Raw genomic sequence first — 56857 nt, forward strand, 5'->3', positions numbered from 1 at the left:
CTAGCGCGGAACTCATCGTGGAGCGGGTGTAAAGCACCTAATGAAGACTCCGAATACATTAGCGCAAACCAACCTCGTTATCGAAAATATCATTTGCAATAACGAGGCGGACCATACATTTTTATTGCTATGCAGTTTAATCTTGATTGATGTACTCAACCGCAGCAGGTAAAAATATCTCGCTGACAATCAGTTGCGAACCAAGCAGATTAAAATAGCGCCTTCTCCCCCATAAGCTCGATGTCACATGTTGATCCAGGCTTGTGGCTAACGCAGCGAGTCTGCCGCAGGTTTCGAACTGGGCTACTTCGATCTCACCGGGGGTAATATCTGGGCTGGTAAATAATACCTCTCCAAGCGGGCGGGTACCTAAACCTTCAAAATGATGGCTCTGAGTATGTAAAATATTTTGCGGGATTAATGTGCGGGCAAACACCCAGGGTGTGCCATCAAGGCATAATAGTACTTCACGGATCCAAACCGGTTCATTGTGGCTTGGAAACTCATGTTCAAGAGGTGAGAGCAAGTGCTCCCCGAGGACTTTGACTTCAAAATGGCGACAATGGGTTTTAAGGCGTTGGGTTAAACTGCCTGGTGCTAATAACCAGTCTTTGAGTTGGTTATTTGGTAAGGAATCGATTTTTTGTGGCGAAAACCAATGAATTGATTCACCATATGGAAAGCTAACACTGGTCACGTTCATCTAAAACTCGTTACAATATACCTCAACGGCAATAGTCTATCATGTCGTGAATCACCAAACACGCCTCAAGGTGTGAGCAACATGGCCGATTTAATTAACGTTACATCTTTAGGAGTGTCTTTTATTATGAAAAAATGGCTTTCAACGTTAGTTATATTATGTTGCGCAGCATTTCACGTACATGCAGCAGATGAAGGTGTCGAAGATTATGCATATTATGGTTTTGAGCCAGATATCGTCACTAATTATATTTCTAATCGTAAAAAATTAGGCTTTGTTAAAATTAGTGTTGAGCTGATGGTAAAAGATCCTAATGATTTAGTGAGTTTAGAGCATCACGATCCTCTTTTACGTTCTGCAATAGTCGAAATTTTAGGTAACCAGTCTGAAGATAAAGTGAAATCCTTGTCTGGCCGTGAAGAAATCCGCCGCGAGTGCTACGAGACGGTTAATCGTTTAATGGAACAAGAAGTGGGAAAGTCGATTGTGGTTAACTTATTATTTACTAAGTATTTATACGACTAATGAAGCGTTCTAATCCTGTTGGGCGAGCCAAGCCACAAGCTAAGCGCTCGCCATCCTCTCAACGTAAAGCATCGAATAACGTTAATATATCCAAAAAGTTGCACCCTCGTAATGCCCACCAACATGGCTATGATTTTGCAAAGTTAGTCGCGGTTATGCCATCATTAAGTGGCTTTGTGCGTGCCAATCACTATGGTAATCCTTCTATCGACTTTGCCGATCCTGACGCAGTAAAGTGCTTAAATGCAGCTTTATTACTCAGTGACTACAAAATAAAAAACTGGGATATTCCTGCGGGATATTTGTGCCCGCCAGTGCCAGGGCGTGCTGATTACTTGCACTACATTGCCGACTTATTAGCGCCAAAAGGACAGCTTATGTATGGGCCGAATATCCGCGTTTTGGATATTGGCACTGGTGCTAATGGTATTTACCCGTTGCTGGGGATTCAGACTTACGGCTGGCAGTTTATCGCATCGGACATTGACCCTGTCTCGATTGACAATGTCGCGAATATTGCGAAGCAAAACCCCAGTATTGAAGCTAATTTACAGTTAAGGCTTCAATCGACACCGCAACATATCTTTAAAGGCATTATTGCAGACAATGAACGTGTTGATGTCACCATGTGTAATCCACCCTTTCATCGCTCTTTAGCCGAAGCCTCTGCTGGTTCGTTACGCAAAGTGACTAATTTGGCTAAAAACCAGCAGCAAAAGCACGGTAACACATCACACAATTTAACCGCCGCTCAAGCAAACCCTAAATTGAATTTTGGTGGTCAAAAAGCGGAATTGTGGTGTGATGGAGGCGAAGCGCAATTTTTGGCCAACATGATAAACCAAAGTAAAGAATACGCCAGCCAGGTGTTGTGGTTTACGTCATTGGTGTCTAAATCTGACAACCTCAAGCCGTGTTATCAATTGCTTAAACACTTAAGTGCGGCAGAGGTCAACACGATTGAAATGACTCAGGGTAACAAAATTACTCGTATTTTGGTGTGGAGTTTTATCCCCACGCAATTACATCAGCAGTGGGGACAGTTACGAGGTTAGCTTGAGGTGTTATGCGTTATTTTTGAGTGCATCAAACTCTATGGTTTCACTGCCGTGATACACTAAAAAATGACGTCCTTTGGCACGTGCGATTAAGGTAATCCCCAGCTGCATCGCTAAGTCTAAGCCCATTTGGGTAACACCACTGCGAGACAATAATACCGGTATTCCCATCTTGGCGACTTTAATCACCATTTCTGAGGTGAGTCGGCCTGTAGTATAAAAGATTTTATCGCTGCCTGTTTGCTGCTCTAACCACATGTCACCGGCTAAGGTATCTACTGCGTTATGACGCCCAACATCTTCAACAAACGCGAGTATTTTATCGTGTTGGCAAATCCCACATCCATGCACCGCACCGGCATTTTTGTAGGTTTCGTTATACGCATTAATGTTATTGAGTAGCGCATAAATTGTTGATTGTTTTAAGGCTGGCGTGGGTAGTGATATTTCATCTAAACCTTGTAAAAATCCGCCGTAAACAGTGCCTTGACCGCAACCTGATGTAACCGTCTTTTCCGACAATTTTTGCTCAATATCTTCCGATACCTCTTGCGTGATGACCGCAGCAGAACTCACATCCCAGTCAACAATGACAGACTCTAATAAGCTTAAGTCGCTAATAAACCCCTGGTTTTTAAGATAACCAATGGTCAATGACTCGGGTTTTGCGCCTAATGTCATTAACGTTACGATTGGGCGCCAATTTAAATACACGGTTAGCGGGCGTTCACAGGCAACAAATTTATCGACCACAATACCCTGGTCATCCACCGCTTTAACCGCAATAGTTAAAGGTACTTGTGTGGCTGTTTTGACAAATTTCACGGGCTTGCGGGTTGAGGACATTGCCGAAGCAGATTGGGTCATAAGTGAGCCTCTTAAAGTGTATTTTATGGATGTGTTCACCCTACTGGGTTACCTCATCGGCTAATTAGCATAGCAATTATTATTCCCTAAACTGAAAACATCTTATCCAAGCGTGATCTAACGCAAATCTTCAACAAATCAATACTTTTAACGTGTATTAATGTCCCAGTTGCTATTGCGGTGTGGACATAATGTCCTATTGTTAATAGGTAAATTGAGATCAAGTTCAAAGTTAATTTTACTTTTTAGTTGGCATCATTTTTGCTCTACCTAAGTATAGCAATTCAATCACACTTGGCTTATGTAGCCTGAGGTCAGCATCAATATGCAACATACCGATAAGATATGGCCAATGTATGTGTCACTTAAAAAAGTGCAAGTGCAAACAGGGCGCTGGACATCGGTTCGCTGGGAGCTTGAGCACATTGTGCCAGCAACTCAACCTAAGCCCGACAATGCCGTGCTGATTCCACTTGAACTCTATAAAGATCAACGTGGCAGCTACCGCATTAACCTCGATATGAATAACCCAACGTTGTACATAGTGTGCGATGAACTCAGTGATGGTACCTGGATACCCGCGATTATTTCTGCTGATCAACATGTCAGTGCCGGCTGCTTAGAGTCAGACACGCCAGTGTTGAATATTCCAATGCCTAGCGCGATTGCCTGTTGGATTGAAGCATTCATTACTCGACATGGTGAAGTAGAAATTAGCGCTCATCGTCGTAAGCATGTCAATCGTCGTAAAAATGAAGGCCCAAGTGCCAACCGTTCTGGGAATATGCAATGAGCAGCCAGGACGGATTATTAAGTCGCTGGGAACTACGGCGTCAGCGAGTGGCTGCAGAAGCAGAGCTGCAAGAGCTTGATACTGCAAATGAGTCGCTTGAGCTTACGCCACAACCTGAAGTGGCAGAGCAAACAGAACTTGATGATGCATCAACCGATGTTAGCCATGAAGAAGAGCCGTTACCCGATCCAAGCACCATTGAAGTGGGCGGCAGTTTTGCTCGGTTTATGGCTAAAAATGTCGATCCAACCGCTAAGGCTGCAGCATTGCGTGCTTTATGGAAGCAACCACAATACGGCCATATCGATGGCTTATTAGAATATGCACTCGATTACACCAATCAACCCATATTGTCTGCTGAAGTGTCAGCAGAGTTGGCCAGCAAAGTGTTTCGTTACGTGGTAGAAAAAACAGATCCTGAAGAAGATGAGTTACTTGCAGACTCTGAAACCGAGATGGGTAGTGACGTTGAAACAGTAACAACCGACATAAGCAGTGAAACAGAATTTACAGAAGTTGATGAGTCGTTAGCGATTACGCAACAATCGGAAACGTTATCGGCTAACGCCCAAGTACAGGATGATGACCTACTTGAGCCAGCCTTTGCCAGTGATGAGGCTAAAGGCTAACAGACCGTATTAAGCCGATATGATATTGATATGTTATCGGGTATGCAGTCAGTCGATTTGATGAGTTGATATAAATAAAAAGTGTTAATTGCACCGTGAGCCATTGCGATTAACCAGAGACAAAAACCGATATTAGGAACGCAATGAGCATAATAAAAAACCAGCCTATGCTGAAACAAGCTCGGCAACAGGTAATGGCGAATACCCAGATTTTACAAAATCTGATCCCGCCAACCGTTAGTTATACCACTCAAGGCAATGTATTAGTCATTGGCCCAGAAGATCTTGCCCGTTTAGCGGCGGACAAATTGTCCATCATGAACAGTTGTGTCATTTTGGCCAATGAAGCGATTACTAGCCAGGATGAAGCACACCTTGAAGCTGTAATGAATGCCGCCACGCAAGTTGAAAGCTACTACAACAAATTAGTCAGTATTAAAGGCTTTTTAGGTCAGTTTCAGGTAAAAGTTGAAGGTTGCAATGGCATTAGCGAGCTTAGTGTAGTGGCGATTCGTCAAGCACACTTTGATATCGTGCTCGACCTAAGTCACAGCCCAAGTATTAATTTAGAAATGCTGCCTCCTGGGTATTTTTATGTAGGCCAAGACAAAGCATTACTGGCAGATGCCCTTGAGCAAATTCCTGATTTAGTGGGTCAGTTTGATAAACCACGATACGTCAAAGTTAATCATGACATTTGTGCGCATAACAAACATGGCTTAAATGGCTGTAACCGATGCTTAAACTTTTGCCCTGCAGATGCGATTAGTAGCGTAGCGCAAAAAATTGAAATTGACCCTTACCTTTGCCATGGTGCAGGCAGTTGTACCAATGCATGCCCAACAGGGGCATTAAGTTACGATTTACCTACGCCAAAATCTTTGCATGCCTATCTTGAAAAGTTAGTGAGTCGTTACCGTCAACAAGCGCAAACCGCACCTGTTGTGTTATTTCACGATAATGAAGCTGGTGCTCAGTTTATTAGCGACGAGTTAAGCGGCGATGTGTTACCTGTGGCAATGGAAGAAATCACCGTAGCCAGTATTGACCATTGGATGACCACGTTAGCCTATGGTGCTCGGGAAGTGTTGATTTTAAATACCCCAGCTACAGCACCCACATTGACGCAAATGCTCAAAGGTGAGTTAACGTTAGCCAATCGTATTTTAGATGAAATGGGCCAGCCGCAGCGCATTCGCTTAATCAGCCCTGATGATCTTGCCGATTTATATCCATCATTAGCGATTAGCCTAGCATGGCCGGTAATTATGCCGATGGTTGTTAATCAGGCTGATATTACCCCCGCAAGTAATGCCAAACGCAGTTTATTATTTCAAACGATTGACCATCTAAATAGCCAGGCTGCTGCGGTTGATAACGTGATGCCACTGGCGAACATTCCTTACGGAATGGTGCGTATTAATAGTGATAAATGCACCTTGTGTATGTCGTGCGTTGCAACATGTCCAACTCAGGCATTAAAAGATGGTGGAGATTCACCAGCACTTAAATTCATCGAGCAAGACTGCGTGCAATGTGGCTTGTGTGAAGCGGCTTGTCCGGAAAAGGTCATTAGTCTAGTACCACAAATTAACTTCAATCCACAACAGCGTCAGCAAGTCCAAATACTAAAAGAAGAACCACCATTTGAGTGTATCCGCTGCGGTAGCGAGTTTGCCACCCAATCAATGATACATAAAATGGTCGAAATGGTCGGCGCGCACAGTGCGTTTAGCGCCAATATAGAGCGTTTGAAAATGTGTGGCGATTGCCGTGTAAAAGACATGTTTGAAGACATCCTTGATGATCCAGAAAAGCAATTGCGATAAGAGATCTGCTATGACAGAAACAGTGAGACAAATAAGCGAAAACGACCAATTAAGAGCTGATATTTATCAGTTGTTGGCCGCGCTAATGCGCCGCCAACCGAGTGCCGAGCTATTGCAGTTTTTAGCTGATTTAGACATAGAAGTCGAAGAAGGCAACGCCATGAGCGATGCCTGGATAGCATTGAAGCAAGCAGCACAAAAAAGTGATACCGATACCTTAGAAGATGAATATTTTGCCATTTTTCTTGGCGTCGGCAGCGGTGAAATTATGCCGTATGGCAGTTGGTTTATGACCGGTTCACTCATGGATAAACCCTTAGCGGCATTACGAAGTGACTTAATGCAATTAGGGTTTGAACGTGAAGAGAACGTTAAAGAACCTGAAGATCACGTCGCCGCGTTATGCGAAGTGATGGGTTGCCTCATTTTAGAGGCACCAGGCTATCGCCAACTAGCGTTTTACCAACGTCATATTGGTAGCTGGATTATTCGCTTTTGCGACAATTTAGCTAAAACACCCAGTGCTAAGTTTTACGTTGCGGTTGCGCAACTGGCTAACGCCTTTTTTACGGCTGAAGCGAATGAATTTGAACAGCTAAGTTTAAATATCCCGGTGAATTGTCCAGGTAGTGCTGACCTTGATCCGATTGATGAACAGGCTGTGCAAATTAACTAAACCGGATGCCGGTTAAGTGAACCTCATCTTTTTATCAACAAGGAGACATTATGAAGAAGCAAGCTTCCGACATGGGTCGTCGCCAAATGCTAAAAGCATTAGCGCTCGGCAGTGCGGCAGGTGCTGTTGCTAGTATAAGTGCACCCGCACTTGCTCAAGTAACGAAACCGTCTACACAAGAGCCTACGGGCAATAACTACCGCGAAACAGAGCATATCCGTAATTACTATGCTTCGTTAAGTAAATAACAAAGGAGAGTGTGTGATGCGATTAACCCGCAAATCAGACACAGTCGAGACTAAAACAACGTCCGGCTTAGGTCTTAACCGACGTCAATTCCTCAAGTCTGCCAGTTTGGCGACCGGTGGTATTGCTGCAGCGTCAATGCTTGGTGCAGGCATGATGCGTAAAGCAGAGGCAAAAGATGTGCCTCACAACGCGCCAACAGAAGTGAAAAGAACGATTTGTTCTCACTGTTCAGTTGGTTGTGGTATTTACGCAGAAGTACAAAATGGGGTGTGGACAGGGCAAGAGCCTGCGTTCGACCATCCATTTAATCAAGGTGGACACTGTGCTAAAGGTGCAGCATTACGTGAGCATGGCCACGGTGAAAAACGCTTAAAATACCCAATGAAGCTAGAAGGTGGTAAATGGAAGCGTCTATCATGGGAGCAAGCCATCAATGAAGTAGGCGACAAAATGGAGACGATTCGTCAAGAATCTGGTCCTGATTCAGTTTACTTTATGGGTAGCGCTAAATTTTCAAACGAACAATCTTATATGTATCGCAAATTAGCGGCAATGTGGGGCACGAATAATATCGACCACTCTGCACGTATTTGTCACTCTACCACGGTAGCCGGTGTTGCAAACACCTGGGGCTACGGTGCGCAAACTAACTCGTTTAATGACATGCGCAACTCAAAGTGCATGATGTTTATTGGTTCTAACCCATGTGAAGCTCATCCTGTGGCGATGCAGCACATTTTAATTGGTAAAGAACGCGGTGCCAAAATCATCGTAGTTGATCCACGCTTTACTCGTACAGCAGCCAAGTCTGATGAATATGTTCATATTCGTCCAGGTACTGACATTCCATTTATTTATGGTCTGTTATGGCATATTTTCGAAAACGGCTGGCAAGATGACTCGTTCATTTCTCAACGTGTATACGGCATGGAACGTATTCAAGAAGAAGTGAAAAAGTACACCCCAGAAGAAGTTGAAAACGTTGCAGGTGTACCAAAAGAGCAAATGTATCGCGTTGCTAAAATGATGGCTGAAACTAAGCCTGGCACCATTGTATGGTGTATGGGTGGTACTCAGCATCACATTGGTAATGCTAACACCCGTGCTTACTGTATTTTACAGCTAGCCCTTGGCAACATGGGTATTGAAGGCGGCGGAACAAACATTTTCCGTGGTCACGATAACGTACAGGGTGCTACAGACTTTGGCTTGTTATTTGATAACTTACCAGGGTACTACGGCTTAACGTCTGGTGCATGGGACCATTGGGCCAATGTATGGGACTTAGAACCAAGCTGGATTAAAAGTCGTTTCGATCAGGCTCAATACTTAGGGCAAGATCCACAAACCTCGGCAGGTATTCCGTGTTCACGTTGGCACGATGGCGTGTTAGAAGACAAAACCAAAATAGCGCAAAAAGACAATATCCGTCTTGCATTCTTCTGGGGTCAGTCTGTTAACACCGAAACTCGTGGTCGTGAAGTACGAGAAGCGCTCAATAAAATGGATACCGTAGTGGTTGTCGATCCATTCCCAACCATGGCCGGTGTCATGCACGAACGCCAAGATGGGGTGTATTTACTGCCCGCGTCAACGCAGTTTGAAACCTATGGTTCTGTGTCTGCGTCTAACCGCTCACTTCAGTGGCGCTCACAAGTTATTGAGCCATTATTTGAGTCATTACCTGACCACATCATCATGTATAAATTGGCCAAAAAATGGGGCGTGGCAGAGCAATTCTGTAAGCACATTAAGGTCAATGGTGAAGAACCATTGATTGAAGACATCACCCGTGAATTTAACACAGGTATGTGGACAATTGGTTACACAGGTCAAAGCCCTGAGCGTTTGAAAATGCACCAAGAAAACTGGGGTACTTTCGACGTTAACTCACTTGAAGCTCCAGGCGGCCCAGCTAAAGGCGAAACCTATGGTTTACCTTGGCCATGTTGGGGCACACCAGAAAACAAACATCCAGGTACACAAATTTTGTATCGTACCGGCCGTGAAGTTAAAGACGGTGGTGGTAACTTCCGCGCGCGTTATGGTGTGGAACATGAAGGCAATAACATTCTTGCAGAAGGCTCTTTCTCGAAAGGATCTGAAATTCAAGACGGTTACCCAGAGTTTACTGCCGACATGCTTAAACAGCTTGGCTGGTGGGACGATCTAACTGCTGAAGAAAAAGTCAAAGCAGAAGGACAAAACTGGAAAACAGATATCTCTGGTGGTATTCAACGTGTGGCAATTAAGCATGGTTGTATTCCTTACGGTAACGCTAAAGCGCGTTGTATCGTATGGAACTTCCCTGATGACATTCCATTACACCGTGAACCGCTATACACCCCTCGTCGTGATTTAGTGGCTAAGTACCCAACTTACGAAGACCGTATGGTGGCACGTCTACCCACACTTTATAAGACTATTCAAGATAAGGACTTTGCTACGGACTTCCCACTTGCTGTTACAACCGGGCGTTTGGTGGAATATGAAGGCGGTGGCGAAGAGTCACGTTCAAACCCATGGCTTGCAGAATTACAGCAAGAAATGTTTATCGAGATCAACCCAGCCGATGCTGCTGATCGCGGTTTGCGTGATGGTGATGACGTGTTTGTTCACAGTCCAGAAGGGGCAAAAATTACCGTTAAGGCAATGGTGACACCACGTGTTATTGCTGGCGAATGTTTTATGCCGTACCACTTTGCGGGTGTATTTGAAGGCAAGAGCCTAGAGAAAAACTACCCAGAAGGCACAGTACCTTATGTAATTGGCGAATCCGCTAATACCGTAATGACCTATGGCTATGACGTTGTGACTCAGATGCAAGAGACTAAGTCTAGCTTGTGTCAGATCAGCAAAGCCTAAACACTTGATGAGGAGATAAGCCATTATGGCAGTCATGAAATTTCTGTGTGACACCAAACGCTGCATCGAGTGTAACGGTTGCGTCACAGCTTGTAAAAACGAGAACGACTCTGCTTTAGAGTGGGGTATTCAACGTCGCCGCGTGGTGACATTAAACGATGGTGAACCAGGAGAAGCATCAATATCAGTGGCGTGTATGCACTGTACCGACGCACCTTGTATGGCAGTATGCCCTGCAGACTGTTTCTACCGTACCGAAGACGGCATTGTGTTACACAACAAAGATACCTGTATCGGTTGTGGATACTGTTTCTATGCCTGTCCGTTTGGTGCACCGCAGTTCCCTAAAAAGACTGCATTTGGTAGCCGTGGCAAAATGGACAAATGTACATTCTGTGCGGGTGGCCCTGAAGAAGATCATTCTGAAGCAGAGCGCCTAAAATACGGTTCAAACCGTATCGCAGAAGGTAAATTGCCTATGTGTGCCGAGTTGTGTTCAACCAAAGCGTTACTCGCGGGCGATGCAGGCATAGTGTCTGACATTTACCGCCAACGTATGGCAACACGCGGTAATCCAAATGTGATTTGGGGCTACAACCCTAAAACCGGCGAAATGATCTAACCAGAGCATGTGCTGCGATTAAGTTCGCAGCCATATAAGGAGTGACAATGTTAACTTTAACGTTAAACAAATCACTGCGCAGGATGTTTGCTCTGTTGGTTCTGTGTATGGGATTGGGGTTGGTTACATCACCGGTGTATGCCGCTGATGAACAATCTAGCCAGCAACAAGCAAAGTCTAAAACCAGCGATGCAGATCTCTGGCGCGCAGTTAAAGCCGGCGAACCGGGATACAGTACAGACAAAGGCTTAGATGCTGATGTACTTATCAATGTCGCAGGTAACGACGGCAAGGTACTGCGAAATACTTACCTAAAGCCCGCAATTGGTTTAGCAGTTGTCGGTGTTTTTGCAGCCTTTTTAGTGTTTTACTTAGTCAATGGTCCATCTAAACTGAGTAAAGGCTTTTCAGGCAAAATGGTACTTCGTTGGAGTAAAAGCGATCTGTGGTTACATTGGATTATGGCGATATCTTGCCTAACGCTAATGGTAACGGGGATCGTCATTATGCTCGGGCGGCATTTTCTTGCACCTTACGTGGGTGAGGGAATATGGGCCGGTATCATCGCATTTAGTAAGTTTACTCACGACTGGTCGGGACCCATTTTTATGGTGTCTTGGCTATTATGTGTAATCAAGTGGATGCCGTTACAAACCTTTAAAATGTACGATTTAAAATGGTTTTTAGTGGTAGGTGGCTACATTAACTTTGGCCCGTTTAAAGGCAAACACCCAGACAGTGGGTTTGCCAACGCGGGTGAAAAAATGTGGTTTTGGACCTTAGCTATTTTTGGTCTAAGCATCAGTGCTACAGGGGTTATGCTTGTGTTCCCTACACTTGATTTACCCCGTGAGCTGTCGATGATTGCCTTACTTATTCACGGTGTTAGCGCGACGATTTTAATCGCGTTTACCATTGTGCATATTTGGATGGCAACCGTACTCAGCGAGGGCGGTATGGAGTGCATGGTATCGGGCTATTGTGACGAAAACTGGGCTTCGCAGCACCACAATGTGTGGTACGACGAAATCAAAGCTGATGGCACGTTAAAATACAAAGAGTAACCCTATAAAGTAAGTGTTAACACACGTGTTTATAGTAGAGATAAAACACCTTGTTAGGTAACTGACAAGGTGTTTTTTATTGGCTTTTTGGTTTTAGCAGATTGCTGTATGTTTAGTTTAGGTGCGTGATAAATATGAACCCAATATTGTCATGACCCAAGGCTATCCTCATGATCAGAGAAAGAGGGTATGCTATTAAATATCCTGAAAATGGCTTGATTAGCCCCCTACGCGACAGTTTTTTTGCTAAAACATCTATAATTAAAAGAGGCAGTAATGGCAACCCCACAAAATGATAAAATACCCGTTGATGAAAATGTAGATGATAGTGCTGCTTATGAAATGTCACAACGAGGTAGTCAGATTGATGATCCTTTAGAGGCGATTAAAGCAATGCGTTTAGACCAATTGTCTGTTTGCCGCCTCAAAACTGAGCAAGAAATGCAAGCAATGGTGAGTAAAGCAACAAATACTAAAGCAGCCAGTCATAACGCGAAAACAGATGATTAAGTTCGGTCTTATTGTAAATCTAAAAATTCACTCTTTTATCTCGTTGTTACTACACCAGTAAGGGGGAGAGTAGTTGAACATTTCAGAATCGCATCAAAAAGAACTTGTGATAGCCAAGTCATTATTAGAAAACCCTGGTTTGGCGGTCAAAATAACGAACTTTATCGGTACGCCAATTGAAAAAGGATTGGCGCTGCTGCCTGCTAACTGGAATAAAAATATCGCCAAAGTCACTGAAAAGTCGTTAATGAAAGCCTCTGAAGCGGCTATTTTTACGATGAAAGACAGTCCAGGTGAAGCGTCATCTAATCGCTGGCATAAATTAGGTGTAGCTGTAAGCGGTGGCGTGGGTGGTTTTTTTGGGTTAGCTGCAATAGCAGTTGAACTGCCAGTTTCTACATCGATTATGTTGCGATCTATTGCCGATATTGCTCGCAGTGAAGGAGAATTAATTACCTCCCCCGACACGAAAATGGCCTGTTTAGAAGTATTTGCTCTAGGTGGAGCCAGTGATTTAGACGATAGCAGTGAATCAGGTTATTTTGCCGTAAGAGCGGCTCTGGCTAAATCGGTGTCAGAAGCGGCTGAGTTTATGGTTAAAAAAGGCATAACTGACGAAGCCGCCCCGCTTTTGGTTAAGCTCATCAGTAATATTGCTGAAAAGTTTGGCGTACAAGTTACCCAAAAAGCCGCAGCTCAAGCCATACCCGCTATTGGCGCTGCTGGTGGAGCTATTATTAACACTTTATTTATTGACCACTTTCAAGACATGGCCAGAGGTCATTTTATTGTTCGAAAACTAGAGCGACTGTATGGTTATGATACAGTCAAGAATGCCTATAACTTGCTGCCTAATAGCACGCATTAATAACCGCCATCGAATCTCGCTTTAGCATTAACGCCAATCAATCAACAAGGTAAGGTATTTTAAACAAGGGGCACCAGGGCAGATTTATTGCAGAAAAGGATAGCAACATGACACAAAATGGACCATCTCAACCTACTGGCAACGCGGTTAAACGTGAAGCTCGGGAGCAAGAAACAACCGCATCAGAAATCGCTTTAACAGGCTCAGAGCGTGAAGCCGTGGCTGAAAATAGCAGTCTTTCGTCGCTAACGGTTTACTCAATCATCATGCGCGAAGGGCAGGAAGAATTAGAGCGGCCGATGTTGTCTTTATGGTGGTCAGGTATTGCTGCCGGTATCGGTATTTCATCTTCGGTATTAGCAGAAGCAGTTATTCGTAGCAATCTTGGTAGCGATCATCCTTATTTATCGTTGATTGAAAGTCTGGGTTATACCTTTGGTTTTGTTTTGGTGATTTTAGCCAGGCTGCAATTATTTACCGAAAATACCATTACTGTGATTTTACCGTTATTGGCAAACCCTTCTAAGCAAAGCCTAGCGTGCACTGCGCGTTTATGGACTGTGGTACTTGGGGCTAATTTTGTTGGCACATTTTTTATTGCTGCTATGGTGGTGCATGGTGGAATATTAACCGAAGATATCTTTAGCGCCATATTACAGATATCGCGACATGTGGCAGAGTTAACGCCATCTGAATCGTTATTGCGTGGGATTCCGGCTGGATTTTTTATTGCGGCTTTGGTGTGGATGCTACCGTCTGCAAAAGGGTCTGAGTTACTGGTGATAATCATGTTTACCTGGTTAATTGCCGCAGGCGAGTTTACTCATGTTATTGCCGGTTCAAATGAAATATTTACTTTAGTGCTCAATGGCGAGTTAAGTTTTTTCACAGCATGGTCTCATCATATTGGCCCTACGTTATTGGGTAACATTATTGGCGGTACCGGCTTATTTGCAATGTTAGCTTATGGCCAAGTTCGCCAAGAAATGTAGTTCAACAGATGAATAAAACGATGTTGTATTAGATGTAAGTGGCTGCTACTTTAAGTTTTTATTGATGTATGATTTTTTTGAGTGAGATAAAGATGAAGCGTTTGTATTTAGTATTATTGAGCCTATTTACGGTGTTAGCACCTGTATTTGCTGCAGAGCCCGTTAAATATAATAAAGAGTTGGACGGGTTTGACTATCCATTTGAAGTGCAGACGTTTAGTTTTAACTCACAAAGCAAAGATTTAGCGATGCGCTATATGGATGTGGGCGCTAAAGACGCAAAGAAAGTGATCGTGCTGTTACACGGCAAGAACTTCTCCGGCTATTACTGGGAGCAGGTTGCAAACGATCTATTAGCTAAAGGTTATAGAGTTATTATCCCTGATCAAATTGGCTTTGGTAAATCAACCAAGCCGGAGTTTTATCAATACAGTTTTGGCCAGTTAGCCTTAAATACTAAATCGTTATTAGACAGCTTACACATCAACAAGTTTGATCTTGTGGGTCATTCTATGGGCGGCATGTTAGCGACAACATTTGCAGTTAATTACCCAGGCGTAATTAATAAGCTCATATTGATAAACCCCATTGGCTTAGAAGATTACAGTCGCTATGTGCAATTTAAAGACGTTAACTTTTTCTATAAAAATGAGCTAGCCTCTAGTGTCGATAAGGCAAGAAACTATCAAAAAGCCAATTATTACGATGGTAAATGGTCTGATGAATACGAGAAATTATTACTACCCATGCAAGGGATGTTGGCAGGTGAAGATTGGCCTATCGTTGCTTGGAATAACGCATTAACTTATGGGCCAATATTCTCAGAAAACGTTGTCGATAGATTTTCGCAAATAACCAGTGAAACGGTATTAATTATCGGTACCCGAGACCAAACTGGCCCTGGTCGCGGTTGGTTAAAAGAAGGCGTAACCAGAACCTTAGGTGACTACAAAAAGCTTGGTGTTAATGCGCATCAGTTAATTAAAGGCTCGACATTAATTGAGCTTGAAGGATTAGGTCACATGCCGCAAGTTGAAAACTACGAAGTGTTTATAAAGGCATTTAATCAAGCACTGGGTCAATAATATAGCTGACCAGTTTTACTAAAAACGACCAATTCTCCCCCCCGAACCTCACTGTTTGGGGTATTTATCGTAAAAAGGTCATGTTAATAGCCATAATTTCAGCATAGTTATTTTTTATTACGCGGGGTTAATTATTACTGGTACATTTGCTGTTAAGCCTGGTCACATTATTAATGTGATTGGCATTACATAGTGGGTTGTTAGGTCAAATAGAGGGCATTATGACTTACCAGTTTGTTGAAGGTACGGTAGACGATATTGTCGCGGTACTTGCATTAGTACCTGAGTTTGACAATAGCATCACGGCAACCACAATCGCCGAGCGTCTTGCGGGTAAAAGTGCGTTAATTTTATTGGCTAAGTACGATACAGCGCCCATTGCCTTTAAAGTGGGTTACTCGCTCAATCATGATGAGTTTTACAGCTGGCTTGGCGGAGTTGCACCACAGCACCGAGAAATGAAAGTCGCCTCTCAATTATGCCAGTTGCAAGAGTCATGGGCAGTTGCGCAAGGATTTAAAACGATTAAGGTTAAGTCCATGAATCAGTTTCCCAACATGTTACATATGCTTATTGCCAGTGGTTATCATATCTGTGGTTATGACAATAATGGTGCAACCACGAACAGCAAAATCGCCTTTATAAAAAGCATCACACAGGCATAAGATTAATCCCTCAATGGTATGACTTCTGTGCATGTTGATATTTAATACTGCTCGGTTTTAACGTGCTCATGTAGAATGCCGTTATTGCGTTTTTCATCTTTAGGTTTTTTCTATGCAAATCAATCGTGTACTTCTCACAGCTGTCGGCAGTGTATTGTTGGCAATGGTGACGATTCAATCTGGTGCTTCATTAGCAAAACAACTTTTTCCTATCGTGGGGCCAGAAGGCACGACAGCGTTACGTTTAGGTTTTGCCGCGGTCATTTTGTGGTTGGTGTTCCGCCCTTGGCGCGCACTACCTCAAGGGCGAGATTGGCAAAGCATTATTATTTATGGACTGTGCCTGGGCGGGATGAATATTTTATTTTATCTTGCGATTGAACGTATTCCGTTAGGCATTGCAGTCGCGCTTGAGTTTACCGGCCCGCTGGCGGTAGCCTTATTTAGCTCAAAGCGTAAAAGCGATTTGTTTTGGGTAGCTTGTGCCATTGCAGGCATTTTATTGCTCATGCCAAGTTTGTCGAGCGCTCAAGGGCTTGATATAGCAGGAGCATTGATGGCACTGGGTGCCGGTGCTTGTTGGGCCGGGTATATTTTATTTGGTACTCGTACAGGTAAGCAAGCATCTGGCGGCATAACGGTGGCTTTAGGCATGACCGTGGCTGCAATTGTTTTAGTGCCCGTTGGTGCTGTTACCCAAGGCTTAGCGTTAATTAGCTGGGAAGTCTTACCGCTTGGCTTATTAGTTGGGGTGTTATCAAGTGCGTTGCCCTATTCATTAGAAATGGTGGCGCTGCGTAATATGCCTACCCAGGCCTTTAGCGTGCTCATGAGTTTAGAGCCAGCAATTGCTGCATTAGCGGGTTTTGTCATTTTAAGTGAGCAATTAACCGTGCTTCAGTGGTCTGCCATTGGTTTAGTGATACTGGCGTCAATAGGCAGTAGCTTTACGCCTAAAAAAGCGGTTGAAATGGGCGTGTAATCAGATGTTAATTAAATTATGGTACAGGAAATGAAAAGTTGGATATTGTTAAGTGTGGCGATTTTAACCGAAGTTGTGGCGACATCTGCGCTTAAAGCCAGTGATGGATTTACTAAAGTTACGCCTTCAATAGTGGTTATTGTTGGCTATGTGTTGTCTTTTTACTTTCTTTCTCTAGCATTAAAAGGGATCCCGGTAGGTGTCGCTTATGCCACATGGGCAGGCCTTGGGATTGTGCTTATTACCTTAATAGCCTGGGTGATGTACGGTCAAAAGTTGGATTTAGGTGCACTGGTGGGCATGGGATTTATTTTGATTGGTGTGGTGATAATGAATTTATTTTCGAATGTGACGCCGCATTAGCGTAGAAAGACAGGTAACTAAAAAGGGCTTAACAATACACGTGATTGTTAAGCCCTTTTTCGTTTCGAGCAACTCGAAGCGACCCTAATGTCGCTTCGATTAAATGCTGACTACCACGCCATATCTAAAATTTTACGGCTGGTGGCTAAATCAACTTTGCCACTTTCAGATAATGCGGTCATGCCGTGGGCTTCTAACGCGTCAACCACTTGAGATAGTTGCTCTTGCGTTACACCATGGTCACGTAAACGCACAGGTAAACCCACTTGCTTGAAGAAAGCTTCGGTTTTGTCGATAGCCTGAACTACACGGCTTGCTTCGTCACCTTCTGTAATATCCCACACGCGTGCAGCATATTGTACGAGTTTGGCGTGTTTTTGCTCTTTTAGCACACGCCATAATGATGGCAAGATCACCGCGAGCGTTTGTGCATGGTCAATATCAAATAGGGCAGTTAGCTCGTGGCCAATCATATGAGTCGACCAATCTAACGGTACGCCTGTACCTATCATGCCGTTTAGGGCAGATGTGGCACTCCACATTAAGTTTGCACGAGCATCATAGTTGGTTGGCTCTGCAACTGTGATTGGGCCAACTTCAATTAAGGTACGTAAAATACCTTCTGCCATGCGGTCTTGTACGCGGGCATCAACTGGGTAAGTTGCATATTGCTCAAGCACATGCACAAATGCATCAACCACACCGTTAGCAACCTGAATTTTTGGCAAGCTGAAGGTTAATTCAGGATCTAGCATGGCAAATGTTGGGTAAGCACATGGGTGGTTTACTGGGAATTTACCACCTTGATAACTTACAACGGCAAAGGCGTTCATTTCAGAACCGGTAGCTGGCAGGGTAGCAATCACACCGAGTGGAATCACTTTGTCATCAGCCACTGGCACTGGGTTAAACCCGTGTTGTAGTAAGCTTGCTGTATCGCCGTCAAACTGAGTGGCAAGGGCGATAAATTTGGTGCCGTCCATGACTGAACCACCACCCACAGCTAACAAGAAGTCGATTTTTTCATTACGTGCCACTTCTACAGCTTTTAGCAGAGTGTCATATTTTGGGTTGGCTTCAATACCACCAAATTCAAATACAGTGCGGTTACCTAAAGCGGCTTTGACTTTATCAAGCGTACCAAAACGTTGCACGCTGCCGCCACCGTAAGTGATTAATACTCTGGCATTGGCTGGTATAAGTTGATCTAACTCTGCAATACGGTCTTTGCCGAAAACAACATGAGTAGGGTTACGATAATTAAAGTTAAGCATAATAGGCGCCTTTTGGTTTAGCGATAAAACAATAAATACGTTGCAGTTTACCCACGCTCTTAAACATCAGGTTGTAAGAGTGGCGCAAACAACAGCCAGAAATCATGTGTCTATAATAGTCTCTTGAGTCAAAATAAACATACACAGAACTATCGTGTTCATGCTCATTCCTACCTTTTTTGTTTAAATAAGATGTTTATTTGCTAAATATAATGCCTTTTACTACTTTTTTGGTAATATCTATCTTAACTCGGCAATGGTGCTGTTAATTTTATTAAGGTGGTTTTATGAATGAGATAGCAACATTAATGGCACAGCTTGCACCACAAGAAGGAGTTAATAATACTCATTTGGCTGGGGTACGTGTGTTTCGTGGCTCACAATATGCTTCTCGGGGGCCATTATGCTATTCCCAGGGGGTGTTGATTGTGGGTCAGGGCAAAAAGCGTGTCTATATTGAGGATAAAACCTTTGACTACGACCGTCAGCATTCATTAGTCATGACGGTACCGCTCCCGGTTGAATGCGAAACCTTTGCCAGTATTGAAGAACCGGTATTAGTGTTGATGGTTGATATTAACTTAGTGCAGTTAAATTACATCGTTAGGCTAATGGACGAACATCATCAAATTCCAAAAGATTTAAATGAGTCGCGCCAAAGTGGTTTTTTTATTGCCGACAGCACTGAAGACATGGATTGCAGTGTTATCCGCTTATTGCAGGCTTTGCAGTCGCCGTTAGAGGCTAAAGTGATGGGCGAGGCGTTAGTGCTCGAACTGCTATATCGCTTATTGGATTCGCCAAATGCCGCACCGCTGTATGCCTTGTCGTTAAGCCATACCCGCTTGTCGAGAGTGGAAAAAGCCCTCAGTTATATCCACAAACACTATGGTGATTCGGTCGAGGTCGATACATTAGCGGGTTTAGTGAACATGAGCCCGTCAGCGTTCCATCGCTGTTTTAAAGAAGTGACATCATCGTCGCCTATTCAATATGTGAAGAAAATTCGCTTAAATAAAGCCAGAGAGTTATTACAATTACAAAAACTTAAAGTGAAAGAGGTATCTACCCAGGTGGGCTATGAAAGCACGGCACAATTTAGCCGTGAATTTAAACGCTACTTTGATCAAAGCCCGGGTGAGTTTGCTCGGTTATAATGCGCATTTACATCGTGTTCGCTTATTGATTAAGGGATTAATATGTTTGCAATTGCACCCACACAAATCACATTCTTTGAGTTTTTAACGCCATTAGTGGCGTCGGGCCAAAAGACAATTACCATCCGTGATTTTAGCGAAAGTCATTACCAACCTGGTACTCAAGTTGAGGTCTACACCCTTGAAAGCCATACTAGGGTTTGCGACATTGTTATTTTGGCCGTTGAGCCGTTAGCCTTTGACGACATCAATGAATTTCATGCCGCCCAAGAAAGCTTACCTTTAGATGAACTTAAACACCTTATCCAACAGGTTTACCCTGACCAACAACGTCTATTTATGATCTCTTTTGCGCTTGTTAAGAAGCAAGCTAGCTCAAATTAATCCTCTATCAATCATTGACCTCAATTGTCATATCTCGTTTTAGACACGCTTCACTACAGTAGTGTCTAAAACATGATCTGCTTAACAATTGATCTCTTCTAACCATGTTAGTTTGCATATCTATTAGTTACTTCACATTTTAGCTACCGCTAAAGTGATACTTTTGCTTTCTGCGTGTGACATATTTGTATATTTAACACTTTGCTATCAATGGTTTTGCTCTCAGGGCTTCATTCAATTAGGATTTTCTATGTCTTCAATTATTCAATCAGCCAGCCAGGAGTTGATTAAACCTTACCAAGCCAATATTACTGTGCCTAACTGGATGATAAGTTCAATGGAACGGGTGATGCAGTATTATGTCGACAAAAACCTGCGCCTTGACACTATTTCGACCGACCGCATGCCTAAGCCGGTGGAAGGCAAAAAGTACATGCTGTACGCTCACATTCCGTTTTGCCATACCTTGTGTTCGTTTTGTACTTTTCACCGTTTTTTATTCCGCGAAGACAAAGCGCGTGAGTACTTTATTGCGCTGCGTAAAGAAATGCAGATGGCAAAAAACTTAGGCTATGAATTTGAGTCCATGTACATTGGCGGCGGCACTACAACGGTATTAGAAGATGAATTAGCTCGTACGATTGAACACGCAAAAACATTATTTCCAGGCATCAAAGAAGTGTCTTGTGAGTCGGATCCGCAACACTTAGCAAGCCCTGAATTTAAACAACTTAAAGGCCTAGTCGACAGAATGTCGATTGGGGTACAAAGCTTTGATGACGGCATTTTAAAGATGACCGATCGTTTAGATAAGTTTGGCTCAGGCCAAGAAACCTTTGACCGCATTATGGCGGCCAAAGAGTTATTTCCGATTATCAACGTGGATTTAATTTTTGGTTTTAAAGGCCAAACTGACGAGATTATCCAGTCTGATCTCGATATGGCATCTAAGCTAGACCCGCGCCAAATTACCACTTATCCGTTAATGATTACTCACCAAACCCGTAAAAGTGTTAAAGGTCAGTTAGCGGCTCCTCATGGCGACATGGTTAACCAGTATCGCCAGATTTTAAACAGCTTAACAGGTCAGTATAATCAGCTATCCGCATGGGCATTTGGCAAAACCGATAATGAAGGTTTTGATGAATACGTGATTGATTATGATGAGTACCTAGGTGTGGGTTCAGGCTCATTCAGTTTTTTAAATGACACTCTATATGTGAATACATTTTCACTGAAAAAATATCAACAACGCATCGCGCAGGGCCGTATGGCCGTTGAACAACAGAAAAAATATCAATTAAAAGAAGTGATGCAATATCGTTTCTTGCTCGGTATGTTCTCAGGACGTTTATCGCGTCAGTATTTCCGCGATACCTTTAACGTCAATTTAGATACCGCCTTATTTAAAGAAATGGCCTCAATGAAAGCCATGGGCGCGCTCAAAAATGATCCGCTTAATCCTGACGAATTAATTGTGACCGACAACGGAAAAATGTTGGGGCTATTGATGATGAAAGAGTTTTACTCTGGTATGGACAATGTGCGAGCTCAGTTACGTCAACCACTTGCTGAGGCCGATATGTAATGATGCTGATAGCCGTGCGATCTACGCCGATTTTGTTATACTCAACACTCTTTTGTCGGGGTTTATCTAGGTATCGCTATGGCCAACATTTTACTGCTCGCTAATATCAATTGTGACCGTATTTTACTGCTTGATAAACCATTGCAAACGGGTGGGCGGTTTCATTATCAAGATGGCGGTTTACGTTTAGGCGGTGGCGGTGCCAACACAGGTTTAGGTTTGGTGTGGGCTAAACACAATGTGTCGCTAGTCAGCGAAGTGGGCAGTGATGATATTGGCGATTGGATTTTAGCGAAAGCGAGTACCCTTGGCTTAGATTGTCGCCTGGTGCATCGCTTTAGCGGTAACACCTGTGAGATGTTGTTGGTGATGACCCCAGATGGCGAGCGCACCATTATTCGGCCACAACGGCCGATATTTGAGCTCCCCGCGGCGCCAGATTGGCAACAATGGGACGCGTTTTATATCAATTCCTCAGCCAATGGTGCAGAGCAGTGGGCGCATGATGCCATTAGCGCTCAGCCAACTTGTATCGTGGTTGCGCAATTGGCTAAAGATCAACGCGAGCGACCTTGTCATGTGTTGATTGCCTCGATTACCGATATGCAAGGCAGATGTAACCAAGCACCATGGCAATTTGCTCAAGCCATTGCGGGTAATGCATTACAGTATTTTATTGTGACCGATGGTGATAAAGGCGCGATAGTTTACAGCGCTGAAGGCGAGCAGCATGTTCCTGCGGTAATAGCTGAAGTTGTTGATACTACTGGCGCAGGTGACGCGTATGCGGCAGGTGTTATCCATGGTTTATGTCAAAAAATGTCGATTACTGAAGCGATGCATGAAGGGGCATTATGGGCATCATTTGCGGTTGCGACGCAAAGCTCTATTCCTGGCGATGCGCTGAAAAACTATCTTGCTTAAAATGACAAATGGTCATTCTGATTGTCATTTTTATGTCATCAATACCCTTTATTATGTTCGTGTCTAATCAACTTGTATCGTCATGTGCTGAGTTAACTGCTCACAATACTTTTTTACGGTACGATCTCCCTTGTTATATATCGCCTTGCTGCTTTCAGTAAGGCTTTTTTTTGTTCAAAATTTGGGTATATTGGCTGTACGTTGTAATGTCAGCAGGGATAAGCGGGATGAATAAAAACTGGGTTAATCGTATTTCGGGTTTGTATTTAGGCGACCAGGTGCAAATGCACAATGGTGTAGCCAGTTGCATTAACCAAAAGCACGCCGCTTCACAACTTAGTGTGCTATTTGATCGTGTTGTCGGTAATAGTGAGGCCGATCCAAAGCATCATGGCGGTTTAGATCGCGTGTTGCATCATTTTCCCCGTGAACATTATGGCCAGTATCGTCGTTGGGACTTAATGTCGAGTTTTAAAGATGCGCCGTCAATGGGTGAAAATATTAGTACCGTTGGCTTAAACGAGGCGCAAGTTAACATTGGCGATATTGTGCAAATCGGTGATGTGACGCTACAGGTTACTCAACCGCGATCGCCTTGTTTTAAGCTTAACTTGCAGTTTGAGCAGCCTAAATTTGCCCTAGCAATGCAAGAAAGCCGCATGTGTGGTTGGTTTTATCGAGTGTTGTCTGAAGGGGTTATTCGCCCCAGTGACAGTATTTGCTTAATTGAGCGTAAAACGGACATTAGTATTGCCAAGGCAATGCAAATTTACTTTTTGCCTGAGTTTGATGCCGAGCAGTATCAAACTTTACTTAATTGTGAAGGCCTAGCTCAAAGCTGGGTAGAGTCACTGCAACGAAGAATTGAACAAAACAATATAGAAGACTGGGCAATGCGCTTATACGGTAAAGTCAGTTAATTAAGCAATGCTTGTATGCTGCTCACACCATGTTGATAATAATAAAATGATAAGGAATATCTGATGTCTGATCCCTCGTTCGAGGTCACTAAGCCAGCCAGAGACATAGGGTTATTGATCCATGCAGCAAGCTTTGCGGGTTATGTGTTTCCATTAGGTAGCGTATTAGGTCCGTTGATTGTGTGGTTGATGAAGCGTGACGAGTATGAGTTTGCTAATCAGTGTGGTAAAAATTGCCTTAACTTCAAATTGAGTTTAATTATTTATGCGATGATTTCGGCAGTTTTGATTTTGGTGGGTGTTGGCGTATTACTGTTAGCAGCGTTAGCATTATTAGATATTATTTGTACTATTATCGCGATAGTCAAAGCCAGTGACGGGATTGCTTACCAATATCCACTGTCGATTAAGTTTTTAAAATAACACCTGGTAAATAAAATAATGCCACTCAATGAGTGGCATTATTTTATTTACGAGCCATTGAGTGTTTGCTAGTTGCAAACACTCGAGTGGGATTACACCTTAAAGCGAGCCACCAACACATCTAATCGGCTTGCAAGTTGGTTCAAGGCTTTACTTGCTTCAGCAGCCGCTTGTGCTGTGTCAGAAGTACGTTGAGTAATATCGTTAATCTCAGTCACGTTGCGGTTAATGTCTTCAACTACTGTTGATTGCTCTTCTGTTGCAGCAGCGACCTGGATGTTCATATCGCTGATAAGGGCAATTCGCTCGCTAATATCGCTTAATGATTGACTGGCTTCATCGACAGCACTGACGCCTTCTTTAGAGCGGCTGCTCGATTGTGCCATGGCACTCACTGCGCGACTGGCTTCTGATTGCAGCTTATCAATCATGGTTTGCACTTCGTTAGTCGATGCTGCAGTACGTGAAGCAAGGTTACGCACCTCGTCAGCCACAACCGCAAAGCCTCGGCCAGCTTCACCAGCACGGGCAGCTTCAATGGCAGCGTTGAGTGCCAGTAAGTTGGTTTGCTCTGAAATTGCACGGATAACATCTAAAATACTGCCAATCGATTTAGTGTGAGTAGCGAGAGACTCAATGACTTCACCTACCTGGGCAACATCTTTAGACAGCTGATTAATGGTTGAACGTGCACGCGTAACGACTTTTTGGCCATCAACAGATTCCGTATCAGCATCGCGCGCCGTTACCGCAGCCTGAGCGGCATTAGCAGCAATTTCGTTTACTGTAGCGCCCATTTCATTAATGGCAGCAACAACCATCATGGTGCGGTCTTTTTGTAAATGGCTGTCATCGAGTGTTTGATGTGCTTGATTCGATACATCAATTGCCGACAAACCAAGTTGTTGGCTGGTTTCAGAAACCTCAATAACGGTTTCCTGGATTTTGCTAATAAAGCTATTGAAGCCACGGGCCAATTGGGCAATTTCATCTTCGCCATTGACTGGGAGTCGTTGGCGTAAATCACCTTCGCCTTCACCGATGTTTCTAAACATTTCAGCAACTTGTGCAATCGGACGGCTTACTGAGCCTGCAACCGAAATAGCAATCACAATGAATACCGCAGCAATTAGCACTGTCCATAACAGGATTTGATAAGCGGACTCTTCAAGTAAGGCAAACACTTCAGCTTCAGGGACTTGCGCAACAAGATACCAATCCATCGACTTAATGTAGCTGCTGGCGATTAACATATGTTGGCCATTTACATCAGCTTTGATTAAGTTGAAGTCATTTTTGTTGAGTAAGCCGTTAGTATTGGCGTTAGGGTATAAATTAGCTAACGTTGCTTTACCTACTTTTTGCGTATCTTGGTGTAACTGAACCTTACCACTGGCATCTATAAGATAGACAAAACCGCTGTCTTCAATTTTAAATGAAGCCAGTAAGCTCACCATATCATCTAACGATTTGGCTAAGCTGACCATGCCTCTACCATTAGGTTGCTGGTGGCTAATAAATAGTTTTACTTCACCAGTCGCTTCTGTGTATACGCTTAACATGCGCTCTTTTTTGCTGGCGCGATAATCAAAAAACCATGCGTCTTGCTGTTGGTTTAATATGCGTAAAAAGCCATCTTGAGTGTAGTAAGCGCCTGTGTCGCGGTCGGCATACGAGGCTTGCACTAAATCGAATTGATTTTGCATGTCTTTAAGTTGAGCGGTAACTAACGCTTCTTGGCTAGCAGGGCGGCCTTCTTCAAGCCATGCACCTAACATGCGGCTATTAGCCAATTGTTCAGCAGCATTAATCAAACTACTTATTTGTAGGTCGATTTCATTGCGGATTTGCATTACTAAGCTGGGCATTTCTGATTCAAGCATACGTTGCTCAACCACTTGTTTTGCACTTCGCTGACTTAGCAACCCAACTAACATGGTTGAAAGCAGCACAGCAAAAGCAACGGTAAGCAAGATTTTTTGCTTAATGGTAAGGGTGTTAAATGTATTCATCTACAACGGCCTCTAGAAGTATCTTTAAGTTATATCGGACATAACGGCAATAAATTAATAGTCATTTTGTTTTTATTACTAAAATACAAAATCATGAATGGTGTAGGTCTTTGTGATGTTATGACGCTAATGATAGTCGAAAAAATAAAAAAAACGCACCTATTTTTAGGTGCGTTTTTTTGACAGTAGCCAATTAATTAACGATTGGCGAACAACGAGTTATCAACTAAATCGTTTACATGTTTGGATAGTTTGGTCCGCCGCCACCCTCAGGGGTTACCCAGGTAATATTTTGGCTTGGATCTTTAATGTCGCAGGTTTTACAGTGGATACAGTTTTGACCATTAATGACAAACTTTTTCTCGCCAGCATCTTCGACGACTTCATAAACACCCGCAGGACAATAACGTTGTGCCGGCTCGTCAAATTTGACTAAGTTAACCGATATTGGAATGCTTTGGTCTTTTAAGTGTAAGTGACAACGCTGGCCTTCTTCATGGTAGGTGTTCGACAAATACACCGACGATAATTTATCAAAGCTGAGTTTTCCGTCTGGCTTTGGATAATCAATTTTGTTGTATTCGCTGGCTAAACCCATTGAAGCATAATCTGGCGTTGTGTCGCGGAACGTTACAGGGAACTTACCGCCAAACCAGTTTTGGTCGATATAGTTAAATGCGCCACCGACAATAGTGCCAAACTTATGTAAAGCTGGGCCAAAATTACGTGATTGATAGAGTTCTTCATGAAGCCAGCTTTCTTCGAAGCGCTGCTGGAAACAATCTAGATCTTTACCACCCTCTAACCCGGCAATTAAGCCTTCACCTAGAGTGGTCGCAGCAATTATTCCGCTTTTAATTGCCGTGTGCGTGCCTTTAATTTTAGCAAAGTTCAGGGTGCCAGCATTACAACCAATGATTAACCCACCAGGAAAGCTCATTTTAGGCAGTGAGTTTAAACCACCTTTTGCAATTGCTCTGGCGCCATAAGTTAAGCGCTCGCCACCGGTGAGCGTTTGGGCAATCACTGGATGCGTTTTATAACGCTGAAACTCGTCAAATGGGCTTAAATGTGGATTTTTATAGCTTAAGTCGATAATTAATCCCACGGCGACCTGGTTGTCTTCCATGTGATATAAAAATCCGCCACCAGACGAGCCATTGACTAATGGCCAGCCGCCAGTATGAACCACTTTACCTTGCTGATGTTGCTCGGCAGGGATTTTCCAAATTTCTTTAAACCCTAAGCCGTAATGTTGTGGGGTTTTACCATTATCTAAATGGTATTTTTGAATCAGTTGCTTACCAAGGTGGCCGCGGCAACCTTCTGAAAATACGGTGTATTTAGCGTGCAACTCCATGCCTGGCATATAACTGTCTTTAGGTTGACCGTCTTCGCCGACACCCATATCGCCAATGAGAATACCTTTAACGCTGTTGTCTTCATTAAACAGCAGTTCACTGGCAGCAAAACCTGGAAAAATCTCAACACCCATGGCTTCTGCGCGGTTGGCTAACCAGCGAGCGAGGTTACCGACACTAATAATGTAGTTACCTTCATTGTGCATGGTTTTAGGCACTAAGCTATTAGGCATTAAGCGTGATTTAGTGTCTGAATTGAGTAAGTAAATCTCGTCGTGGCTGACTTTGGTGTTTAGCGGAATATCTGAGTCGCGCCAGTCGTTGAATAATTCATCTAGCACGTCTGGTTGGAATACAGCACCCGATAAAATGTGGGCGCCCACTTCCGAGCCTTTTTCTACCACACAAACGGTGATTTCTTTTTCGGCATCTTTTGATATTTGCATTAAACGACAAGCGGTAGCTAAACCTGCTGGGCCAGCACCGACAATTACGACGTCGAACTCCATTGACTCGCGTTCCATGTTCTCACCTTTCAAAGTATCCCGTTCATCGCGGGTTTATTGTTTTTCTATAACGATAGTTAAACGATCGTTTATCCTTTTACTCACCTTACCGCAAAATTCACTTTTGTCACAGTAGCAAACACAATCTTATCTACGTGAGTCGAGTCACAAATAGTAAACGATGTAAGCATTTCGAATAAGATATTCGCCTAAAGGGGTATTTGTAAAACCATAAATAGGCCTATAATTAGTTCTGACGGTTCTCCGAGCTTTTTGCCCTACGTCAATGATATGGGCATTTTGCCGTGGTAATTTTGCCACCGGGGTGAGTAAAGAAATGCACTTACCTCCCACACTTGGAAAGGTTAACATGTCCCAGTTACAAGACAATTTTGGTCGACGTTTTCATTATCTACGTATGTCAGTTACTGACGTGTGTAATTTCAAATGCAGCTATTGCTTGCCTGACGGCTATCGCCCAGATGGCAAACCTACCTTTTTAACCCTCAACGAAATCGAAAACCTCGTTGCCGGTTTTGCTGCTGTAGGCACACAAAAAATTCGCATCACTGGTGGTGAGCCCACCCTTCGTAAAGATTTTACCGATATCGTGCGTATTGTTGCTAATACCCCCAATGTGAATACTGTGGCAATGACGACCAATGGTTATCGTTTACAGCAACATGCTAAAGAATGGTATGACGCAGGTTTGCGCCGCATCAATGTGTCGGTTGATAGTTTAGATCCTAAAATGTTTTACCAAATTACTGGCGAAAATAAATTCGACCAAGTTATGCGTGGTATTGACGCTGCACTTGAGGCGGGGTTTGAGCGAGTTAAAATTAATGCGGTGCTATTAAAAGGCTTAAACGATAAAGATTTACCGCGTTTTTTACATTGGATTAAACACACTCCTATTGATTTGCGCTTTATTGAATTAATGGAAACCGGTTTAGGTCGAGACTACTTCAATGCCCATCATTTGGCGGGTATCGACATTAAAAAGCAACTAGAGCAAGACGGTTGGTTATACGACTTACCTAGTGCCGATGATGGCCCCGCGCAAAATTTTAGTCACAGCGATTATCAAGGCCGTATCGGTCTTATTATGCCGTACGCTAAAAATTTTTGTGCCAGCTGCAATCGTTTAAGAGTGTCTGCCAAGGGTAAATTGCATTTGTGCTTATTTACTGAAAATGGGGTTGATTTACGCGACTTGCTGCAAGATGCCTCTGCGCGTGATGAATTAATTGCGCGTTTACACGGGCAGTTAGCACAAAAGAAAGAAACTCACTTTCTGCATCAGGGCATTACTGGTGTTACTAAGCACCTTGCCTCTATCGGTGGTTAATCGCCACCTTTCTTCGTTTAACGTGCGTCACTAACCTGCAAATTCTATTTGATAAGGTATTCATATCATGAGTAATCGTTTTACCCACATTAATGCCGATGGCAATGCTCACATGGTCGATGTGACTGAAAAAGCAGTCACAGAACGTGAAGCCAGAGCCGAAGCGTTTATTGATATGGCGCCAGAGACATTGGCAATGATTATGAGTGGCAGCCACCATAAAGGCGATGTGTTTGCTACAGCACGCATTGCTGGTATTCAAGCTGCTAAAAAGACTTCAGATCTTATTCCGTTATGTCACCCATTAATGCTCACCAAGGTAGAAGTCGATCTTGAAGCTCAGCCTGAGCATAACCGCGTGCGTATCACGAGTTTATGTAAACTGTCGGGTAAAACTGGTGTTGAAATGGAAGCATTAACCGCTGCGTCTGTCGCGGCGTTAACCATTTACGATATGTGTAAAGCGGTGCAAAAAGACATGATTATTTCGCAGGTGAGACTACTTGAAAAACGCGGCGGAAAATCTGGCCACTTTACTGCGTAGCCGCCAGTTAAGTTATTTATTGTTATCGATTACATGCATTGAGAGACCACTATGATCCAAGTATTATTTTTTGCGCAAATCCGTGAGTTACTCGGTACTGCGAAAGTGGAGCACAGTAGCGCCAATATCCATACCACAGAAGAACTACGTGCAGCATTAGCTGCCACCGACGACAAATGGGCTAAAGTGCTCGCATCAGACAAACTGCTAGTTGCGGTTAATCAAACTATCAGTCAATGGGATACCCCCGTGAAAGCAGGTGACGAAGTCGCATTTTTCCCTCCTGTAACAGGAGGTTGAGTATGAACGCAGTAACAACGGTACGTGTGCAAACTGAAGATTTTAACGTAGCAGATGAATACGGCTTATTGGCCAACGATAACCAAGATGGTGCTGTGGTAAATTTTATCGGTAAAGTGCGCGATTTTAATGATGGCAGTGTGGTCACAGACTTAACGCTTGAGCATTATCCGGGCATGACTGAGTCGGTTTTAGCACAAATTTGTCAGCAAGCCCGAGAACGTTGGCCGTTAAATAAGGTCACCATTATTCATCGTGTCGGCACAATGGCGCTAGGTGAGCAGATTGTGTTTATCGGTGTCACTAGTGCACATCGCAAGGCTGCTTTTGCTGCATGTGAGTTTTTAATTGATTTTTTAAAGACCAAAGCCCCCTTTTGGAAGCTTGAAGCCAACGATAGCGGCAGCAAATGGGTCGAAGCCCGTGACAGTGATGAACAAGCGGCTAAAATGTGGCAAAAGTGATGTCGTGAACAGCAGTTGTGCGCAGCTAAACTCACTTTTTTGCGAGCGAATGCAGCAGCCATTACAACTTAATCATCGCACTAAAATGATAGTGTCGCTCAACCAATAGGGTCAGCTATACATGTCTTTCTTTATGTTATCTATAATGCGTTTAATACGCCAAAGTGCTGTTGTTGCTACGTTAGCGATAAGTTGTTTGAGTCTTATTCTCCCTGTATCAGTTGCCCATACGGCAGAGGCTCCCGCTATTGCCGCTGCGGCGAACATTAAGTTTGCCCTAGATGATATCGCTCGCCAATTTGAGCAGCAAACCGGCCTAAGTGTGCGCATCAGTTATGGCTCATCGGGCAATTTTGTTACTCAAATCCAGCACGGCGCCCCCTTTGAAATGATGCTCAGTGCCGATGAATTTTATATTGAGCAATTACATAAAGCCGGTTATACCCAAGATGCAGGGGTTATTTATGCAATTGGCCGTTTAGCGCTAGCTGCACCAAAAAAATCAGAGCTAATTCTTGATCCTGGTTTAGTTGGGTTAGGGCAATTTATTACCGACGGCAAACTCACTCGCTTTGCTATAGCTAACCCCGATCATGCTCCTTATGGTGAGCGCGCCCGTGAAATCTTAAAAGCTAAAGGCTTATGGGATGCTGTGCAACCTAAACTGATCCTTGGCGAAAATGCCTCACAAGCGGCACAATTTACCATCAGCGGTTCAACTCAAGGAGGCATTGTGCCTTTGTCGTTGGCACTAGCACCGCAATTTATCAAAATGGCTAATTATGTGGTGATCCCCGATGAGTTATATCAACCGCTGACTCAACGCATGGCATTAATGCCAAATGCCTCAGAAACCGCAGAGCGGTTTTATCAATATATGCAAAGCCCGTCAGCCCAAAAAATCTTACGAGAATTTGGATTTAACTTACCAAATGCTACAGAGAAGCTCGACTAATGGATTGGCAAGCATTATGGTTGTCGGCCAAGTTGAGCTGCTTTACCGTTTTATTTTTGATCCCACTAGCCATACTGGTTGGCCGGGGTTTAGCCTATTATCAATTTCGCGGTAAGTCCTGGTTAGAAGCCTTAATTCTGGTGCCATTAGTACTGCCTCCAACTGTCATTGGTTATTATTTGCTGGTGGGTTTGGGCAACCAAAGTGTCATAGGTCACTACGTTGAACAGATTTTTGGTCAACAGTTAGTGTTTCAATTTTCCGGCCTGGTTATCGCGTCTATTCTAGTTAATATCCCATTTGCTGTGCAGCCGATACAGCGTGCTTATGAAACCATTCCAATTGATATTCGTGATGCCGCAGCTTGCTGTGGTATGAGCCGTCTGCGGATTTTTATCAAAGTTGAGTTACCCATGGTATGGCCTGGCGTATTAACCGCATTAGTGTTGTGCTTCTCCCATGTATTGGGTGAATTTGGCGTGGTATTAATGCTGGGCGGCAATATTGCTGGCGAAACTAAGACTATTTCGATTGCGATTTATGACAGCGTGCAAGCGTTCGACTTTGATTCTGCGGGAATGATGTCGTTAGTATTGCTGGTGTTTGCGGTGAGCGCGCTTGCATTAACCACCAGTATGTCACGGCGTTTAGGAGGGCATAATGGTGCCTCGCAACGCTGATTTAGTGTGTCATATTAGCCAAGAATCACCGATACCATTAGCGGCTAATTTCACTTGTAGAGCAGGTGAGGTGCTAGCCGTGGTGGGGCCGTCAGGTGGCGGCAAAACCACCTTGTTGAGAATGATAGCTGGGTTAACAACGCCTAAAGATGGCCAAATTCGATGCGGGGACGCCCTTTGGTTTGATGCCAAATCGTCGCTTTCGTTAACCCCACAACAGCGTCATATTGGCTATATGCCACAACATTTTGGTTTATTTCCGCATTTGTCGGCATTAGACAATGTGATAGCCGGGCTTGACCATGTGCCCAAGGCGTTGCGAAAACAGCGTGCGTTAGATTGGCTAGAACGGGTTAATCTTCACGGCTTACCAGATAGATTACCGGCGCAGCTATCTGGTGGTCAGCGTCAACGTGTCGCCTTAGCGCGCGCCTTAGCTCGTGAGCCTTCAATACTATTGCTTGATGAGCCATTTTCTGCAGTCGATCGTGAAACCCGTGAGCGCTTATACATTGAGCTGGCACGGTTAAAACAACAGTTGTCTATCCCGGTTATTATGGTGACGCACGACATTCATGAGGCATTATTACTTGCCGATAAAATGATGCTGATAAGCCAAGGTAAAATGCTCCAGCAAGGCAAACCATTTGAGGTATTATCTCATCCACATGATGAGGCCGTCGCAAGACAAATGGGCTTGCGTAATATTTTTGATGGCCAAGTGGTTGAGCAAGATGTTGAACGTAATATGACGTGGTTTAAGCTTGGTGATGAATTGATTGTTAGTGACAGCGCTCCTGCACTCGTCAATGGCCAGGCTATCCGTTGGGTTATTCCTAATCAAGGTATCCGCTTTAATGCCATTAGCAGCGGCCGCTTATGCAAGAGCATTAATAAGCTCGATGTATTAATTGAATCGGTATTAGTGATGGGCGAATCATCGCGAGTGATAGCATCGGTGATTGGCATTGGTTCGGTGTTTAATGCCGATGTGCCAACACACTTGGTTGATAAGCTTGGTTTACAAGCGGGTGTACAAACAACCATCGCATTAAAGTCCGAGCAAATTCACATCTTAAACGCTCCTTCCTCAAGTTAATCTTTGGCGATAACGCCCTGTTTTACGGTATTTATGATCAATTATTAATCTTAGATTTCTTGGGACTTTGGCTGTGGTTAGGTAGAGTAGTGCGGTAATAAAATTTTCAATCAAATAGAGGCTAGTGATGGTTCGGTTGCTATTAGCAATATGCTTTCTTCCTTGTGCCGTGATGGCAACACCATCTATGCACACTTTGTTGATCAATGGTGAGTTTCTAAAACCCATTGTGGTCATGGAGCAATTAGAGCAACAAGACAAAGGCACAATTTGTGACTTTGATGTTGAGGTGGAAGAAGGATTACTGGTTTACAAAATTTCTATGGTTAACGTAGAAACGCGTAAAATGAGTAAGTATCAGTACCGAGCGCTCGATGGTGTGCTGTTAAATGAAAAGTCATCGGCTTATGGCTCTGACGATATTGGCTCGGTGAGTGCGGCAAAAATGCTCCAAGCCAAGCACATGACATTTTCTGCACTGGTCGCTTTAGCGATTGAAAATCAACAAGGATATTTAACGCAAGCGGAATTGGACCACGATTTATCCATTAGTTATCTCGAACTAAAACTCCTCAATCAAGATAGTAAGAATACCATTGCTTTCGACATTGAAACCTTGCGTCCACTTCCACTGCTCAAATGGGATTAAAGACTTTATGACTAAGCGTATTTTATTGGTTGAAGATGACGCCACAACATTAAAGTATGTGGCCGACGGATTTATAGCACAGAAGTACCAGGTAGACAGTGCAACAGATGGCCAAGAAGGCTTAACATTAGCCAAGCACAATCAATATGACTTACTCATTTTAGACCGCATGCTACCTAAGCTCGACGGCTTAACCTTATTGTCGGCATTGCGTACCAGCGGTAATAAAACGCCAGTATTAATCTTGTCAGCACTGAGCCATGTCGATGAGCGTGTAAAAGGCTTACGTGCCGGTGGCGATGACTATATGACCAAACCGTTTGCGTTTGCAGAATTATTGGTGCGTGCTGAAAAGCTGGTACAGCGTAATGTTGTAGAGCCTGCCGCAACAGATATTGAAGTTGGCGGTCTGAAAATGGAGCTGCTAACGCGTAAAGTCACACTTGATGACAGTGAGTTAATGCTGCAACCAAAAGAGTTCCAGCTACTCAAGTATTTAATGGAACACCCTAATCAAGTGATTAGCCGTACCCTGCTATTTGAAGCGGTATGGGATTATCATTTTGACCCTCGCACCAATGTTATCGATGTGCATATTGCAAAACTGCGTCGTAAGTTTGAAGAACTTGGACACGGTGAGTTAATTGAAACAGTAAGGGGTGCGGGTTATCGCCTCTGCAAAGGCCATTAAGCCATATCAAAGTAGTGCGTGGCGCATCACGCTTATCTTCTCGACGTTAGTGACCATCTTAATTGTGATGTTGGTGTTAAGCCTATATCGACAATTAGTGATAGAGCAACAAAACCAGGTTGATAAGCATCTTGCCGCCGAAATGCAGCGATATCAGCAGTTAGCGTTAACGGTTAATCGCCGCAGTTTTGCGGCGCAAATTCGCGCAGCCGACCCTAAAACGGCACTTATCGCCTGGCGTAACAGTGTTGATATGGTAGGAGCATTGACCTTTTTACCTGAAAACATGCCGCAGTTACCTGAAACCAAAGACTTCCCTATTTTTACCGGTGGCCCAGATAAACTGCATATTTTGACTGGTGGATTAGTCATGACTCGTTATGGCCCGGTATTAATTGCTACGCGAACCGATCACCTGGCAACCCTCATTGAAAAGTTTATCAACGCAGCATTTTGGGCAGTGGCCTTTACCTTAGGTTTAACGCTGGCGTTGGGGTATATTTTCTCAAAAGCTATCCTTAGACGACTGGTCGAATACAACCGTTTAAGCGAACAAATTGAGGCCGGACATTACGAAACCCGCTTGCCTGTTAGTGACAGCCAGGATGAGTTTGACATGTTAGCGCGGCAATTTAATTTAGTGCTCGACACCCTAGAGCAAAACCTACGCGCCGTGCGGGGTGTTACCGACAATATTGCTCACGACCTACGTACGCCACTATCGCATTTGCGAATTGGTATTGAGCAGCTGGCTGACAAACCAACGAACCAACTGGCCGATGCTAGCGCAGAGTTACTTGAAGAGTTAGACCATTGTTTAGGTACTTTCGATGCAATGTTGTCACTAACCCGAATCGAAGAAGGTCAACAAACGCTCGACTTACAGCCCGTGAGCTTACAACAAATTTGCCAGGATTTATTTGAGATGGCAGAAGTGATTGCCGAGTCTCGCGACCAGGTGTTAGACATTTCACTGGAAAATGATGTGCAGATTAATGGTGACAAATATCTGTTATTCCAAGCGTTATTTAATCTAGTTGATAATGCGATTAAGTATTCACCGGTTGGCGCATCCATTTGTATTAAACAGCGTGGCAAACATATCCAAATTAGTGATAATGGTCCCGGAATTGTTGATGAAGATAAAGAGCGAGTCTTTGACCGTCTAGTTCGTCTTGATCCGAGCCGTCATTACAAGGGTACTGGTTTAGGCTTGTCGATGGTAAAAGCGATTTTATCGCGTCATAAAGCCACTATTTCACTGCATGACAATAACCCTGGATTGTTAGTGAATATTCATTTTAAATAGCCCGAGGTATAGTTGCGGGTGTAATCAAGTTGGATTCATCAATGTATCAACTGCTGAGCGAGCAACGTGACTTTATTGTCATCAATAAAGCACCTCATGTTCACTTTCATAGCCAAGATGGTAATGCTGGCGTTATCGCGCAAGCTGAAGCAGATTTAGGCTATAAGTTGTATCCAGTACATCGTTTAGATACTCCCACCTCTGGGTTGTTAATCGTGGCTCGTTCGCCACAGTCGGCCAATGTATTCACGCAAATGTTTACAGCTCATCAAGTGCAAAAATATTATTTAGCCATCGCTTTAGGTAAGCCTAAAAAAAAGCAAGGTTGGATTGTCGGCGACATGGCAAAATCTCGTCGCAGTATGTACAAATTACTGCGAACGACAGAAAATCCTGCCATGACACAGTTTTTTTGTATGAGTATTAGTGAAGGTAAACGCGGTTACTTATTAAAACCATTAAGCGGCAAGACCCATCAACTACGCGTGGCATTGGCCAGTATTGGTGTGCCTATTTTAGGTGATACACTTTACGGTAAAGATGTGAGCGATCGTTGTTACTTGCATGCATATAGTTTGCATTTTAACTATTTAGGCCAACAATTCGCATTTCAGCAATTACCCACCCAGGGAGAGTGGTTTACTGAGAGGTCATTTACTGACATGGTCGCTGAGCAATGGCAGCAACCTGATAGCTTGGCCTGGCCAACAAAAAGCTAGCTTAACCTGCAACAAGAGCAAATATTCGACTGGCTACAGCCCATTTATTGAGACGATATGTTCAACTCTTTAGTGCAAATTGTGTTGCGCCCTGTATTTTTAGCCAGATACATCGCTTCATCGGCTAATTGTAATAATTGCTCTACATTGATGTGAGCTTTGCTGGTCGCATAACCAATGCTTAAGGTGAGATTAATTTCTTGCTGTTGCCACTGCACAGATGTGCTATTGATTTTAGACTGAATTTTCTGGGCAACAATATTGGCTTCGTCAGCATTGGTTGATGGCAGAATGATCAAAAACTCTTCACCACCGTAGCGGCAAATAAAATCGACTTTGCGAAGTGATTGCTGCAATAATGTCGCGGTATGTTTTAGTACTGAATCCCCTGCAATATGCCCATATGTGTCATTAATTTTTTTAAAGTGATCCAGGTCCAGCACCAATAAGCTATAAGCTGAGCCGCTACGCTGCCGTAAAGCATCTACTTCATCTAATTTGTCGAGTAAGGCGTGTCGGTTCCATAACCCTGTGAGTTGATCTCTATTCACTAAACGAGCCACTTTATACACCAACCGTGTCAGGGCATTACCGTATAACACTAAGTTAGTGAGTAGCAATAAAATGATATAGCTCCACATGACTATTGGCGCGTTTAGTTTATTGGCTGCAGAGAGTTTGGCCACATCTTCTGGGTAAAGAAACAATGCCACAGCTCTGATAATAAATAGGGCGCCCATAATAAAAAAAGGCACATTAATTAAAATGGCATAAAACATAGGCATGTGTTTTTTAGATGTTTTTACGTTATCAAGGCCAGTGAGTGATATCAACGTGGCCGCGGTGATGCTCATGATAATCACCAGATAAACGGCATACGCAAGAGAAGGCGGAACCAATAACATCAACAAGGCGCAGCTGGTTAACAATACCAGGTCAAACAGATAAGATACCGGACGTTTAAATAAATGCTGGCAGCCCCAACGCACCAATGCAAACCCCAATAAAATGGTCATGTCGGCAGTAAACCAGTATAAATAGTTAATGGCTTCGCTGCGTTGCGTGTAGAGCAGCACCCCTCCCACAGTGAGGGTGTTGGCTAGGGCGAAGCGCCAACTGGCTCTAGGAGCAATGCGGAACACGCCTGCGTATATTGCCCATGCTATGGCGCAACTGCTACCGATTAAGCAAAAAAATTGAACAAAAATAATACTTTGGTTATGTTCCATATGACCTATCAGTATTGTTGCATTGGCTGGAGAATAGCGCGCTGGAAATTAACCATAGCACATCGTTAATAGAATACCTTGATAAGCGCGTTGTTAAACTGTTTGTAATCTTTATTGTAAATGTGTTGTTTAACAATCTGTATCTTATGCTATTTTTATAATTGTATTCTCTTAATTAAGCAACATAATAAGGATGAAAAATGGACACAAACAAATTATTACTGGTCATCATTGCGATATTGCTACCACCGTTAGCGGTATTTTTGAAAAAAGGCTTGGGAAAAGATTTACTGATTAACGTACTGCTGTGCTTTTTCTTTTTTATCCCGGGGCTTATTCATGCTTTGTGGGTGGTGTTACAAGAAGATTTATAAACGCTAAGCTGTTTGCTGGCGGTTCAGGGGTTAAGCTAAAAGTTAAGCGCTAGAATGAATAGAGCCTGTGGGCGTTTGACGTTATAATCGTGCGGTATCTCGTCGATGATGTGAATTATATGAACCGTAAAAAGAAAATTAACCAAACATTGAAAGCTAAGGCCAAAAAAGCCAACGCCAAGCTACATGCAGCGAATAAAAATCCGTACGTTGCGAAAGCAGAACGTGAACGTTTAGCGCAACAAGCATTAATATCCACAGAGGCCAACGTCACCGACGTGCCGGTAGAATAATAAAAGCACAAGAGTATTTATTCTCTTGTGCTTTTATTTTGACTGATTTGGGATGGATTACGCTTTACGCGCCGCAACCACATACTTTACATTGCGGTTGTTTAGGTAATGTCATTTGCCTAAACTCCATGGTCATCGCATCGACCATCAACAACTTTCCTGACAAAGCTTGCCCCATCGCGCTAATCACTTTGATGGCTTCCGTTGCCTGAATACAACCAATCATTCCTACCACGGGAGCTAAAATACCCGATTCGACACACGTTAACTGTTGCTCACCAAACAATGCACTAAAACATTGATAACATGGCGTATCAGCTTGATAGTCAAATACGGTTACTGTGCCTTCCATGCGTATAGCCGCCGCCGACACTAATGGTATCTTGTGTTTATAACAGCTCTTATTGAGCTGCTCGCGCACCATAACGTTGTCGGTACAGTCGAGTACCAAGCTGTGCTGACTGACTAACGTGTCGATTTCGGCATCATCTAAAAACGCATTTAACGCATTAATGTTGATGAGCGGATTGAGTTGAGCCAATGTTTGCTTAGCCGAATCGACTTTAGCCTGGCCAATATTGGCATCAAAGTGTAAAACCTGGCGTTGTAAATTGGATAGCTCGACTGTGTCAAAGTCGACAATGGTTATTTCCCCTACGCCTGCTACAGCAAGGTATTGGCTAGCTGCACACCCTAAACCGCCGGCTCCAATAATCAATACTTTTGCCAGCTTGAGTTTTTCTTGGCCTTCAATGTCCATTGCTTTAATGGATATTTGACGGCTGTAGCGCAACATCTCGTTGTCGCTCAAAATATCTTGGTCTACAGGCTGCATAATGCTCCTAGCAAAGTACACTATTAAATGGCTCAACGGTGACGGTATTGCCTTTAGCCAAATCACCTTGATATTGCTCTAAAATGACAAAACAGTTGGCTAAACTCATTGACGTCAACATGCCAGAACCTTGGCCGCCGGTAATCGATACTTGTAATTCGCCTGACTCATTTTGGCTTAATATGCCTCGTTGGTATTCTACTCGGCCGGGTTGTTTGCGGATGTCTGTTTGTAATGTTGCTTGGCAAAACAAGGGGGCTTTGGGTGTCAATCCCTGCATTTTATGCAAAATAGGCAGAACGAGTTTGTAAAACGTCACCATCGATGACACCGGATTACCGGGTAATCCGCAAAAGACTGCATTGCCAATTTTACCAAACGCGAACGGTTTACCTGGTTTGATGGCTAATTTCCAAAAAGTAATTTGGCCTTCTTCAGATAAAATTTGTTTAGTGAAATCAGCCTCGCCAACAGATACGCCACCTGAGGTGAGCACCATATCTGCTTTACTTGCGGCCTCTTTAAATGCGCCGCGAATGGCTTCTTTATTATCATTAATTACACCAAGGTCTATCCAATCAACATTGCTTTTACTCAATAAGCCTTGAATTGAATAGCGGTTCGAATCATAAATTTGCCCTGGTGCAAGCTCGCTGCCAACTGGGCGCAGTTCATCACCGGTAGAGAAAAACGCGACTTTTAATTTACGAGTGACGCGCACCTGGCTAATGCCTATAGTCGCCAGTACGCCCATTTCAGCCGCTCGGATGGTCACGCCGCGATGTAATACTTTAGTGCTGGCTTGTAACTCTTCTGCGCGTTTGCGTACATTAGCGCCTAACTTATGTGGATGGCCGATAGTAATGTTATCGCCGTTAGCTTGAGTGTTTTCTTGCATTTGCACCGTATCATAACCGGCAGGTAAAGGGGCGCCAGTCATGATGCGGATACACGTATTAGGTTGCGCTTTACCGTGAAATGGATGGCCTGCAAACGAGCTACCTACTAACGTAAGCGTGGTACTTTCTTGGCTGCTGTCTAAATCAGCAAATCTAAATGCGAAGCCGTCCATAGCGGAGTTATCAAATGGCGGTAAATCGATACTCGAAGCCAGGTCTTCTGCGAGCACTCTGTCGATTGCATGATTCAGCGTGACGAGTTCAGTGTCTTGCGTTGCCTCTACTTGAGCTAATAATTGCTCAATAGCCTGATCTGGATGCAATAATGTCGGTTGGGCGCAAGGGTCTTGATTGTTTGGCATCTGAACTTCCTTAATGAATACCTAAGGCACTCTTTTTGTGCCTGAGTTAAAAATGATGTTCGCTATTAATAGCGCTTAGTATGCCATGATGGTAAAAGAGTTTTATGATCATACTTAAGGTTTTTCTCGTTTATGTCACAAACTGAAGCGGTTTCTTCATGGTATTTATACATTATTCGGTGTGCTAATTCGCATTTGTACACTGGGGTGACTACCGATGTTAAGCGTCGATTTGCTGAGCATCAAAGTAGTGGGCCCAAGGCTGCCAAATTTTTAAAAGGTAAAGGCCCGTTAACACTAATTTATCAAGAGCCACAAATCGATCGCAGTACGGCATTAAAGCGTGAAATTACCATTAAAAAGATGTCGCGCCAGCAAAAGTTACAACTGGTTACACAATTTGCTGCATTAAACGCAAATACCGCTGATGACTAATTGTTTTTACGGCTAATCTTGTTAAGTCAGATCACTGTGGATTGAAGGTATTGATATATAAATCAGGGATTTTTTCGATAGTATTGTGTTTATTATCAGTACAGGTTTGTGCTGAGGATGTTGTACGTATACAACCTTCGCAATCTCTAGATAATACCTCCTACCAATATTATGTCGACTTATTGCAATTAGTGCTCGACACCACCTCAGATGAATTTGGTCCTGCGCATATTGTGACGTTGGAATCGTCACTATCTCAATCGCGCGGCTTTGTGATGTTAAAAAATAAGCAGCTAGATGTGTATTGGGCGGGGACTAGCGTTGAACGTGAACGTGATTATCTTGCGGTGACTGTGCCATTAGTGGGCGGCTTATTGGGCAATCGTGTGCCAGTGATTGCGCGTAATCGCTTAAGTGAGTTTGCCAAGATTACGACGGCAGAGGAATTACAAAAAATGGTTGCTTGCCAAGGTAGCCAGTGGCCCGATTCAGATATTTTGGAGTACAACGGTTACCGGATTGAACGGGTTATTTCATTTTCGTTGATGTACACCATGTTAGAACAGCAACGTTGTGATTATTTTCCGCGTGGCATTAACGAAGCCTTTGCAGGAGTGGGCACTCAAGGTCATGAAGCATTGATGGTGTATGACAACATCATTTTACGCTATCCATTACCGATGTACTTTTTTGTGAATAAACATAATCAGCCTCTGGCTAAACGTCTTACCCAGGGTTTATTACAATTACTCGCCAATGGAAAATTAGGCGAGTTTATTATGCACCATCCCACAACAACCTCCATATTCCCCTTAAGTCGCTTTCAAGATAGCCGAATATTGCTACTCTACAATCCTATTTTGCCGGCCAATTTTTTTGAGCGAGAATATAATCATTGGATTGATTTCCCTAAAGAATAAAAAGCGCCGGAGCGCTTTTTATTCTTTTTAAAACGAGTGAGTTGAGCTATTTCATGGCTCTAAGCACCGGGTAAACCAAATATTGTTGGTCGTAATACGGACTACGCTGATAAAACCAACGTAATCTAGCTTTGCTGTCTTTTGCAAAAGCAGGGTCTTTGAGTGCTTGAGCAAACTCCGTTTGTAATGCCGGATTATCAGCTAACATTTTTACCGCCAGCGGCTCGACTGCGTAATCTTCAATGTATTCTGTTTGAGTGAAAATAGTATTGAAAAAACCCCAGTAAAACAGCGAATCCTCAGCCTGTGGCTCTAATAACAACATGGCTAAATCCCCTAAAGGTTGATCGGTTGCAATACGAACGGTGCCTGCGGGAAGCTTAGCATTCACTTTACTTGTACTTGTTGTGGCTGTAACGGTTTGATGACCTTCATAATCAGCGCTTGAAAAACTCGGGTCGCTAAATTGATATTGCTGCGCAGTAATCTGTGTGGATTTTTCAAGCCGAGTCATACGAATGCCATGCAGTGATAAACGTTCAATCACTGTGGTCCATTGCGGGGGAATATAATAGGCAACAGGCCGTGAGACGATAATGTCTGCTTTGGTGTTTGCCACCACAGGAATATTGACATACAGCTTAGGCTCACCCGTCCAGCGTACGACATCAGCGCCGCTTATTGGGCTGGTTTCAATACGGTAATCAATGCCTTTAAAATCGCGGCCTTGAGGTAATACTTCGCTTTTCCAGGTGAGTGCTAGTTGGCTTGAGTTGCGGTATTTGTCTGCGTAAATGGCTGATTTTAATTTAGTGCTGTTTTTCGCCACTGTTTTTAACGTTTGCTCCAGCATCACATAGGTACCGAGGACACGTTGTTTGTACGGCTTAAGACTGTGATTTTCGATTAAAATAGTCGGTAAATGACGGGCGTCGCCATAACCATTTGAAAAGCGTGGGCTGGGATTCCATAACGAAATTCCTTTAGCCATATCGGCATTATCGACAGCAAACACTAATGGCCCAGGAATATGGCCTTGCTCAGTGAGTGCGTCTTCTATTGCGGGGCGATAAATCGTCTCTATCCAGTTAAAGCTGCTAGGGCTGTAACCTTGTTTTACGTTGTAGCCAAAAGTGACATCGTACTGGTAGTCAATACCGTCGGTAACATGTACATCAATGTACAAATCGGGTTGCCAAATATTGATGGCGCGGATGAGGTGTTGCATTTCAAGCGCATCCGCTTTGGCATAATCGCGGTTTAAGTTGAGATTATTAGCCGTAGTACGCCAGCCCATATTTATCGGTCCACGCTGATTAACCCGATTGTATTCACTGCTGCGCTCATGGGCATCAACGCTTAAAATTGGTACAAATAAAAAATTAACGTTGTCGAGTAGCGCGCGTTTATTGCCATGGCTAATGTCTCTAAGCAGCATCATTCCGGCATCTTTACCGTCGATTTCTCCTGAGTGGATACCGGCTTGCACAAGCACGGTGGCCTTACCATTATCACTTAACGTTTTTGCCGTTTCAGCGCCTTCACTTGAGGCGACGATCATCCATATATCACGGCCTTGCGGGCTTTTGCCTAGGCTGACTTTATGCAGTAAATCACTACTGTCGACGAGTTTATCTAACCACGCTATGGTGTCGCTGTAGTTGGGGGTGCTGAGGTAACCTTGCTGTTCAAAAGGGGTTGCCCACGGTTGTTCAGCGCTTAAAAGTAATGCTTCACTCGCAGCCGACCAGGCTTGGATTGGCGGTAGTATGCTGTCGTTTATAAAGGTATTGGCTTGCTCAATCGCGGTCTGCGTTGACGGTTGAATCATATCATCAGCCGCAATACTCAAGGTTGCGCAAAATAACAAAGGGCTAACCCATAAACTAGCAAGCAAAGTACGGTGCATGAAGACCTCTAGGTAATGATATAGATGATATAAACTGAAACGGCATCATAGCATTACCCTTTAATGAATATGAGGCTACGCAATAAAAAATCCCAACGTAAGTTGGGATTTTAATGGTGTCTCTCTGGGTTAGCTGAGTCGTCGCTTAGACTTTTGGGCCAGCCTGCTTAATGGCATCAGAGACGTGATACTTGGCAAAGTTGTCGCTGAACTCTTGCGCTAATTGTTGTGCATACTGGTTGTATTGTGCAGCATCGCTCCAGGTGTTAACCGGATTAAGTAGCTTGCTGTCAACGCCTGTTACAGCCACAGGTACATTTAGATTGAGTTTATCGATGTGAACAGTTTCAACATCTTTTAGCTCACCACTGACAATCGAATCGACAATGGCGCGAGTCGTTGGAATGTCAAAACGCTTACCGACACCGTGTGGGCCGCCGGTCCATCCTGTGTTGACTAAGTACACTTGGCTACCAAATGATTCGATACGCTTCATGAGTAGTTCGGCATATACGCCGGCTGGACGTGGGAAAAAGGGTGCGCCAAAACAGGTCGAGAACGTTGACTGAATCGCAGAGGTTGAGCCCATTTCAGTCGAACCTACTTTTGCGGTGTAGCCAGATAAAAAGTGATAAGCCGCTTGCTCTTTACTTAATACCGATACTGGCGGTAAAACACCTGACACGTCACAAGTTAAGAAAACGACAGCATGCGGCTCTGCGCCACGATTTTCAACTTTACGTTGAGCAATATGCTCAAGTGGGTAAGCTGCACGGCTGTTTTCAGTTAAGCTCGTGTCGTTGTAGTTAGGTACGCGTTGTTCATCAAGTACCACGTTTTCTAATACCGTACCAAAACGAATCGCATCCCAAATCACAGGCTCATTTTTTTGGCTTAGATCGATACACTTGGCGTAACAACCGCCTTCGATATTGAAAACCCCACCTGGTGCCCAACCGTGCTCGTCATCACCAATTAAAAAGCGCTTCGGATCGGCTGATAGGGTGGTTTTACCTGTGCCAGATAAACCAAAGAATAAGGTGGTGTCGCCATCGTGGCCTACGTTTGCCGAACAATGCATTGGCAAAACGCCTTTTGCGGGTAGCAAGAAGTTTTGCACTGAGAACATCGACTTTTTCATTTCTCCTGCGTACTTCAAACCAGCAAGCAGTACTTTGCGTTCGGCAAAGTTAAGGATCACGGCCGCGTCTGAGTTAGTGCCATCACGCTCTGGTTCACACACAAAGCCTGGGGCATTAATAATTTGCCATGTGTCTTTGTTATTACGGTTAAAGACTTCAGGGGTAATGAATAAATTTCGGGCAAAAATCTGGTGCCATGCATATTCGGTTGTGACCTGAACTGGAATGTAATGGTCGTCATCTGCACCGACTTCAAGCTCAGACATAAACAGTTCTTTATCGGCAAGATAGGCTTCAACACGGCCCCAAAGGGCATCGAAATTACCGGCATCAAACGGGCGGTTCACTTTACCCCATTCAATATCAGCTTCTGTGCTTGGGTCTTTTACAATAAAACGGTCGTTAGGTGAGCGACCTGTTCTTTCTCCGGTTTTGGCCACTAAAGCACCGTTGGCGGTGAGCTGACCTTCTCCACGAAGTAGCGCGATTTCAACAAGCTGTGCTGTCGTAGGGTTAAGGTTAACGCGGTGTGATAAATCCGCCATAGTGTTGATCTCCATGTCTTTTAGGTCGGGTTTCGCAATGAATCGTTATTATAGGTTTAGCGGTGCTATTTTTAGCTCGGTATTATTATTGCGCGTAGGCTGTATAAGCTAATAGGGCGATTGTAACTGATGTTGACGCTTTGGTAACGAACAGTTTGGTAATTTTTGTGAAAGTTTTTAATGTTTATTATTGCCAAGTCAATTTTTAGGCACAAAAAAAGCGCATAATGCGCTTTTTTTTGTAATTAATTACGTAACAGGTAGCTTTTATTGTTGTGCGTCACTGCTGTGGCTGCCTGCGTACAAAGCAGCAATATCGATAGCATCAAATGAATAAGTGTTTTTGCAATATTCACAACCCATATCGATTTTACCGTCTTCAGCTAAAATCACTTCAATTTCTGCTTGAGAGAGCGTCTTGATCGCTGAACCGCTGCGTTCACGTGAACAGGTGCACTTAAATGTCACATCGACAGGATCAAATAAACGCACCTCTTCCTGGTGATACAAGCGGTGCAGCACATCAGGCGCATCTAGGCTAAACAACTCTTCGGCTTTGATTGTGGCAGTAAGAGTTGATAAGTGTTCAAAGTCATCATTTTGATCAGACTTGGTTGGTAATACTTGCAATAGCATACCGGCAGCTTGTTTGCCGTTAGCAAATAACTTGATTTGCGTAGGTAACTGCTCAGACTGATTAAAGTACTCTTCAAGACATGCGGCTAAATCGACATGGTCTAACGACACAATACCTTGATAACGCTCACCTTCATCTGGTGTTAGGGTAATCACCATATAGCCTTTACCAAACATGTCCTGCAAGCTGGCATTGTCTGCAATGTCGCCTTTCCAGCGTGATACACCACGTAATACTTGTTCGTTATTACCGTTTATCACCGCTAATGATACCGGACCGTCGCCTTGCAGTTGCACGCTGATGTCACCGGTAAACTTGATTGTTGCGGTTAATAGTGACGTTGCAGCCATCAACTCGCCCAATAAGTGTTGTACTGCTACTGGGTATTCGTGGGCAGACAGTACTTCTTGGTAGCTATTCTCAAGCTGGACTATTTCACCGCGAACATCTGCATTATCAAATAGATAGCGATGTAATATATCGTTGTTCATTTTTACTCTCTTAACTCTTTTAGGCGCTTAAAGGTCTTTAAAGCGCATAAGCTGTCGTCGTTGTTTTTTATCCGGCTTATGATCTGGTGCCGGATTATTCAAAATATTGAGCCGCCGTGCTTCAGCGTTAATGATGCGTTTGCTAATGCTTTCGGGGGTTTCTTCGTACAAAGTTTGCGCGATGCTTGCGCCCTGTCGATGGCCTGATAACACCTTGATAATCACTTCTTTATCATCGTTACCCTGGCGCAGGCGAATTTTTGCACCGACTTCAGCATTCTTGCTGGATTTCGTCCGTTGGCCGTTGTAATGTACTTTACCGCCGTTAATCATGTCTTTTGCAATGGCGCGGGTTTTATAAAATCGTGCCGCCCATAACCATTTATCTAACCGAATAATGCTCTTTTCGGACTGAATTTGATTCAAATGGCCTCCAAAACAGGGATGATTTCACAGACTGAGTAATCTAACTGCCATACAATATGAATATTATTGCAATATGGGGTTAAATTGAGCCTCATTTGTGCGCGCAAACTTAGCATATTTGGTGCAGTTTCGCCAATCGATATGCGCTAGGGTTGTTGCTTTATCTTCTGTAGGTTAGCATGACGACTAAGTATTACTTTTCAACAATTAGAACAGAGACCTGTACCAAGACGTATAGAGGGTCCAATTATATATGGATTTATTAGATAAACTGATCACCAAAGCAGCTACCGTGCCGCATAAGCCGTTAAGTGTTGCTGTATTTTTGTTTGGATTAGTCGTTGTGTTGCTACTCGCTGCACAAATTACATGGAAGTTGATGCCTGTGTCATCGCCATCTGCGACGTGGCAACCATCTCCCATTTCTGCAAGCACTGCTAAGCGCATTGAGCTTTCTGGTGTGCGTAACCTATTACTGTTTGGGCGTGTTGATGGCAACGCGAATAAACCCAAGCCTGAAGCCGTTGAGCAAATCACCGATGCACCTAAAACTAACTTGTCTATTCAGTTAACCGGTGTGGTTGCCTCAACAGCCGAAGAGCAAGGCCTTGCGGTTATTGAATCTAGTGGTCAGCAAGACACCTACAGCCTAGGCGATAAAATCAAAGGCACGTCAGCGTCATTAAAAGAAGTGTATGCCGACAGGATTATTATTACCAATGGCGGCCGCTACGAAACCTTGATGCTAGACGGCCTTAAGTACACAACGCAAAGCCAGGCCAATGAGCAACTCCAACAAGCTAAAGTCGATCAGAAAGTGACCCGAGTGGATCGTCGTAGCAACCAAGATTTTTCCGAAGAGCTGTCTAATTCGCGCGATGAATTATTAGCAGACCCCAGCAAAATTACCGATTTTTTAGCCATTTCGCCTGTGCGTAGCGGCGAGGAGTTATCGGGCTATCGCTTAAACCCAGGTAAAGATGCTGCCTTGTTTAAGCAAGCGGGTTTTCAGGCTAATGACTTAGCCAAATCAATTAATGGATTTGATCTGACCGATATGGGTCAGGCTTTAGAAGTGATGGCGCAACTGCCTGAGCTCACCGAAATGGCTGTCATGGTAGAGCGTGAAGGGCAGTTGGTCGAAATCATGTTTAGTTTGCCAGAATAATTTGGCGTTAGAGGATTGAGTAAAATGAATAACAAAGGGATCCGACATAAGCTTATTGCTGGAATGTTAGTGGGTGCTGCCATGATGGCTGCGCCGATGGCCTGGTCAGAGCAATATGCGGCTAATTTTAAAGGCACTGATATTCAAGAGTTTATTAATATTGTCGGTAAAAACCTCAATAAAACCATCATTGTTGACCCTACCGTTCGCGGTAAAATTAACGTCCGTAGTTACGACTTATTAAATGATGAGCAGTATTACCAATTCTTTTTAAACGTGTTGCAGGTTTATGGCTATGCTGTGGTTGAAATGGAAAACCAGGTCATTAAAGTCATTAAAGACAAAGACGCTAAAACATCCGCCATTCGAGTTGCCGACGATAACACCCCAGGTTTAGGTGACGAAATGGTGACCCGCGTGGTGCCATTGTATAACTCTGAAGCTAAGCAACTTGCACCGCTTTTACGTCAGTTAAACGACAATGCTGGTGGCGGTAACGTGGTTAACTACGACCAAGCCAACGTTTTAATGATTTCTGGCCGAGCGGCGGTAGTCAATAAGTTAGTTGAGATTGTGCGCCGAGTCGACAAGCAAGGTGACACCGCGGTTGAAGTGGTGACATTAAACTATGCATCGGCCGGTGAAATCGTTCGTATCGTAGATACCTTATACCGTTCAAGTGCTAACCAGGCGCAGTTACCTGGGCAGGCTCCCAAAGTTGTTGCCGACGAGCGCATGAACGCTGTGGTCGTCAGTGGCGATGAAAAAAGCCGTGAGCGAGTGATTGAATTAATTCAACGCCTCGACGCAGAACAGGCCAATACAGGCAATACCAAAGTACGCTATTTACGTTATGCCAAAGCCGAAGACTTAGTTGAAGTATTAACCGGTTTTGCGCAAAACCTGCAAGAAAATAAAGATGGCGGTACCGCAGCACAGGGCAGCACAACTAAACGTCGTAATGACATTAATATCATGGCGCATCCAGATACCAACTCATTGGTGATCAGCGCAGAACCCGATCAGTTACGTACCATTGAAAGTGTGATTAACCAGTTAGACATTCGCCGTGCTCAAGTATTAGTTGAAGCGATTATTGTAGAAATTGCCGAAGGGGATAACGTCGGTTTTGGTGTGCAATGGGGCAGCACTTCTGGTGGTTTAACCCAATTTAATAATATCGGCCCGAGCATCAGTGAAATTGGCGCGGGGGTTATCGCAGCTCAAGAAGAAGACGGTACCAGTGTAACAACCATTGATGGTAATGGTAATCCAACCACAACCACTAACCCAACATCAGACGGTGATTACACTTTAATTGCTCAAGCGCTTGGCAAAGTGAATGGCATGGCGTGGGGTGTGGCGTCTGGTAACTTTGGCGCGTTAATTCAAGCGGTATCCAGTGACACTAATTCAAACGTATTAGCCACACCTTCAATCACTACGTTAGATAACCAAGAAGCGTCATTTATTGTCGGTGATGAAGTCCCGATTATTACTGGCTCAACCTCCAGCTCAAATAACGATAACCCTTTCCAAACGGTTGAGCGTAAAGAAGTGGGCGTTAAGCTAAAAGTGGTGCCGCAAATTAACGAAGGCTCATCTGTTAAATTAACCATCGAACAAGAAGTGTCGGGTGTTAACGGTAATACAGGTGTTGATATCAGTTTCTCAACGCGTCGATTAACCACCACTGTGATGGCCGACTCAGGTCAAATTGTGGTGTTAGGTGGTTTGATCAATGAAGAAGTACAAGAAAGTATCCAAAAAGTACCAATCTTGGGCGATATTCCATTTTTAGGTCATCTGTTTAAATCTTCTTCTAGTAAAAAGACCAAGAAAAACCTGATGATTTTCATCAAGCCAACGATTATCCGCGATGGCATGACAATGGAAGGTATTGCAGGTCGTAAATACAATTACTTCCGTGCTCTACAACTTGAGCAACAGAGCAGTGGTATTAACCTTATGCCAAATACCCAGGTGCCAGTGTTAGAAGAGTGGAGCCAAGAAGCCTACTTGCCAGATGAAGTCAATGACATGCTTGACCGCTATAAAAGCGGTGAAGGATTGAGCACTGACATGCGTGAATCGGATGCGGCTTTAAAAGTCATCGATGAAAGCATGCAAAAGGACAGGGCTCAAGACAATGATTGATAGTGCAATGACAGAGCCGTTAGCTCAAGTATCAAGTGATGTTGCCCTGGAAGTGGTTGAAGGCGATGAAGTTTTTCACTCGAACAGTAAAGAGCGTCTGCCGTTTGCGTTTTCGCATCGCTTTCAGTTGGTATTAGCCAAAGAAAACGAGCAGCTTTGTTTATTTTATACCGACAATACACCGCTAAACGCCATGCTAGAAGTCAGGCGTTATGCGGGCGTTGAGCTAGCCGTAATAAAGTTAGAAGTGGCTAAGTTTGAAGCTAAGTTAACCCAGGCTTACCAAGCTAACTCTTCAGAAGCACAACAGCTTATGGAAGATATTGGTAATGAAATGGACTTGTTTACCCTAGCCGAAGAATTACCGCAAACAGAAGACTTACTTGAAGGTGATGACGACGCGCCCATTATTAAATTAATTAATGCGTTGCTGTCGGAAGCGATTAAAGAAGAAGCGTCAGATATTCACGTCGAAACCTATGAAAAACAGCTTGTGGTGCGTTTTCGTATCGATGGTGTCCTAAAAGAAGTCTTAAAGCCAAACCGTAAATTGTCATCCTTGTTAGTGTCGCGTATTAAGGTGATGGCGCGTTTAGACATTGCCGAAAAACGCTTACCGCAAGATGGCCGTATTTCATTACGTATTGCCGGCCGTGCAGTCGATGTGCGTGTGTCGACCATGCCATCGAGCCATGGCGAACGTGTGGTAATGCGTTTATTAGACAAAAATACCGGTAATTTAGATCTACAACAATTAGGTATGACACCGAGTATTCGTGAGCAATTTGATGAGTTAATTCGTAAACCTCACGGCATTATTTTGGTGACCGGTCCAACTGGTTCGGGTAAGAGTACCACCCTGTATGCTGGTTTAACTGAAATTAACTCTAAAGACACCAACATCCTCACTGTTGAAGATCCTATCGAGTACGAGCTTGAAGGTATTGGTCAAACTCAGGTTAACACCAAAGTTGACATGACCTTTGCCCGAGGCCTGCGCGCCATTTTGCGTCAAGATCCTGATGTGGTCATGATTGGTGAAATTCGCGACCTCGAAACCGCTCAAATTGCTGTACAAGCCTCGTTAACGGGCCACCTCGTGATTTCAACTTTGCACACCAATACGGCATCGGGTGCGATTACCCGTTTACAAGATATGGGTGTTGAACCTTTCTTAGTGTCATCCAGTTTACTTGGCGTTTTGGCTCAGCGCCTTATTCGTACCTTGTGCCCAAGCTGTAAAGAAGCACACGAGCCTGATGAGCGTGAACGTGAACTCCTAGGCATAACCGCCAATGACACTCGGCATATTTACCGTGCTAAAGGCTGTAAAGCCTGTGGTAATAATGGTTATCGTGGCCGTACTGGTATTCATGAATTATTGATTGTTGATGACAATGTGCGTGAGTTAATCCACGGTGGTCGCGGCGAGTTAGCCATTGAAAAATACGTCCGTAAATCAATACCCAGTATTCGTCATGATGGCATGAGTAAAGTGCTCGCAGGCGTGACCACGTTAGAAGAAGTGCTACGTGTGACGCGCGAGGAATAATCAATGGCAGCGTTTGAATACAAAGCCCTTGATAGCAAAGGCAAACAGCAAAAAGGAGTGATAGAGGCAGACACCGCACGTCATGCTCGTAGTCAACTACGTGAGCAACGTCTTATGCCGCTAGAGCTACAACCTGTCAGTGAGAAAGAAGCCCGTTCGCAGCGCGGCGGCTTTAGCCTTGCTAATCTGTTTAGAAAACGTATCTCTGTTGCCGAGCTTGCATTAATCACTCGGCAAATTGCCACCTTAGTGGCGGCAGGTTTACCAATTGAAGAAGCATTAAAAGCGGTTGGGCAACAATCTGAAAAAGCCCGCTTGGGTAATATGATCATGGCGGTTCGTTCTCGAGTCGTTGAAGGTTACAGCTTAGCCGACTCTATGGCTGAGTTTCCGCATGTGTTCGATGATTTGTATCGCGCCATGGTTGCCTCTGGTGAAAAGTCGGGCCATTTAGAAGTGGTACTGAATCGTCTTGCTGACTATACCGAGCGTCGCCAACAACTTAAGTCCAAACTCACTCAAGCCATGATTTATCCTATTGTGCTGACGGTTGTCGCCATTGGTGTGATTGCTGTATTACTTGCTGCAGTAGTGCCTAAAGTGGTCGGTCAATTTGAGCATATGGGCCAGGAGCTTCCTGGCACAACACAATTTTTAATCCTAGCGTCTGACTTTGTGCAACATTGGGGTGTGCTGGTGGTATTAATTTTGTTTGGCGGCTTAATATTGTTTCAGCGCATGCTGACCAATCCCAATATACGAATGAAGTACGATAGCGCGTTACTTAATACTCCGGTTATTGGTAAAGTTAGCAAAGGTTTAAATACTGCACGTTTTGCTCGTACCTTAAGTATTTTGTCGGCCAGCTCAGTGCCACTGCTTGATGGAATGCGTATTGCGAGTGAAGTATTACAAAACGTCAAAGTGCGCGCCGCAGTAGATGATGCAACTGCACGTGTGCGTGAGGGAACCAGTTTGGGTGCCGCGTTGACTAATACTAAGTTGTTCCCTGCGATGATGCTGTACATGATCGCCTCAGGTGAAAAAAGTGGCCAATTAGAAAATATGCTCGAACGCGCCGCAGACAACCAAGACCGTGAGTTTGAGTCTAACGTCAATATCGCCCTAGGGGTTTTTGAGCCCATGCTAGTCGTGAGTATGGCGTCGGTTGTACTCTTTATCGTGATGGCTATTTTGCAGCCAATATTAGAATTAAATAACTTAATCAGTGGCTAAGCACAATACGCAAAGCCGGTTAGCTCAAGATTTTGAGTCATTTTTAGAAGGAAGTCTTTAATGCAACAACACAATAAACAACGCGGTTTCACCTTGCTAGAAGTAATGGTGGTGATTGTTATTCTTGGTATTTTAGCGTCAATGGTTGTGCCTAACTTAATGGGCAACAAAGACAAAGCGGATCAACAAAAAGCGGTTTCAGATATTGTTGCACTCGAAAATGCTTTAGATATGTACAAATTAGATAACAGTATTTACCCAACTACAGAGCAAGGTCTTGACGCATTAGTACAAAAAACGACCTCATCGCCAGAGCCTCGTAATTTCCGTGAAGGAGGTTATGTGAAGCGTTTACCACAAGATCCATGGCGCAATGACTATTTACTGTTAAGCCCAGGTGAAAATGGCAAAATTGATATCTTTAGTTCGGGCCCAGATGGCCAACCAGGGACTGAAGATGATATTGGCAGCTGGAATTTACAAGACTTCCAATAATATGCATTTTCGTCGTCACGCAGGCTTTACCTTACTTGAGGTATTACTGGTTGCATTGTTAATGGGTTTGGTGGCTGCTGCAGTCACCATTTCTATGAACGTCGCAGGGCCAGAACAAGCGCTTAAAAAACAGGCGCAACGTTTTATGTCGGCCACTGAAATGGTGTTGGATGAAAGCGTGCTCAGCGGCCAGTTTATTGGCATTGTGATTGATGAAGACGAATACCAATTTGTATTTTATAAAGAAGGTAAATGGATGCCTGTTGAGCAAGACCGTTTATTGGCAACTCAACAAATGGAACCAGGAGTTGTGCTCGACGTTGTGATTGATGGCATGCCATTAGTACAAGAAGATGAACAAGACGAGTCGTGGTTTGACGAGCCGTTTATCGATGAAGAAAGCGAAGAAGAAAAGAAAAAACATCCTGAACCACAGATTTTATTATTCCCAAGTGGCGAAATGACCCCATTTGAGCTTAATTTTGCCACCATAGATGATGAGCTTAAACCCGTTAATGTATTAGTGGTTGGTGATGCTTTAGGCCGGTTAACCCTAGGGCGAGTCGATGAATAATTCACCTCGCTCTATTCACTCATTGAATAAACAGCTAGGCATGACTTTGCTTGAGGTGATTGTAGCATTAGCGGTGTTTTCAATTGCTGCGGTGTCGGTAACCAAAAGCTTGAGCGAGCAAATGGCCAATATGCCCATTTTAGAAGAGCGCACGCTTGCCCAGTGGGTTGCTAGCAATCAAATGGTTGATATTAGATTAACCAGTGACTTTCCTGATATTGGCAAAAAAGAAGGTCAGGTCGAATTAGCTGGGCGCGAATGGTACTGGCGACAAGAAGTGGTAAAAACCACAGACGATAAATTTAGAATGATTAAAGTGAGTGTTAGCGACGATAACCGCTATGAACGAATTGTCGCTCAGGTAAGCAGTTATGTGCACAACAAAGCCTAATATAGGCGGTTTTACCTTACTTGAAATGCTCATCGCAATAGCGATTTTTGCCATGCTGGGTATTGCGGCTAACTCGGTATTGTCTGCGGTAATGAAAAATGATGAAGTGACCAAAGACTTTGCCGTTCGCCTCAAAGCATTACAACAAGGGTTTGGTGCATTAGAGCGTGATTTAGGCCAAATGGTGGCTCGTACGCCACGATCATTTGAAGGCGATCGTGCTAAGCAGTTTTTTCAAGCTGGCGATAATATTCTCGACTCTGACACTCAAGCATTAATGTTTTTCAGATTAGGTTGGCTAAACCCAGACGGCATGTTACCCAGAGGCAGTGTGCAATCGGTTGCTTATGTGGTGCAGGCGGGGCGTTTAGAGCGTTGGTATTATCCGTATCCTGAGCCTGTTGTGGGCGCAGAACCATTAAAAAGCCTAGTGATTGACCATGTGGTATCGATTGAGTATTCGTTTTTTATTGATGATAAATGGCAAACTAAAGCTGATGGAACCGTAATGCCAAAAGGTATTGCCATGGAAATCGAAATCGAAGGCCTAGGTAAAATTCAGCGACGTTTTTTATTGCCTAAAGGCGCACCCGTTACCGAATCAAAAGGTGATTCAAAAGATGATTCAAAAGATGATTCAAAAGATGACTCAAAAGATGAGGGTACAAGCTAATGGGCGGCCAAAAGCAGCGAGGTGTCGCGCTTATCGTCGTAATGCTGATTGTGGCGTTAGTGGTCATTATTGCCACCAATATCACCAGCCGTAACCAGTTATCTATGCGCCGGACGTTAAATATGGCGCAATATGACCAAGCTTATTGGTATGCCATGTCTGCTGAAGAGCTGGCAATGAAAGTGCTGAAACAAGATTTTGAAGACGCCGAAGGCACAGTGCATTTACAACAATATTGGGCGTTAGCTAATGTAGTATTTCCGGCAGAGTACGGCGAAATTGTTGGCGAAATTGAAGATATGCGAGCCTGTTTTAATGTTAATGCCGTGGGTGAGCCGTCAAGCAGTACCGAAGATAATCAACCTAAAATGACCTTAGCAGCAAGGCAGTTTCAATCCTTGTTAATGGGTTTAGGTGTTGATGACTTTGGTGCTGAGCAACTAACGCAAACCTTAAAAGATTACATCGATGTGGATACGGTATCGAGTGCTTATGGTGCAGAAGATGCAGAATATGAATCACGTAATGTGCCGTATCGCGCAGCAAATACCTTGATGCAACATCGCAGCGAATTACGTGCAGTGCTTGGGTTTAATCAAAATGTGTACATCAATATTTTAGATTATGTCTGTGCAATACCCGGCGACAGTCGACAGTTATTAAATGTGAATACCGTTAAAGTGGAACAAGCCGCCTTACTTGCTGCAATGTTAGAGAATGAAGTCTCAGTAAGTGAAGCTGAAAATATTATCAACGAACGTCCTGCAGACGGTTACGGTACCATTGAAGAATTTTGGGAAAGCTCATCGCTTAGCAGTATTAAAGCGGAAGCGGATCTCAAGTCGAGCTTTGTTGTCGATAGCGAGTATTTTTTATTACACGCGGGCGCCAAAGTCGACAATGCAATATTTAGAATGGACAGTGTGCTTAAGCGCAATGGCAATAATTTAGAAGTGCTCACCCGTCAGTATGGTGGCCAACAATAATAACAAGCTCATAGCGTATAAAAGACGTATTGAGAGCGGTGGAGAATAACAGTGTCTGAACGGCTATTTATCCGGTTAGGAAAAACATCAGAACACCCATGTTCATGGCTTGTCTGGTCAGAGCAAGAGCAAGAAATTATTGCCTCAGGTGAGTTGGCTGACGCCGCGAGCCTGAGCAGTTTAGCTGAGCGTGCGGGCAATCGTCCTGTTGATGTACTTGTGCCTGCGGCCAGTATGACATTGACTCAAATCGCATTGCCTGAAAAAGGCCAGCGCCAAGCGTTAAAAGCCTTGCCTTACATGCTAGAAGAATCGCTCGCAACAGACGTTGACCGTATGCATTTTGTGGTGGGTCCGCGCGAGGGTGAACTCCTCAATGTAGCAGCCGTTGCCCATGAGCAAATGCAAACCTGGCTAGCCTGGTTACAAGAAGCGGGCTTAAAAGTAAAACGCATTGTGCCAGACTGTTTAGC

General features: G+C 43.9%; 60 protein-coding genes and 1 riboswitch (1 of these 61 cut by a window edge). Of the genes, 48 read left to right on the plus strand and 12 right to left on the minus strand.

What is annotated here, in order from left to right; genetic code table 11:
• Positions 1-136: 136 nt before the first annotated feature.
• Entirely contained in the window at positions 137-703 is a 567-nt protein-coding gene (locus GQA99_RS15665; protein ID WP_160055409.1) for a chorismate--pyruvate lyase family protein, read from the minus strand.
• 126 nt (positions 704-829) lie between these two features.
• On the opposite strand from GQA99_RS15665, the gene GQA99_RS15670 reads away from it, so the two are divergent.
• Both GQA99_RS15670 and rlmF read left to right on the plus strand, forming a co-directional pair.
• Positions 830-1228: a flagellar basal body-associated protein FliL gene (locus tag GQA99_RS15670; RefSeq protein ID WP_160055411.1), complete on the plus strand. Its 399-nt coding sequence runs from the start codon at positions 830-832 to the stop codon at positions 1226-1228.
• Entirely contained in the window at positions 1228-2283 is a 1056-nt protein-coding gene (gene rlmF, locus GQA99_RS15675; RefSeq protein WP_160055413.1) for a 23S rRNA (adenine(1618)-N(6))-methyltransferase RlmF, read from the plus strand. Before GQA99_RS15670 ends, rlmF begins: the two co-directional genes overlap by 1 nt.
• 9 nt (positions 2284-2292) lie before the next feature.
• Here the strand turns inward: rlmF and GQA99_RS15680 are convergent, their stop codons facing one another.
• Entirely contained in the window at positions 2293-3153 is an 861-nt protein-coding gene (locus tag GQA99_RS15680; protein ID WP_160055415.1) for a formate dehydrogenase accessory sulfurtransferase FdhD, read from the minus strand.
• Between the two features lie 325 nt (positions 3154-3478).
• On the opposite strand from GQA99_RS15680, the gene GQA99_RS15685 reads away from it, so the two are divergent.
• From GQA99_RS15685 to GQA99_RS15755, 15 genes are all read left to right on the plus strand, one after another.
• A complete protein-coding gene (locus GQA99_RS15685; protein ID WP_160055417.1) occupies positions 3479-3946 on the plus strand; it encodes a DUF3305 domain-containing protein in 468 nt (155 codons plus the stop codon).
• Complete coding sequence (locus tag GQA99_RS15690) at positions 3943-4575, plus strand: DUF3306 domain-containing protein (protein ID WP_160055419.1); 633 nt, start codon at positions 3943-3945, stop codon at positions 4573-4575. Before GQA99_RS15685 ends, GQA99_RS15690 begins: the two co-directional genes overlap by 4 nt.
• 143 nt (positions 4576-4718) lie before the next feature.
• Positions 4719-6404 carry a 4Fe-4S binding protein gene (locus GQA99_RS15695; protein ID WP_160055421.1) on the plus strand — a complete coding sequence of 562 codons (1686 nt, stop codon included), beginning with the start codon at positions 4719-4721 and terminating at the stop codon, positions 6402-6404.
• A 10-nt stretch (positions 6405-6414) separates the two neighbouring features.
• The gene (locus GQA99_RS15700; protein ID WP_160055423.1) at positions 6415-7080 is read left to right on the plus strand and encodes a TorD/DmsD family molecular chaperone; all 666 of its coding nucleotides are present in this window, start codon (positions 6415-6417) and stop codon (positions 7078-7080) included.
• Positions 7081-7130: 50 nt separating this feature from the next.
• Entirely contained in the window at positions 7131-7328 is a 198-nt protein-coding gene (locus GQA99_RS15705; RefSeq protein WP_160055425.1) for a formate dehydrogenase, read from the plus strand.
• 16 nt (positions 7329-7344) lie between these two features.
• A complete protein-coding gene (locus tag GQA99_RS15710; RefSeq protein WP_160055551.1) occupies positions 7345-10194 on the plus strand; it encodes a formate dehydrogenase subunit alpha in 2850 nt (949 codons plus the stop codon).
• A gap of 25 nt (positions 10195-10219) precedes the next feature.
• Entirely contained in the window at positions 10220-10816 is a 597-nt protein-coding gene (fdh3B, locus tag GQA99_RS15715; RefSeq protein ID WP_160055427.1) for a formate dehydrogenase FDH3 subunit beta, read from the plus strand.
• A gap of 47 nt (positions 10817-10863) precedes the next feature.
• Complete coding sequence (locus GQA99_RS15720; RefSeq protein ID WP_160055429.1) at positions 10864-11880, plus strand: formate dehydrogenase subunit gamma; 1017 nt, start codon at positions 10864-10866, stop codon at positions 11878-11880.
• A gap of 276 nt (positions 11881-12156) precedes the next feature.
• Positions 12157-12390, plus strand: coding sequence for a hypothetical protein (locus GQA99_RS15725; protein WP_160055431.1), 234 nt, complete (start codon positions 12157-12159; stop codon positions 12388-12390).
• A gap of 73 nt (positions 12391-12463) precedes the next feature.
• Positions 12464-13258 carry an EcsC family protein gene (locus GQA99_RS15730; RefSeq protein WP_160055433.1) on the plus strand — a complete coding sequence of 265 codons (795 nt, stop codon included), beginning with the start codon at positions 12464-12466 and terminating at the stop codon, positions 13256-13258.
• A 107-nt stretch (positions 13259-13365) separates the two neighbouring features.
• Positions 13366-14250, plus strand: a complete 885-nt coding sequence (locus GQA99_RS15735; RefSeq protein ID WP_160055435.1) for a formate/nitrite transporter family protein — start codon at positions 13366-13368, stop codon at positions 14248-14250.
• Positions 14251-14342: 92 nt separating this feature from the next.
• The gene (locus GQA99_RS15740) at positions 14343-15335 is read left to right on the plus strand and encodes an alpha/beta fold hydrolase (RefSeq protein ID WP_160055437.1); all 993 of its coding nucleotides are present in this window, start codon (positions 14343-14345) and stop codon (positions 15333-15335) included.
• 221 nt (positions 15336-15556) lie between these two features.
• A complete protein-coding gene (locus tag GQA99_RS15745; protein WP_160055439.1) occupies positions 15557-16000 on the plus strand; it encodes a GNAT family N-acetyltransferase in 444 nt (147 codons plus the stop codon).
• Positions 16001-16112: 112 nt separating this feature from the next.
• Positions 16113-16982 carry an EamA family transporter gene (locus GQA99_RS15750; protein ID WP_160055441.1) on the plus strand — a complete coding sequence of 290 codons (870 nt, stop codon included), beginning with the start codon at positions 16113-16115 and terminating at the stop codon, positions 16980-16982.
• Positions 16983-17012: 30 nt separating this feature from the next.
• Positions 17013-17345: a DMT family transporter gene (locus GQA99_RS15755; RefSeq protein WP_160055443.1), complete on the plus strand. Its 333-nt coding sequence runs from the start codon at positions 17013-17015 to the stop codon at positions 17343-17345.
• Between the two features lie 110 nt (positions 17346-17455).
• Here GQA99_RS15755 and GQA99_RS15760 read toward each other — a convergent pair whose 3' ends face one another.
• Positions 17456-18619 (minus strand): iron-containing alcohol dehydrogenase, encoded by a 1164-nt coding sequence (locus GQA99_RS15760; RefSeq protein ID WP_160055445.1) that lies wholly within the window; start codon positions 18617-18619, stop codon positions 17456-17458.
• A 287-nt stretch (positions 18620-18906) separates the two neighbouring features.
• Here GQA99_RS15760 and GQA99_RS15765 point away from each other — a divergent pair, with 287 nt between their 5' ends.
• The 6 genes from GQA99_RS15765 to GQA99_RS15790 all read left to right on the plus strand — a co-directional run bounded on the left by GQA99_RS15765 (position 18907) and on the right by GQA99_RS15790 (position 24015).
• Positions 18907-19776 (plus strand): AraC family transcriptional regulator, encoded by an 870-nt coding sequence (locus GQA99_RS15765; protein ID WP_160055447.1) that lies wholly within the window; start codon positions 18907-18909, stop codon positions 19774-19776.
• Positions 19777-19818: 42 nt separating this feature from the next.
• Entirely contained in the window at positions 19819-20160 is a 342-nt protein-coding gene (yqfB, locus tag GQA99_RS15770; RefSeq protein ID WP_160055449.1) for a N(4)-acetylcytidine aminohydrolase, read from the plus strand.
• Between the two features lie 250 nt (positions 20161-20410).
• Complete coding sequence (locus GQA99_RS15775) at positions 20411-21748, plus strand: coproporphyrinogen III oxidase family protein (RefSeq protein WP_160055451.1); 1338 nt, start codon at positions 20411-20413, stop codon at positions 21746-21748.
• A 78-nt stretch (positions 21749-21826) separates the two neighbouring features.
• A complete protein-coding gene (locus GQA99_RS15780; RefSeq protein ID WP_160055453.1) occupies positions 21827-22672 on the plus strand; it encodes a PfkB family carbohydrate kinase in 846 nt (281 codons plus the stop codon).
• 227 nt (positions 22673-22899) lie between these two features.
• Positions 22900-23592, plus strand: coding sequence for an MOSC domain-containing protein (locus tag GQA99_RS15785; protein ID WP_160055455.1), 693 nt, complete (start codon positions 22900-22902; stop codon positions 23590-23592).
• A gap of 63 nt (positions 23593-23655) precedes the next feature.
• Entirely contained in the window at positions 23656-24015 is a 360-nt protein-coding gene (locus GQA99_RS15790) for a DUF4870 domain-containing protein (RefSeq protein ID WP_160055457.1), read from the plus strand.
• 92 nt (positions 24016-24107) lie between these two features.
• On the opposite strand, the gene GQA99_RS15795 is transcribed toward GQA99_RS15790, so the two are convergent.
• Both GQA99_RS15795 and GQA99_RS15800 read right to left on the minus strand, forming a co-directional pair.
• Positions 24108-26027, minus strand: coding sequence for a methyl-accepting chemotaxis protein (locus tag GQA99_RS15795; protein ID WP_160055459.1), 1920 nt, complete (start codon positions 26025-26027; stop codon positions 24108-24110).
• Positions 26028-26262: 235 nt separating this feature from the next.
• On the minus strand, positions 26263-27912 hold the full coding sequence (locus GQA99_RS15800; protein WP_160055461.1) for an electron transfer flavoprotein-ubiquinone oxidoreductase: 1650 nt from the start codon (positions 27910-27912) through the stop codon (positions 26263-26265).
• A gap of 232 nt (positions 27913-28144) precedes the next feature.
• Positions 28145-28277: riboswitch (molybdenum cofactor riboswitch) on the plus strand.
• Here GQA99_RS15800 and moaA point away from each other — a divergent pair.
• The 11 genes from moaA to GQA99_RS15855 all read left to right on the plus strand — a co-directional run bounded on the left by moaA (position 28265) and on the right by GQA99_RS15855 (position 36655).
• On the plus strand, positions 28265-29245 hold the full coding sequence (moaA, locus tag GQA99_RS15805; protein ID WP_160055463.1) for a GTP 3',8-cyclase MoaA: 981 nt from the start codon (positions 28265-28267) through the stop codon (positions 29243-29245). It overlaps the preceding riboswitch by 13 nt.
• A 112-nt stretch (positions 29246-29357) precedes the next feature.
• Entirely contained in the window at positions 29358-29789 is a 432-nt protein-coding gene (gene moaC, locus GQA99_RS15810) for a cyclic pyranopterin monophosphate synthase MoaC (RefSeq protein WP_373291447.1), read from the plus strand.
• Positions 29790-29840: 51 nt separating this feature from the next.
• Positions 29841-30089 carry a molybdopterin synthase sulfur carrier subunit gene (moaD, locus tag GQA99_RS15815; RefSeq protein ID WP_160055467.1) on the plus strand — a complete coding sequence of 83 codons (249 nt, stop codon included), beginning with the start codon at positions 29841-29843 and terminating at the stop codon, positions 30087-30089.
• A 2-nt stretch (positions 30090-30091) separates the two neighbouring features.
• Positions 30092-30553 (plus strand): molybdopterin synthase catalytic subunit MoaE, encoded by a 462-nt coding sequence (moaE, locus tag GQA99_RS15820; protein WP_160055469.1) that lies wholly within the window; start codon positions 30092-30094, stop codon positions 30551-30553.
• Positions 30554-30698: 145 nt separating this feature from the next.
• Positions 30699-31508 carry a molybdate ABC transporter substrate-binding protein gene (gene modA, locus GQA99_RS15825; protein WP_229785942.1) on the plus strand — a complete coding sequence of 270 codons (810 nt, stop codon included), beginning with the start codon at positions 30699-30701 and terminating at the stop codon, positions 31506-31508.
• On the plus strand, positions 31508-32188 hold the full coding sequence (gene modB / locus GQA99_RS15830) for a molybdate ABC transporter permease subunit (RefSeq protein ID WP_160055473.1): 681 nt from the start codon (positions 31508-31510) through the stop codon (positions 32186-32188). Before modA ends, modB begins: the two co-directional genes overlap by 1 nt.
• Complete coding sequence (locus tag GQA99_RS15835; protein ID WP_160055475.1) at positions 32169-33287, plus strand: ABC transporter ATP-binding protein; 1119 nt, start codon at positions 32169-32171, stop codon at positions 33285-33287. The genes modB and GQA99_RS15835 overlap by 20 nt, the downstream gene beginning before the upstream one ends.
• Before the next feature lie 187 nt (positions 33288-33474).
• Positions 33475-33936 (plus strand): hypothetical protein, encoded by a 462-nt coding sequence (locus GQA99_RS15840; RefSeq protein WP_229785941.1) that lies wholly within the window; start codon positions 33475-33477, stop codon positions 33934-33936.
• Positions 33937-33943: 7 nt separating this feature from the next.
• Entirely contained in the window at positions 33944-34627 is a 684-nt protein-coding gene (locus GQA99_RS15845) for a response regulator transcription factor (RefSeq protein ID WP_160055477.1), read from the plus strand.
• Positions 34628-34694: 67 nt separating this feature from the next.
• Positions 34695-35936: a sensor histidine kinase gene (locus tag GQA99_RS15850; protein WP_160055555.1), complete on the plus strand. Its 1242-nt coding sequence runs from the start codon at positions 34695-34697 to the stop codon at positions 35934-35936.
• Between the two features lie 41 nt (positions 35937-35977).
• Positions 35978-36655 carry a TIGR01621 family pseudouridine synthase gene (locus tag GQA99_RS15855; RefSeq protein WP_160055479.1) on the plus strand — a complete coding sequence of 226 codons (678 nt, stop codon included), beginning with the start codon at positions 35978-35980 and terminating at the stop codon, positions 36653-36655.
• 44 nt (positions 36656-36699) lie between these two features.
• Here GQA99_RS15855 and GQA99_RS15860 read toward each other — a convergent pair whose 3' ends face one another.
• Positions 36700-37884, minus strand: a complete 1185-nt coding sequence (locus GQA99_RS15860) for a GGDEF domain-containing protein (protein ID WP_160055481.1) — start codon at positions 37882-37884, stop codon at positions 36700-36702.
• A 200-nt stretch (positions 37885-38084) separates the two neighbouring features.
• Between GQA99_RS15860 and GQA99_RS15865 the strand changes: the two genes are divergently transcribed.
• The gene (locus GQA99_RS15865; RefSeq protein WP_160055483.1) at positions 38085-38258 is read left to right on the plus strand and encodes a YqaE/Pmp3 family membrane protein; all 174 of its coding nucleotides are present in this window, start codon (positions 38085-38087) and stop codon (positions 38256-38258) included.
• 119 nt (positions 38259-38377) lie between these two features.
• A complete protein-coding gene (locus GQA99_RS15870) occupies positions 38378-38551 on the plus strand; it encodes a DUF2986 domain-containing protein (RefSeq protein WP_160055485.1) in 174 nt (57 codons plus the stop codon).
• Between the two features lie 64 nt (positions 38552-38615).
• Here GQA99_RS15870 and moeB read toward each other — a convergent pair whose 3' ends face one another.
• Together moeB and moeA are read right to left on the minus strand one after the other, a co-directional pair.
• Positions 38616-39386, minus strand: a complete 771-nt coding sequence (gene moeB / locus GQA99_RS15875; protein WP_160055487.1) for a molybdopterin-synthase adenylyltransferase MoeB — start codon at positions 39384-39386, stop codon at positions 38616-38618.
• Positions 39387-39393: 7 nt separating this feature from the next.
• Positions 39394-40647 (minus strand): molybdopterin molybdotransferase MoeA, encoded by a 1254-nt coding sequence (gene moeA, locus GQA99_RS15880; protein WP_160055489.1) that lies wholly within the window; start codon positions 40645-40647, stop codon positions 39394-39396.
• 132 nt (positions 40648-40779) lie between these two features.
• Between moeA and GQA99_RS15885 the strand changes: the two genes are divergently transcribed.
• Both GQA99_RS15885 and GQA99_RS15890 read left to right on the plus strand, forming a co-directional pair.
• The gene (locus GQA99_RS15885) at positions 40780-41082 is read left to right on the plus strand and encodes a GIY-YIG nuclease family protein (protein WP_160055491.1); all 303 of its coding nucleotides are present in this window, start codon (positions 40780-40782) and stop codon (positions 41080-41082) included.
• A 50-nt stretch (positions 41083-41132) separates the two neighbouring features.
• Entirely contained in the window at positions 41133-42002 is an 870-nt protein-coding gene (locus GQA99_RS15890) for a transporter substrate-binding domain-containing protein (RefSeq protein ID WP_160055493.1), read from the plus strand.
• A gap of 46 nt (positions 42003-42048) precedes the next feature.
• On the opposite strand, the gene GQA99_RS15895 is transcribed toward GQA99_RS15890, so the two are convergent.
• From GQA99_RS15895 to hslR, 4 genes are all read right to left on the minus strand, one after another.
• On the minus strand, positions 42049-43833 hold the full coding sequence (locus GQA99_RS15895; RefSeq protein ID WP_229785944.1) for a M14 family metallopeptidase: 1785 nt from the start codon (positions 43831-43833) through the stop codon (positions 42049-42051).
• A 223-nt stretch (positions 43834-44056) separates the two neighbouring features.
• On the minus strand, positions 44057-45613 hold the full coding sequence (locus tag GQA99_RS15900; protein ID WP_268244226.1) for a phosphoenolpyruvate carboxykinase: 1557 nt from the start codon (positions 45611-45613) through the stop codon (positions 44057-44059).
• Positions 45614-45865: 252 nt separating this feature from the next.
• A complete protein-coding gene (hslO, locus tag GQA99_RS15905) occupies positions 45866-46726 on the minus strand; it encodes an Hsp33 family molecular chaperone HslO (RefSeq protein ID WP_160055499.1) in 861 nt (286 codons plus the stop codon).
• Positions 46727-46753: 27 nt separating this feature from the next.
• Complete coding sequence (hslR, locus tag GQA99_RS15910; RefSeq protein WP_160055501.1) at positions 46754-47152, minus strand: ribosome-associated heat shock protein Hsp15; 399 nt, start codon at positions 47150-47152, stop codon at positions 46754-46756.
• Positions 47153-47405: 253 nt separating this feature from the next.
• Between hslR and gspC the strand changes: the two genes are divergently transcribed.
• The 10 genes in view from gspC to gspL are tightly spaced (at most 60 nt apart) and all read left to right on the plus strand, a layout consistent with a single transcriptional unit that may run on beyond the window.
• Entirely contained in the window at positions 47406-48320 is a 915-nt protein-coding gene (gspC, locus tag GQA99_RS15915) for a type II secretion system protein GspC (RefSeq protein WP_160055503.1), read from the plus strand.
• A 24-nt stretch (positions 48321-48344) separates the two neighbouring features.
• A complete protein-coding gene (gene gspD / locus GQA99_RS15920) occupies positions 48345-50477 on the plus strand; it encodes a type II secretion system secretin GspD (protein WP_160055505.1) in 2133 nt (710 codons plus the stop codon).
• Between the two features lie 7 nt (positions 50478-50484).
• Entirely contained in the window at positions 50485-52029 is a 1545-nt protein-coding gene (gene gspE / locus GQA99_RS15925) for a type II secretion system ATPase GspE (protein ID WP_229785943.1), read from the plus strand.
• 3 nt (positions 52030-52032) lie between these two features.
• Entirely contained in the window at positions 52033-53265 is a 1233-nt protein-coding gene (gene gspF / locus GQA99_RS15930) for a type II secretion system inner membrane protein GspF (protein ID WP_160055509.1), read from the plus strand.
• A 60-nt stretch (positions 53266-53325) separates the two neighbouring features.
• Positions 53326-53760, plus strand: a complete 435-nt coding sequence (gene gspG, locus GQA99_RS15935) for a type II secretion system major pseudopilin GspG (protein WP_160055511.1) — start codon at positions 53326-53328, stop codon at positions 53758-53760.
• A gap of 1 nt (position 53761) precedes the next feature.
• Positions 53762-54334: a type II secretion system minor pseudopilin GspH gene (gspH, locus tag GQA99_RS15940; protein WP_160055513.1), complete on the plus strand. Its 573-nt coding sequence runs from the start codon at positions 53762-53764 to the stop codon at positions 54332-54334.
• Positions 54327-54725 carry a type II secretion system minor pseudopilin GspI gene (gspI, locus tag GQA99_RS15945; RefSeq protein ID WP_160055515.1) on the plus strand — a complete coding sequence of 133 codons (399 nt, stop codon included), beginning with the start codon at positions 54327-54329 and terminating at the stop codon, positions 54723-54725. The genes gspH and gspI overlap by 8 nt, the downstream gene beginning before the upstream one ends.
• Positions 54706-55398, plus strand: coding sequence for a type II secretion system minor pseudopilin GspJ (gene gspJ / locus GQA99_RS15950; RefSeq protein WP_160055517.1), 693 nt, complete (start codon positions 54706-54708; stop codon positions 55396-55398). Before gspI ends, gspJ begins: the two co-directional genes overlap by 20 nt.
• Entirely contained in the window at positions 55398-56384 is a 987-nt protein-coding gene (gene gspK, locus GQA99_RS15955) for a type II secretion system minor pseudopilin GspK (RefSeq protein ID WP_160055519.1), read from the plus strand. The genes gspJ and gspK overlap by 1 nt, the downstream gene beginning before the upstream one ends.
• Before the next feature lie 51 nt (positions 56385-56435).
• Positions 56436-56857, plus strand: the 5' end (the start) of a protein-coding gene (gene gspL / locus GQA99_RS15960) for a type II secretion system protein GspL (protein ID WP_160055521.1). 787 nt of this gene lie beyond the right edge of the window; the window shows 422 of its 1209 coding nt (coding positions 1-422); the start codon lies at positions 56436-56438; the stop codon falls past the right edge of the window.

Source organism: Shewanella litoralis, from assembly GCF_009828585.1.
In the GTDB taxonomy this organism is placed as follows: domain Bacteria; phylum Pseudomonadota; class Gammaproteobacteria; order Enterobacterales; family Shewanellaceae; genus Shewanella; species Shewanella litoralis.

What these genes read in the sequence shown, in the direction of transcription:
- gspC (WP_160055503.1), top strand. Translation starts at nt 47,406, where the DNA reads ATGGATTTATTAGATAAACTGATCACCAAAGCAGCTACCGTGCCGCAT.
- GQA99_RS15735 (WP_160055435.1), top strand. Translation starts at nt 13,366, where the DNA reads ATGACACAAAATGGACCATCTCAACCTACTGGCAACGCGGTTAAACGT.
- moaA (WP_160055463.1), top strand. Translation starts at nt 28,265, where the DNA reads ATGTCCCAGTTACAAGACAATTTTGGTCGACGTTTTCATTATCTACGT.
- GQA99_RS15760 (WP_160055445.1), bottom strand. Translation starts at nt 18,619, where the DNA reads ATGCTTAACTTTAATTATCGTAACCCTACTCATGTTGTTTTCGGCAAA.
- GQA99_RS15740 (WP_160055437.1), top strand. Translation starts at nt 14,343, where the DNA reads ATGAAGCGTTTGTATTTAGTATTATTGAGCCTATTTACGGTGTTAGCA.
- moeA (WP_160055489.1), bottom strand. Translation starts at nt 40,647, where the DNA reads ATGCCAAACAATCAAGACCCTTGCGCCCAACCGACATTATTGCATCCA.
- modB (WP_160055473.1), top strand. Translation starts at nt 31,508, where the DNA reads ATGGATTGGCAAGCATTATGGTTGTCGGCCAAGTTGAGCTGCTTTACC.
- moaC (WP_373291447.1), top strand. Translation starts at nt 29,358, where the DNA reads ATGGTCGATGTGACTGAAAAAGCAGTCACAGAACGTGAAGCCAGAGCC.
- GQA99_RS15755 (WP_160055443.1), top strand. Translation starts at nt 17,013, where the DNA reads ATGAAAAGTTGGATATTGTTAAGTGTGGCGATTTTAACCGAAGTTGTG.
- hslO (WP_160055499.1), bottom strand. Translation starts at nt 46,726, where the DNA reads ATGAACAACGATATATTACATCGCTATCTATTTGATAATGCAGATGTT.
- gspH (WP_160055513.1), top strand. Translation starts at nt 53,762, where the DNA reads ATGCATTTTCGTCGTCACGCAGGCTTTACCTTACTTGAGGTATTACTG.
- GQA99_RS15870 (WP_160055485.1), top strand. Translation starts at nt 38,378, where the DNA reads ATGAACCGTAAAAAGAAAATTAACCAAACATTGAAAGCTAAGGCCAAA.
- GQA99_RS15790 (WP_160055457.1), top strand. Translation starts at nt 23,656, where the DNA reads ATGTCTGATCCCTCGTTCGAGGTCACTAAGCCAGCCAGAGACATAGGG.
- GQA99_RS15895 (WP_229785944.1), bottom strand. Translation starts at nt 43,833, where the DNA reads ATGATTCAACCGTCAACGCAGACCGCGATTGAGCAAGCCAATACCTTT.
- GQA99_RS15745 (WP_160055439.1), top strand. Translation starts at nt 15,557, where the DNA reads ATGACTTACCAGTTTGTTGAAGGTACGGTAGACGATATTGTCGCGGTA.
- GQA99_RS15670 (WP_160055411.1), top strand. Translation starts at nt 830, where the DNA reads ATGAAAAAATGGCTTTCAACGTTAGTTATATTATGTTGCGCAGCATTT.
- GQA99_RS15725 (WP_160055431.1), top strand. Translation starts at nt 12,157, where the DNA reads ATGGCAACCCCACAAAATGATAAAATACCCGTTGATGAAAATGTAGAT.
- moeB (WP_160055487.1), bottom strand. Translation starts at nt 39,386, where the DNA reads ATGCAGCCTGTAGACCAAGATATTTTGAGCGACAACGAGATGTTGCGC.
- GQA99_RS15685 (WP_160055417.1), top strand. Translation starts at nt 3,479, where the DNA reads ATGCAACATACCGATAAGATATGGCCAATGTATGTGTCACTTAAAAAA.
- yqfB (WP_160055449.1), top strand. Translation starts at nt 19,819, where the DNA reads ATGTTTGCAATTGCACCCACACAAATCACATTCTTTGAGTTTTTAACG.
- gspF (WP_160055509.1), top strand. Translation starts at nt 52,033, where the DNA reads ATGGCAGCGTTTGAATACAAAGCCCTTGATAGCAAAGGCAAACAGCAA.
- moaD (WP_160055467.1), top strand. Translation starts at nt 29,841, where the DNA reads ATGATCCAAGTATTATTTTTTGCGCAAATCCGTGAGTTACTCGGTACT.
- GQA99_RS15705 (WP_160055425.1), top strand. Translation starts at nt 7,131, where the DNA reads ATGAAGAAGCAAGCTTCCGACATGGGTCGTCGCCAAATGCTAAAAGCA.
- moaE (WP_160055469.1), top strand. Translation starts at nt 30,092, where the DNA reads ATGAACGCAGTAACAACGGTACGTGTGCAAACTGAAGATTTTAACGTA.
- rlmF (WP_160055413.1), top strand. Translation starts at nt 1,228, where the DNA reads ATGAAGCGTTCTAATCCTGTTGGGCGAGCCAAGCCACAAGCTAAGCGC.
- GQA99_RS15720 (WP_160055429.1), top strand. Translation starts at nt 10,864, where the DNA reads ATGTTAACTTTAACGTTAAACAAATCACTGCGCAGGATGTTTGCTCTG.
- gspE (WP_229785943.1), top strand. Translation starts at nt 50,485, where the DNA reads ATGACAGAGCCGTTAGCTCAAGTATCAAGTGATGTTGCCCTGGAAGTG.
- fdh3B (WP_160055427.1), top strand. Translation starts at nt 10,220, where the DNA reads ATGGCAGTCATGAAATTTCTGTGTGACACCAAACGCTGCATCGAGTGT.
- GQA99_RS15795 (WP_160055459.1), bottom strand. Translation starts at nt 26,027, where the DNA reads ATGAATACATTTAACACCCTTACCATTAAGCAAAAAATCTTGCTTACC.
- GQA99_RS15695 (WP_160055421.1), top strand. Translation starts at nt 4,719, where the DNA reads ATGAGCATAATAAAAAACCAGCCTATGCTGAAACAAGCTCGGCAACAG.
- GQA99_RS15845 (WP_160055477.1), top strand. Translation starts at nt 33,944, where the DNA reads ATGACTAAGCGTATTTTATTGGTTGAAGATGACGCCACAACATTAAAG.
- gspD (WP_160055505.1), top strand. Translation starts at nt 48,345, where the DNA reads ATGAATAACAAAGGGATCCGACATAAGCTTATTGCTGGAATGTTAGTG.
- GQA99_RS15900 (WP_268244226.1), bottom strand. Translation starts at nt 45,613, where the DNA reads ATGGAGATCAACACTATGGCGGATTTATCACACCGCGTTAACCTTAAC.
- GQA99_RS15835 (WP_160055475.1), top strand. Translation starts at nt 32,169, where the DNA reads ATGGTGCCTCGCAACGCTGATTTAGTGTGTCATATTAGCCAAGAATCA.
- GQA99_RS15710 (WP_160055551.1), top strand. Translation starts at nt 7,345, where the DNA reads ATGCGATTAACCCGCAAATCAGACACAGTCGAGACTAAAACAACGTCC.
- GQA99_RS15750 (WP_160055441.1), top strand. Translation starts at nt 16,113, where the DNA reads ATGCAAATCAATCGTGTACTTCTCACAGCTGTCGGCAGTGTATTGTTG.
- GQA99_RS15765 (WP_160055447.1), top strand. Translation starts at nt 18,907, where the DNA reads ATGAATGAGATAGCAACATTAATGGCACAGCTTGCACCACAAGAAGGA.
- GQA99_RS15690 (WP_160055419.1), top strand. Translation starts at nt 3,943, where the DNA reads ATGAGCAGCCAGGACGGATTATTAAGTCGCTGGGAACTACGGCGTCAG.
- GQA99_RS15785 (WP_160055455.1), top strand. Translation starts at nt 22,900, where the DNA reads ATGAATAAAAACTGGGTTAATCGTATTTCGGGTTTGTATTTAGGCGAC.
- GQA99_RS15840 (WP_229785941.1), top strand. Translation starts at nt 33,475, where the DNA reads ATGCACACTTTGTTGATCAATGGTGAGTTTCTAAAACCCATTGTGGTC.
- GQA99_RS15775 (WP_160055451.1), top strand. Translation starts at nt 20,411, where the DNA reads ATGTCTTCAATTATTCAATCAGCCAGCCAGGAGTTGATTAAACCTTAC.
- GQA99_RS15885 (WP_160055491.1), top strand. Translation starts at nt 40,780, where the DNA reads ATGTCACAAACTGAAGCGGTTTCTTCATGGTATTTATACATTATTCGG.
- GQA99_RS15680 (WP_160055415.1), bottom strand. Translation starts at nt 3,153, where the DNA reads ATGACCCAATCTGCTTCGGCAATGTCCTCAACCCGCAAGCCCGTGAAA.
- gspJ (WP_160055517.1), top strand. Translation starts at nt 54,706, where the DNA reads ATGTGCACAACAAAGCCTAATATAGGCGGTTTTACCTTACTTGAAATG.
- gspK (WP_160055519.1), top strand. Translation starts at nt 55,398, where the DNA reads ATGGGCGGCCAAAAGCAGCGAGGTGTCGCGCTTATCGTCGTAATGCTG.
- GQA99_RS15850 (WP_160055555.1), top strand. Translation starts at nt 34,695, where the DNA reads ATGTTGGTGTTAAGCCTATATCGACAATTAGTGATAGAGCAACAAAAC.
- GQA99_RS15800 (WP_160055461.1), bottom strand. Translation starts at nt 27,912, where the DNA reads ATGGAACGCGAGTCAATGGAGTTCGACGTCGTAATTGTCGGTGCTGGC.
- modA (WP_229785942.1), top strand. Translation starts at nt 30,699, where the DNA reads ATGCGTTTAATACGCCAAAGTGCTGTTGTTGCTACGTTAGCGATAAGT.
- GQA99_RS15865 (WP_160055483.1), top strand. Translation starts at nt 38,085, where the DNA reads ATGGACACAAACAAATTATTACTGGTCATCATTGCGATATTGCTACCA.
- GQA99_RS15700 (WP_160055423.1), top strand. Translation starts at nt 6,415, where the DNA reads ATGACAGAAACAGTGAGACAAATAAGCGAAAACGACCAATTAAGAGCT.
- GQA99_RS15780 (WP_160055453.1), top strand. Translation starts at nt 21,827, where the DNA reads ATGGCCAACATTTTACTGCTCGCTAATATCAATTGTGACCGTATTTTA.
- GQA99_RS15860 (WP_160055481.1), bottom strand. Translation starts at nt 37,884, where the DNA reads ATGGAACATAACCAAAGTATTATTTTTGTTCAATTTTTTTGCTTAATC.
- GQA99_RS15855 (WP_160055479.1), top strand. Translation starts at nt 35,978, where the DNA reads ATGTATCAACTGCTGAGCGAGCAACGTGACTTTATTGTCATCAATAAA.
- gspI (WP_160055515.1), top strand. Translation starts at nt 54,327, where the DNA reads ATGAATAATTCACCTCGCTCTATTCACTCATTGAATAAACAGCTAGGC.
- gspG (WP_160055511.1), top strand. Translation starts at nt 53,326, where the DNA reads ATGCAACAACACAATAAACAACGCGGTTTCACCTTGCTAGAAGTAATG.
- GQA99_RS15665 (WP_160055409.1), bottom strand. Translation starts at nt 703, where the DNA reads ATGAACGTGACCAGTGTTAGCTTTCCATATGGTGAATCAATTCATTGG.